The organism is Loktanella sp. Alg231-35 (assembly GCF_900143545.1).
Classification (GTDB): Bacteria; Pseudomonadota; Alphaproteobacteria; order Rhodobacterales; family Rhodobacteraceae; genus Yoonia.
The window spans coordinates 57,084-111,946 of sequence record NZ_FREV01000003.1 but is presented as its reverse complement, the minus strand read 5'-3'; the positions used below and the strand labels follow the sequence as shown (position 1 = coordinate 111,946).

General features: G+C 58.0%; 55 protein-coding genes, 1 tRNA gene and 1 pseudogene (2 of these 57 cut by a window edge). 30 read left to right on the top strand and 27 right to left on the bottom strand.

The genetic code is table 11. From position 1 onward, the window contains the following. The 4 genes and pseudogenes from DHN10_RS07515 to DHN10_RS07500 all read right to left on the bottom strand — a co-directional run. Positions 1 to 97, bottom strand: the 5' end (the start) of a protein-coding gene (locus DHN10_RS07515; RefSeq protein WP_108814653.1) for an ABC transporter substrate-binding protein. Its footprint begins 839 nt before the window's first position; 97 of the gene's 936 nt are visible here — the first part of the coding sequence; the start codon lies at positions 95 to 97; the stop codon falls past the left edge of the window. Between the two features lie 262 nt (positions 98 to 359). Beyond that, positions 360 to 962: pseudogene (locus DHN10_RS07510) on the bottom strand (ABC transporter ATP-binding protein); the annotation flags it as partial. A gap of 52 nt (positions 963 to 1,014) precedes the next feature. Continuing rightward, a complete protein-coding gene (locus tag DHN10_RS07505) occupies positions 1,015 to 1,437 on the bottom strand; it encodes a DUF1636 domain-containing protein (RefSeq protein WP_108814651.1) in 423 nt (140 codons plus the stop codon). A gap of 164 nt (positions 1,438 to 1,601) precedes the next feature. Then, positions 1,602 to 1,988, bottom strand: a complete 387-nt coding sequence (locus DHN10_RS07500; RefSeq protein ID WP_108814650.1) for a DUF2147 domain-containing protein — start codon at positions 1,986 to 1,988, stop codon at positions 1,602 to 1,604. Between the two features lie 137 nt (positions 1,989 to 2,125). On the opposite strand from DHN10_RS07500, the gene hisA reads away from it, so the two are divergent. Both hisA and DHN10_RS07490 read left to right on the top strand, forming a co-directional pair. After that, positions 2,126 to 2,845, top strand: coding sequence for a 1-(5-phosphoribosyl)-5-[(5-phosphoribosylamino)methylideneamino]imidazole-4-carboxamide isomerase (gene hisA, locus DHN10_RS07495; RefSeq protein ID WP_108814649.1), 720 nt, complete (start codon positions 2,126 to 2,128; stop codon positions 2,843 to 2,845). Between the two features lie 3 nt (positions 2,846 to 2,848). Next, positions 2,849 to 3,304: a DUF2867 domain-containing protein gene (locus tag DHN10_RS07490; RefSeq protein ID WP_108814648.1), complete on the top strand. Its 456-nt coding sequence runs from the start codon at positions 2,849 to 2,851 to the stop codon at positions 3,302 to 3,304. Here DHN10_RS07490 and DHN10_RS07485 read toward each other — a convergent pair. Continuing rightward, positions 3,301 to 3,747 (bottom strand): DUF302 domain-containing protein, encoded by a 447-nt coding sequence (locus DHN10_RS07485; protein WP_108814647.1) that lies wholly within the window; start codon positions 3,745 to 3,747, stop codon positions 3,301 to 3,303. The genes DHN10_RS07490 and DHN10_RS07485 overlap by 4 nt on opposite strands. Before the next feature lie 102 nt (positions 3,748 to 3,849). Between DHN10_RS07485 and hisF the strand changes: the two genes are divergently transcribed. Further along, complete coding sequence (gene hisF / locus DHN10_RS07480) at positions 3,850 to 4,611, top strand: imidazole glycerol phosphate synthase subunit HisF (protein WP_108814646.1); 762 nt, start codon at positions 3,850 to 3,852, stop codon at positions 4,609 to 4,611. Further along, positions 4,608 to 4,925 carry a phosphoribosyl-ATP diphosphatase gene (locus DHN10_RS07475; RefSeq protein ID WP_108814645.1) on the top strand — a complete coding sequence of 106 codons (318 nt, stop codon included), beginning with the start codon at positions 4,608 to 4,610 and terminating at the stop codon, positions 4,923 to 4,925. Before hisF ends, DHN10_RS07475 begins: the two co-directional genes overlap by 4 nt. Here DHN10_RS07475 and DHN10_RS07470 read toward each other — a convergent pair. The 3 genes from DHN10_RS07470 to rlmB form a co-directional block, all read right to left on the bottom strand. After that, a complete protein-coding gene (locus DHN10_RS07470) occupies positions 4,922 to 6,265 on the bottom strand; it encodes a serine/threonine-protein kinase (protein WP_108814644.1) in 1,344 nt (447 codons plus the stop codon). The genes DHN10_RS07475 and DHN10_RS07470 overlap by 4 nt on opposite strands. A 191-nt stretch (positions 6,266 to 6,456) precedes the next feature. After that, the gene (locus DHN10_RS07465) at positions 6,457 to 6,930 is read right to left on the bottom strand and encodes a CoA-binding protein (protein ID WP_108814643.1); all 474 of its coding nucleotides are present in this window, start codon (positions 6,928 to 6,930) and stop codon (positions 6,457 to 6,459) included. A gap of 263 nt (positions 6,931 to 7,193) precedes the next feature. Beyond that, a complete protein-coding gene (gene rlmB / locus DHN10_RS07460; RefSeq protein ID WP_108815127.1) occupies positions 7,194 to 7,970 on the bottom strand; it encodes a 23S rRNA (guanosine(2251)-2'-O)-methyltransferase RlmB in 777 nt (258 codons plus the stop codon). A 125-nt stretch (positions 7,971 to 8,095) separates the two neighbouring features. Between rlmB and DHN10_RS19685 the strand changes: the two genes are divergently transcribed. Further along, positions 8,096 to 8,179 (top strand) — tRNA-Tyr (locus DHN10_RS19685). Between the two features lie 52 nt (positions 8,180 to 8,231). Here the strand turns inward: DHN10_RS19685 and DHN10_RS07455 are convergent. From DHN10_RS07455 to DHN10_RS07445, 3 genes are read right to left on the bottom strand one after another with little or no spacing between them, the layout of a single operon-like run. Further along, positions 8,232 to 9,260, bottom strand: a complete 1,029-nt coding sequence (locus DHN10_RS07455; RefSeq protein ID WP_108814642.1) for an extracellular solute-binding protein — start codon at positions 9,258 to 9,260, stop codon at positions 8,232 to 8,234. Further along, positions 9,230 to 10,627 (bottom strand): sensor histidine kinase, encoded by a 1,398-nt coding sequence (locus DHN10_RS07450; protein WP_108814641.1) that lies wholly within the window; start codon positions 10,625 to 10,627, stop codon positions 9,230 to 9,232. Before DHN10_RS07450 ends, DHN10_RS07455 begins: the two co-directional genes overlap by 31 nt. Further along, positions 10,624 to 11,286, bottom strand: a complete 663-nt coding sequence (locus tag DHN10_RS07445) for a response regulator transcription factor (protein ID WP_108814640.1) — start codon at positions 11,284 to 11,286, stop codon at positions 10,624 to 10,626. The genes DHN10_RS07450 and DHN10_RS07445 overlap by 4 nt, the downstream gene beginning before the upstream one ends. Positions 11,287 to 11,426: 140 nt before the next feature. Here DHN10_RS07445 and DHN10_RS07440 point away from each other — a divergent pair, with 140 nt between their 5' ends. From DHN10_RS07440 to DHN10_RS07425, 4 genes are all read left to right on the top strand, one after another. After that, a complete protein-coding gene (locus tag DHN10_RS07440; RefSeq protein WP_199910647.1) occupies positions 11,427 to 12,410 on the top strand; it encodes a tripartite tricarboxylate transporter substrate binding protein in 984 nt (327 codons plus the stop codon). 72 nt (positions 12,411 to 12,482) lie between these two features. Further along, positions 12,483 to 12,980 carry a tripartite tricarboxylate transporter TctB family protein gene (locus DHN10_RS07435; protein ID WP_108814638.1) on the top strand — a complete coding sequence of 166 codons (498 nt, stop codon included), beginning with the start codon at positions 12,483 to 12,485 and terminating at the stop codon, positions 12,978 to 12,980. 3 nt (positions 12,981 to 12,983) lie between these two features. Next, the gene (locus tag DHN10_RS07430; RefSeq protein ID WP_108814637.1) at positions 12,984 to 14,501 is read left to right on the top strand and encodes a tripartite tricarboxylate transporter permease; all 1,518 of its coding nucleotides are present in this window, start codon (positions 12,984 to 12,986) and stop codon (positions 14,499 to 14,501) included. A 2-nt stretch (positions 14,502 to 14,503) separates the two neighbouring features. Beyond that, a complete protein-coding gene (locus tag DHN10_RS07425) occupies positions 14,504 to 15,694 on the top strand; it encodes a CaiB/BaiF CoA transferase family protein (protein ID WP_108814636.1) in 1,191 nt (396 codons plus the stop codon). Between the two features lie 20 nt (positions 15,695 to 15,714). Here the strand turns inward: DHN10_RS07425 and DHN10_RS07420 are convergent, their stop codons facing one another. The 3 genes from DHN10_RS07420 to DHN10_RS07410 are packed head-to-tail and all read right to left on the bottom strand — an operon-like array spanning position 15,715 to position 19,048. Then, positions 15,715 to 16,329 carry a hypothetical protein gene (locus DHN10_RS07420; protein ID WP_108815126.1) on the bottom strand — a complete coding sequence of 205 codons (615 nt, stop codon included), beginning with the start codon at positions 16,327 to 16,329 and terminating at the stop codon, positions 15,715 to 15,717. A 14-nt stretch (positions 16,330 to 16,343) separates the two neighbouring features. Then, the gene (locus DHN10_RS07415; RefSeq protein ID WP_108814635.1) at positions 16,344 to 18,584 is read right to left on the bottom strand and encodes a xanthine dehydrogenase family protein molybdopterin-binding subunit; all 2,241 of its coding nucleotides are present in this window, start codon (positions 18,582 to 18,584) and stop codon (positions 16,344 to 16,346) included. A 2-nt stretch (positions 18,585 to 18,586) separates the two neighbouring features. Then, a complete protein-coding gene (locus tag DHN10_RS07410) occupies positions 18,587 to 19,048 on the bottom strand; it encodes a (2Fe-2S)-binding protein (RefSeq protein WP_108815125.1) in 462 nt (153 codons plus the stop codon). A 93-nt stretch (positions 19,049 to 19,141) separates the two neighbouring features. Here DHN10_RS07410 and DHN10_RS07405 point away from each other — a divergent pair, with 93 nt between their 5' ends. The 4 genes from DHN10_RS07405 to DHN10_RS19875 all read left to right on the top strand — a co-directional run bounded on the left by DHN10_RS07405 (position 19,142) and on the right by DHN10_RS19875 (position 25,072). Continuing rightward, entirely contained in the window at positions 19,142 to 19,702 is a 561-nt protein-coding gene (locus DHN10_RS07405; RefSeq protein WP_108814634.1) for a TetR/AcrR family transcriptional regulator, read from the top strand. A gap of 44 nt (positions 19,703 to 19,746) precedes the next feature. Next, on the top strand, positions 19,747 to 20,739 hold the full coding sequence (locus DHN10_RS07400) for a hypothetical protein (RefSeq protein WP_108814633.1): 993 nt from the start codon (positions 19,747 to 19,749) through the stop codon (positions 20,737 to 20,739). Between the two features lie 161 nt (positions 20,740 to 20,900). After that, complete coding sequence (locus tag DHN10_RS07395) at positions 20,901 to 22,193, top strand: O-acetylhomoserine aminocarboxypropyltransferase/cysteine synthase family protein (RefSeq protein WP_108814632.1); 1,293 nt, start codon at positions 20,901 to 20,903, stop codon at positions 22,191 to 22,193. A 122-nt stretch (positions 22,194 to 22,315) separates the two neighbouring features. Then, positions 22,316 to 25,072, top strand: a complete 2,757-nt coding sequence (locus DHN10_RS19875; RefSeq protein WP_199910646.1) for a hypothetical protein — start codon at positions 22,316 to 22,318, stop codon at positions 25,070 to 25,072. Between the two features lie 43 nt (positions 25,073 to 25,115). Here DHN10_RS19875 and hppD read toward each other — a convergent pair whose 3' ends face one another. Further along, on the bottom strand, positions 25,116 to 26,210 hold the full coding sequence (gene hppD, locus DHN10_RS07375) for a 4-hydroxyphenylpyruvate dioxygenase (protein ID WP_108814629.1): 1,095 nt from the start codon (positions 26,208 to 26,210) through the stop codon (positions 25,116 to 25,118). A gap of 130 nt (positions 26,211 to 26,340) precedes the next feature. Between hppD and DHN10_RS07370 the strand changes: the two genes are divergently transcribed. After that, complete coding sequence (locus DHN10_RS07370; RefSeq protein WP_108815124.1) at positions 26,341 to 26,799, top strand: Lrp/AsnC family transcriptional regulator; 459 nt, start codon at positions 26,341 to 26,343, stop codon at positions 26,797 to 26,799. Positions 26,800 to 26,920: 121 nt separating this feature from the next. After that, positions 26,921 to 28,804: a cation:proton antiporter domain-containing protein gene (locus DHN10_RS07365; RefSeq protein ID WP_108814628.1), complete on the top strand. Its 1,884-nt coding sequence runs from the start codon at positions 26,921 to 26,923 to the stop codon at positions 28,802 to 28,804. On the opposite strand, the gene cobT is transcribed toward DHN10_RS07365, so the two are convergent. After that, positions 28,801 to 29,811 carry a nicotinate-nucleotide--dimethylbenzimidazole phosphoribosyltransferase gene (cobT, locus tag DHN10_RS07360; protein WP_108815123.1) on the bottom strand — a complete coding sequence of 337 codons (1,011 nt, stop codon included), beginning with the start codon at positions 29,809 to 29,811 and terminating at the stop codon, positions 28,801 to 28,803. The two genes, DHN10_RS07365 and cobT, sit on opposite strands and share 4 nt — an antisense overlap. Before the next feature lie 78 nt (positions 29,812 to 29,889). On the opposite strand from cobT, the gene DHN10_RS07355 reads away from it, so the two are divergent. Beyond that, positions 29,890 to 30,651: an adenosylcobinamide-GDP ribazoletransferase gene (locus tag DHN10_RS07355; protein WP_108814627.1), complete on the top strand. Its 762-nt coding sequence runs from the start codon at positions 29,890 to 29,892 to the stop codon at positions 30,649 to 30,651. Here the strand turns inward: DHN10_RS07355 and DHN10_RS07350 are convergent. Both DHN10_RS07350 and DHN10_RS07345 read right to left on the bottom strand, forming a co-directional pair. Next, positions 30,648 to 31,316, bottom strand: coding sequence for an FG-GAP repeat domain-containing protein (locus DHN10_RS07350; protein WP_108815122.1), 669 nt, complete (start codon positions 31,314 to 31,316; stop codon positions 30,648 to 30,650). The two genes, DHN10_RS07355 and DHN10_RS07350, sit on opposite strands and share 4 nt — an antisense overlap. A 26-nt stretch (positions 31,317 to 31,342) precedes the next feature. Then, complete coding sequence (locus DHN10_RS07345) at positions 31,343 to 31,666, bottom strand: 2Fe-2S iron-sulfur cluster-binding protein (RefSeq protein ID WP_108814626.1); 324 nt, start codon at positions 31,664 to 31,666, stop codon at positions 31,343 to 31,345. A 183-nt stretch (positions 31,667 to 31,849) separates the two neighbouring features. Here DHN10_RS07345 and DHN10_RS07340 point away from each other — a divergent pair, with 183 nt between their 5' ends. Genes DHN10_RS07340 through DHN10_RS07330 form a run of 3 tightly spaced genes read left to right on the top strand, consistent with a single transcriptional unit; the run spans position 31,850 to position 35,401 of the window. Beyond that, on the top strand, positions 31,850 to 32,863 hold the full coding sequence (locus tag DHN10_RS07340; RefSeq protein ID WP_108814625.1) for a TAXI family TRAP transporter solute-binding subunit: 1,014 nt from the start codon (positions 31,850 to 31,852) through the stop codon (positions 32,861 to 32,863). Between the two features lie 58 nt (positions 32,864 to 32,921). Further along, entirely contained in the window at positions 32,922 to 35,018 is a 2,097-nt protein-coding gene (locus DHN10_RS07335) for a TRAP transporter permease (RefSeq protein ID WP_108814624.1), read from the top strand. Next, a complete protein-coding gene (locus DHN10_RS07330) occupies positions 34,913 to 35,401 on the top strand; it encodes a GFA family protein (RefSeq protein WP_306419259.1) in 489 nt (162 codons plus the stop codon). Before DHN10_RS07335 ends, DHN10_RS07330 begins: the two co-directional genes overlap by 106 nt. Before the next feature lie 58 nt (positions 35,402 to 35,459). On the opposite strand, the gene DHN10_RS07325 is transcribed toward DHN10_RS07330, so the two are convergent. After that, positions 35,460 to 36,848 carry a Do family serine endopeptidase gene (locus tag DHN10_RS07325; protein WP_234417092.1) on the bottom strand — a complete coding sequence of 463 codons (1,389 nt, stop codon included), beginning with the start codon at positions 36,846 to 36,848 and terminating at the stop codon, positions 35,460 to 35,462. A 297-nt stretch (positions 36,849 to 37,145) separates the two neighbouring features. On the opposite strand from DHN10_RS07325, the gene DHN10_RS07320 reads away from it, so the two are divergent. Further along, positions 37,146 to 37,829 carry a Crp/Fnr family transcriptional regulator gene (locus tag DHN10_RS07320; protein WP_108814622.1) on the top strand — a complete coding sequence of 228 codons (684 nt, stop codon included), beginning with the start codon at positions 37,146 to 37,148 and terminating at the stop codon, positions 37,827 to 37,829. Positions 37,830 to 37,877: 48 nt separating this feature from the next. On the opposite strand, the gene hflC is transcribed toward DHN10_RS07320, so the two are convergent. The 4 genes from hflC to rpiA all read right to left on the bottom strand — a co-directional run bounded on the left by hflC (position 37,878) and on the right by rpiA (position 42,249). Further along, positions 37,878 to 38,756: a protease modulator HflC gene (hflC, locus tag DHN10_RS07315; RefSeq protein ID WP_108814621.1), complete on the bottom strand. Its 879-nt coding sequence runs from the start codon at positions 38,754 to 38,756 to the stop codon at positions 37,878 to 37,880. After that, positions 38,756 to 39,904 (bottom strand): FtsH protease activity modulator HflK, encoded by a 1,149-nt coding sequence (gene hflK, locus DHN10_RS07310; protein ID WP_108814620.1) that lies wholly within the window; start codon positions 39,902 to 39,904, stop codon positions 38,756 to 38,758. The genes hflC and hflK overlap by 1 nt, the downstream gene beginning before the upstream one ends. An 81-nt stretch (positions 39,905 to 39,985) precedes the next feature. Further along, positions 39,986 to 41,422 (bottom strand): FAD-dependent oxidoreductase, encoded by a 1,437-nt coding sequence (locus tag DHN10_RS07305; RefSeq protein WP_108814619.1) that lies wholly within the window; start codon positions 41,420 to 41,422, stop codon positions 39,986 to 39,988. A 38-nt stretch (positions 41,423 to 41,460) separates the two neighbouring features. Continuing rightward, positions 41,461 to 42,249: a ribose-5-phosphate isomerase RpiA gene (gene rpiA / locus DHN10_RS07300; RefSeq protein WP_108814618.1), complete on the bottom strand. Its 789-nt coding sequence runs from the start codon at positions 42,247 to 42,249 to the stop codon at positions 41,461 to 41,463. A 164-nt stretch (positions 42,250 to 42,413) separates the two neighbouring features. On the opposite strand from rpiA, the gene DHN10_RS07295 reads away from it, so the two are divergent. From DHN10_RS07295 to DHN10_RS07285, 3 genes are read left to right on the top strand one after another with little or no spacing between them, the layout of a single operon-like run. After that, complete coding sequence (locus DHN10_RS07295; RefSeq protein ID WP_108814617.1) at positions 42,414 to 43,100, top strand: glutathione S-transferase family protein; 687 nt, start codon at positions 42,414 to 42,416, stop codon at positions 43,098 to 43,100. 1 nt (position 43,101) lies between these two features. After that, on the top strand, positions 43,102 to 44,475 hold the full coding sequence (locus DHN10_RS07290; RefSeq protein ID WP_108814616.1) for an L-serine ammonia-lyase: 1,374 nt from the start codon (positions 43,102 to 43,104) through the stop codon (positions 44,473 to 44,475). A 28-nt stretch (positions 44,476 to 44,503) separates the two neighbouring features. Further along, positions 44,504 to 45,415 (top strand): DMT family transporter, encoded by a 912-nt coding sequence (locus DHN10_RS07285; protein WP_108814615.1) that lies wholly within the window; start codon positions 44,504 to 44,506, stop codon positions 45,413 to 45,415. Here the strand turns inward: DHN10_RS07285 and DHN10_RS07280 are convergent. Further along, on the bottom strand, positions 45,357 to 45,932 hold the full coding sequence (locus DHN10_RS07280) for a thiamine diphosphokinase (protein ID WP_234417076.1): 576 nt from the start codon (positions 45,930 to 45,932) through the stop codon (positions 45,357 to 45,359). The genes DHN10_RS07285 and DHN10_RS07280 overlap by 59 nt on opposite strands. 228 nt (positions 45,933 to 46,160) lie before the next feature. Between DHN10_RS07280 and DHN10_RS07275 the strand changes: the two genes are divergently transcribed. After that, on the top strand, positions 46,161 to 48,146 hold the full coding sequence (locus tag DHN10_RS07275; protein WP_108814613.1) for a hypothetical protein: 1,986 nt from the start codon (positions 46,161 to 46,163) through the stop codon (positions 48,144 to 48,146). A 45-nt stretch (positions 48,147 to 48,191) separates the two neighbouring features. On the opposite strand, the gene DHN10_RS07270 is transcribed toward DHN10_RS07275, so the two are convergent. Further along, positions 48,192 to 48,407: a DUF2842 domain-containing protein gene (locus DHN10_RS07270; protein ID WP_108814612.1), complete on the bottom strand. Its 216-nt coding sequence runs from the start codon at positions 48,405 to 48,407 to the stop codon at positions 48,192 to 48,194. A gap of 6 nt (positions 48,408 to 48,413) precedes the next feature. Then, positions 48,414 to 49,706: an adenylosuccinate synthase gene (locus DHN10_RS07265; RefSeq protein ID WP_108814611.1), complete on the bottom strand. Its 1,293-nt coding sequence runs from the start codon at positions 49,704 to 49,706 to the stop codon at positions 48,414 to 48,416. 146 nt (positions 49,707 to 49,852) lie between these two features. On the opposite strand from DHN10_RS07265, the gene DHN10_RS07260 reads away from it, so the two are divergent. The 3 genes from DHN10_RS07260 to DHN10_RS07250 all read left to right on the top strand — a co-directional run bounded on the left by DHN10_RS07260 (position 49,853) and on the right by DHN10_RS07250 (position 52,483). Then, positions 49,853 to 50,248, top strand: coding sequence for a DUF6524 family protein (locus DHN10_RS07260; protein ID WP_108814610.1), 396 nt, complete (start codon positions 49,853 to 49,855; stop codon positions 50,246 to 50,248). Between the two features lie 78 nt (positions 50,249 to 50,326). Next, on the top strand, positions 50,327 to 50,680 hold the full coding sequence (secG, locus tag DHN10_RS07255) for a preprotein translocase subunit SecG (RefSeq protein ID WP_108814609.1): 354 nt from the start codon (positions 50,327 to 50,329) through the stop codon (positions 50,678 to 50,680). 159 nt (positions 50,681 to 50,839) lie between these two features. After that, complete coding sequence (locus tag DHN10_RS07250; protein WP_108814608.1) at positions 50,840 to 52,483, top strand: CTP synthase; 1,644 nt, start codon at positions 50,840 to 50,842, stop codon at positions 52,481 to 52,483. Here DHN10_RS07250 and DHN10_RS07245 read toward each other — a convergent pair. Further along, positions 52,480 to 53,256, bottom strand: a complete 777-nt coding sequence (locus tag DHN10_RS07245) for a MipA/OmpV family protein (RefSeq protein ID WP_159086949.1) — start codon at positions 53,254 to 53,256, stop codon at positions 52,480 to 52,482. The genes DHN10_RS07250 and DHN10_RS07245 overlap by 4 nt on opposite strands. Before the next feature lie 97 nt (positions 53,257 to 53,353). Between DHN10_RS07245 and DHN10_RS07240 the strand changes: the two genes are divergently transcribed. The 3 genes in view from DHN10_RS07240 to DHN10_RS07230 are tightly spaced (at most 5 nt apart) and all read left to right on the top strand, a layout consistent with a single transcriptional unit that may run on beyond the window. Continuing rightward, complete coding sequence (locus DHN10_RS07240; RefSeq protein WP_108814606.1) at positions 53,354 to 54,145, top strand: 23S rRNA (adenine(2030)-N(6))-methyltransferase RlmJ; 792 nt, start codon at positions 53,354 to 53,356, stop codon at positions 54,143 to 54,145. 5 nt (positions 54,146 to 54,150) lie between these two features. Then, positions 54,151 to 54,588, top strand: coding sequence for a TerB family tellurite resistance protein (locus DHN10_RS07235; RefSeq protein ID WP_108814605.1), 438 nt, complete (start codon positions 54,151 to 54,153; stop codon positions 54,586 to 54,588). Beyond that, on the top strand, positions 54,585 to 54,863 hold the start of the coding sequence (locus tag DHN10_RS07230; RefSeq protein WP_108814604.1) for a phosphate/phosphite/phosphonate ABC transporter substrate-binding protein. The gene runs 474 nt beyond the window's last position; only the first 279 of its 753 coding nucleotides appear in the window; the start codon lies at positions 54,585 to 54,587; its stop codon lies off the right edge, out of view. Before DHN10_RS07235 ends, DHN10_RS07230 begins: the two co-directional genes overlap by 4 nt.

Genomic DNA, 54,863 nt, shown 5'->3' with positions numbered 1-54,863 from the left:
AAACCACTGTACGGTTACAGCTTTGAACACTGGTTTCGGCAGAGGCCAGCCCTGCGCTCAGGCCGAGCGAAAGGGCGCTGAGAACGATAAGTCTCATGGTGGTTTCCTTAGATCTAAAGTTGGTATGTCAGGTGATTAGTGTCGCTAGGTGCAAGACGTTCTTGCTTTGCTGTCACAAAGAATGCCTTTGAGACGGTTCCTTCGGTGAGAACGATGTCGGGGGGGCCAAATCCGAGTGGATGCCCATCTTGAAGCATCAACACGTCGTCACAGGCCGCTGCCGCCATGTTCAGATCATGCAATGTTGTGACAATCGTAAGCGGCAGGTCGCGGATCAGGGCCAGAACTTCGAGTTGATGTCGAATATCAAGGTGATTTGTCGGTTCATCCAAGATGAGAAGACGAGGCTCTTGCGCCAAGGCGCGGGCAACCATCACGCGCTGTCGTTCGCCGCCCGATAGAGTGCCAAGTCGGCGGTGTGCAAAACGGCCCAAATCAAGACGATCCAACGCATCCTGCACAGTGGCGGCGTCTTTTGCCCCCGACATGCCGCCAAAGCCTTTTCGATGCGGCGTGCGCCCGAGTGCGACGATCTCCCGCACATTCAGGGCAAAGTCAGTTGGTTGCTCTTGCAAGACTGCGGCGACGGATTGCGCAGCTTCACGGGCCGACAAGGTCCAGATGTCGGTTCCGTCGATTTCAACAGTTCCTTCGGATGGGGCGTGAAAACGGTATAGCAACCGCAGGAGCGTCGACTTTCCGGCCCCATTTGGTCCAACAACACCAAGAACTCGACCCGGCGTCAGTTCAAAACTAACCGGATGCAATACACGCTGTTTGCTCTTTGGCACAGACCAGCAAGCGTTCTCGACCTTTAGATGAGCAGCAGCAACCGGACCCGTAGGTGACTGACACGGTTGAGTGCCATCATGAAGGGCGTGGTAAGTCGGCAGGTCTTTCATGTCTCAATCCTCGTGTGCTGCCCCAGCAGATGGCAGGTTGCCCGAACGCAGGTCATTCTGCAACGATCGGATCGAGTCGCAACACCAATGGCGACACGCTGCGGATAGGCGGGAATCGTCCAAGAATATTGGCCCTCAGAAACTCAGGCCGATCCATCCGCTGGAGAAAGCCTTCAGGAGCCTTGTTGTACCGTTCCACAAGTTCAATCAGCGCTTGTGCGTGCGCGGGTTTGTGGGGATCAAGATCGCCAAAGACATAGGTGAACTTGTCGTTTTGGCTTACTGATACAATGCAAGGTCGTTTGCAATGGCTCATACATTTGACGCCGCGACACGCCACGCCAGCGGCTGCCAGCCCGCCAATTTCTGCGTGGATTACTTCTGCAAGGCGCGACCCGCCACGGGTACCAGTTTCAGTCTCACGACCGTCCCGACATGTAATGCAGATCGACAAAACTGCGCGTTCGTCACTCATATACCCGTGGCCTCAAGGTGTAATGTTATAACATTTCATTAAGTAACCCTATGTGTTACATGACGTCAAGCTCAATAGATGCGAAAGGCAAGGCAGTGCAAAGGCAGGCAAAAAAAAGACCCTCGCGCAGCGAGGGTCTTTTCTAAGTCATGCTGGTGTCGGGTTTACCCTACACGAACCCAGTTCTGGCTGGAACAGATCAGTCCGCCAGCCACACAGCCGCGCAGGCGCAGTGCATTGCCGTCCACATCCATCTTGCCGATGTAAATCTTGTTGTTAGACGGACGCCAGACAGAGCCTTCGTAGGCGCCGCCGCCCTGTGATACCATGTCGATGACCAGCGTTTTGCCGATGTTTTCGGACTGGTATTCGCCATCGGCGTTAAACGTCCGGCTGATCACACCGCAGACGGCATTGCCGCAAGGTGCGATGGTGATATGCGCATAAGCGCCGTCGTCAACTTCTGTCTGCCAAACGCCAACAGCGTCCTGTGCTGCCGCACCCGTTGCAAAGGCAATCAGGGCTGCTGCAAGTATCATAAGTCGTTTCATAGGTCATTCCTCCCGAATATGTGCGCAGCATGGGGTCGTGCAGCACTGCTAATCAAGTCTGACGTTGGGTCCATTGCGCCTGATTGCATTCCAACACCGCCCATGCATAAAGACCGCAACAACAAAAGGTGCCCACAATGATCCTCTATCCTGCCATTGATCTCAAAGACGGAAACGCTGTGCGGCTGGTGCATGGCGATATGGATCAGACGACTGTTTTCAACGATGATCCGGCGGCGCAGGCCAAGGCATTTGTCGTCGCTGGCTGTGAGTGGCTGCATCTGGTGGACCTCAACGGAGCTTTTGCAGGTGAACCTGTGAATGCTGCCCCGGTTGAGGCGATCCTGAAGGCCTGCCCAGTGCCCGCCCAACTGGGTGGCGGCATCCGCGACATGGCCACGATTGAGCGTTGGCTGGACAAAGGGCTGGCACGGGTCATCCTTGGCACCGTCGCTGTGGAAAACCCCGATCTGGTGCGCGAGGCCGCAAAAGCGTTCCCCGGTAAGGTTGCTGTTGGGCTTGATGCGCGCAATGGCCGTGTGGCAACACGTGGCTGGGCCGAAGAGACTGATGTGATGGTCACTGATCTGGCGAAATCGTTCGAAGACGCAGGTATCGCGGCGATCATCTATACCGACATTCTGCGCGACGGTGCGATGAAGGGTCCGAATATCGATGCAACTGCCGATCTGGCGCGGGCCGTGGATATCCCTGTAATTGCCTCTGGCGGAGTGTCGTCAATGGATGATCTGACAGCACTGAAAGCCACCGGGGTGATCTCGGGCGCAATTTCGGGGCGTGCGCTTTATGACGGGGCGATTGATCTTGAAGGTGCACTGACCCATCTGAAGGCGTGACCCATGTCCGCAACGTTACGAAAGATTGATCTGCCAGCACCCAGTGCATTGCATCAGCACAGGGTCACAGGCGATTTTCTGGATTGTTACAGCGTTGCCTCCAACTTGCCCCCAAGGGACGCCGCCGAAATCATCACCGATTTCCCGGGCTGGGCGAAAGGTCTGTTGATCCTACGCGGCGCTCTGACCGCTCCATTCGGTCTGAGCGCTGACGGACCAGAGGCCGCAGACAAGCTGGGCCCCTTTCCGCTGCAAAGTGAAACCGACACCGAAGTCATTGCCGGGTTCGATGACAAACACCTGAATTTTCTGGTGTCGGTCCTGTCACATGAGGGGCATGTCAGCTTGGCCACTTGGGTGGCACCGCACAATATCGGCGGCAGGATCTACCTCGCAGCGATCATGCCGTTTCATATCGCAATTGCGCGCAATGCCTTGGCCCGCGTGGCGCGGGCTTAGCTTGCCGAAATCGCCTTATCGGTCAGCATGTTAAGCGCGCCGTTGATCTTGCCGACGACCTCGGCATCGGGCGCGATATCCAAACCTTCAAGCAATTCTTCTGCCGGTGTCCACGTCACTTGCGTGTTCCCGTCGGCATCAGTGTAAGCCAACACACGCAAAGGCAGCATCAGACCGGCGCGTATGTCCTGCTCCATTGCCAATGTGCCCAGCGCGGGGTTGCCGAAGATCAACAGCGTTGCATCGGGGATAGATTTGCCGACGCTTTCAGCGCCTGCGGCATGATCGACGCGGGCAAAGACCGTGGCCCCTGCCCCGGTGACAGCGGCCTCTAGCCCGTCGATGGTTTCAGCGACAGAGAGTGGTGAGGGTTTCATCATATTTTCAGCCCATAGTGGTGCGGCGCAAAGCCCAATCAGGGCAGCGGCGATTGTGGTTTTCATTGCATAGCTCCCATTTCCAGCGCCTTTGATTAGGCCGCATTTCACACCAACAGACCACCCTGCCCCTTCCCATTTCGCGCTATTCCGCCTAGAGATCACGCCATGTTGAAGACCCGGATCATTCCCTGCCTTGATGTCGCCGACGGGCGCGTTGTCAAAGGCGTGAACTTTGTCGATCTGATCGACGCTGGCGACCCCGTCGATGCGGCCATCGCCTATAACGCCGCTGGTGCGGATGAGCTGTGTTTTCTCGACATCATGGCCACCGAAGAAAACCGGGGCACGATGTTTGATCTGGCCACTCGCACAGCCGAACAATGCTTTATGCCGTTGACCATCGGCGGCGGTGTGCGCACTCACCACGATGTGCGCAACCTGCTTTTGGCTGGTGCCGACAAGGTCAGTTTCAATTCGGCAGCTGTGGCCAACCCCGATGTGGTGGCCGAGGCCGCGATGCGCTTTGGTTCGCAGTGTATTGTTGTGGCCATTGACGCCAAAACGGTCAGCCCCGGAAGGTGGGAAATTTTCACCCACGGCGGCAGACGGGCGACGGGCATTGATGCCGTGGCATTCGCCAAAACGGTCGTCGAAAAAGGTGCCGGGGAGATATTGCTAACCTCGATGGACCGGGATGGCACGAAATCCGGGTTCAACCTGCCGTTAACGCGCGCCATCTCTGACGCGGTTGACGTGCCGGTAATCGCCTCTGGCGGCGTGGGCACGCTGGACCATCTTGTGGAAGGTGTGACCCAAGGCGGTGCGTCTGCCGTATTGGCCGCCTCCATCTTTCACTTTGGCACCTACACCATTGGCGAAGCCAAAGCCCATATGGCTGCCAATGGCATCCCTGTGAGGCTGACATGACACTTGATGATCTTGCCACTCTGATTGCGTCACGCAAAGACGGCGACCCCGACAGCAGCTGGACGGCCAAACTCTTGTCCCAAGGGCCAGAGAAATGCGCCGAGAAATTTGGCGAGGAAGCGATTGAGGCCATCATTGAGGCAGTGAAAGGCGACAAAGCGCGGCTGACCTCAGAGGCGGCAGATGTGCTTTATCATCTCTTGGTGATGCTCACGGCACGGGATGTCACGCTGGGTGATGTGGTTGCGGAACTGGCCAAACGTCACGGCACCTCGGGCATTGCAGAAAAGGCCGCGCGCGGCGACAAATCCTAGCCCGGCTTACTGCGCGAAACCCAATCCAACAGATTGCGCGGCAGAATGGCGTTTTCAGCCTCCAGCTTGCGCCGCGACCCCAGCTTTGCCTCTTGAGCGAGACGTGCCTCTTCGGCAACCCGTGATTCTCTGGCAATCCGTGCGGCTTCCGCCATGCTTGCGGCCGCAGCCTCCGCGCGTTCTTGCTCGCGCTGGCGATGGGCCACTTCAGAGGTTTCGCGATTGAACTCTTCCACCCATTCGGGACTGAATGTGCTGGTTTTGGTCGCCGCCGCCGGCTTTGGTGCCAGTTCTTCGACGGGTTCGCGTGGCGCGGTCATGACGTGTTTATTTGTCTCCGAGACCAGCTCGCTCAGCGTTTTGCTAAGGACCTTGGATTCGGGGATGTCCACAACTTTGACCTGTTTGCCTTCCTGCTCGATCAGGCTCAGCCAGTCTTTGGCGGATTGATGGCGGTCCTTTGGTGGCACGCTCATCGCGGTGTCGATAGCTTCCAGAAACGCCTTTTCATATTGTGGAAAACGGCCTGTCAGCGGTTCATACGGATCGGTGCCGGTGCCGGTGAGTTCCGATACGCGGGTCTGGCTATTGGGCGGGGCCTCGCCCGAAATCAGGTGATACATGGTCGCACCCAGCGCATAAAGATCGCTGCATGGCCCCTGCTTGCCGCCGGAGACGTAGAATTCATGCGGAGAGTAGCCGTCTTTGACGACCAGCATGGTGGATGCCTCATTGGTTTTGGTGCTGGCTTCCTCGCGAGCGGCCCCAAAATCGATCAGTGACGGGCTGCCCCATTTGTCGAGCAGGATATTGTCCGGCGAAATATCGCGGTGCAGCAGATCGTGGCGATGCACCAGTTCCACTGCATCCAGCAGTTTGACAAGCATCGCACTAATCTGATCGGGCTTAAGCAGATCGTTGTCATCGCTAATGATGTCCAAAAGGTCGCGGCCTTCGATTAGGTCAAGCACCATATAGGCGGTCTCGTTCTCTTCAAAAACCTGATGCACGCTGACGATATTGGGGTGACGCATCTTGGCGATGCTGCGCGCTTCGCGCATGAACATTTCAACAGTCTTGCGGTACTGCGCCTCATGTCGGGGCGAGTTCACCTTGACCATGTTGCCAAAGCGAAAGCTGAACGCCTCGGGAAAACACTCTTTGATGACGACGTTGCGCTCTAGATAAATATCCTGGGCAAGGTAGGTGATTCCAAAACCACCACTGCCGATCTGACGTTCGACCTTGAATTTGCCTCCCAGCAAATCCGCGCCCATAGGCAGCGCTTCGACCTGAACTTCATAGGCCTCGGCAAAATCGATTATCCTGGTTTCTTCCATGGGTCATCCGTTGTCTTGGGTGTCGACTGGAAACCATTCACTCATCATGGAACACGCCATTATAGGTAGAGTGCATAGGGTTTTGTCAATGAAGAAGAGTTTTCAATTGATAGCGAAAGCCATTTAACTGGCAAAGCATTCGCGACATGCCGCTTTGCTGTGCAAGGCGACCAGACATCCGGCAAGTATCGTCAGCGCGGCAATTTGGAAGAGATGATCCCGGTGGCGAATCCACCCATCCGCAATTCTCCGAACAGGCGCTGATACTCAATCTTGGGGCATCGATTCTGTATCACATCGACACCACGCGCCTGCGCCACTGCAGCCGCCCCGGCATGCATTACGCCAATCTGCATCCAAACGGTTTGCAGCGCGGGCCAGCGCGCCAAAGCCGCGTCAACGATTGGCGGAACGGCATCGGAGCGCCGAAAAATATCAACCATATCAACATCATCAGGAATATCGGTGACATCACCATAGACCGTTTCGCCCAAAAGGGTTTGCCCAGCCAATCCGGGGTTCACCGGGATCACCCGATACCCCTTGAGCCCTAGATAGCGGGCCACATAGAAACTAGGGCGCACCTGATTGGCGGACACGCCAACAACCGCCACCGCCTTGGTACGGTCAAGGATCATGCGCAGATGGTCGTCAGAATAGTCCATACCCAAGTCCTATCCCCTTTTGGAACAACAAAAAAGCGCCCGGAGAAACTCCGGGCGCAAGTTATGGAACGAGGGACAGTGAGTTGGAACGCGTTGGTTCCAAAACGCGCTCCCACTACTTAATTTAGGTAGGTTGCAGAGGTTAAGAAGCGGTGATCAGGCAATCGTGATGGGTCGTGCGTGTGGAATCAGTCAACGACCTCGTCCGCCATATCTTCCAGCAGGTTGCAATGTCCGTGACGCCCGTTGCGCGTTTCTTTCGTTCAGGCCTTCACAGCATAAAGGGCAACGGCGGCCGCATTGGAGACATTGAGCGACCCAAATCCTGCTGCTGCGTCAATGCGCACCAAATGATCACAGGTTTCGCGGGTCTTTTCGCGTAGACCGGGCCCCTCAGCGCCCATTACCAATGCGATAGGTCGATCACGCTTGCCGTCAACGGCCTGTTCGATGGTCTGCTCTGCCTCGCCATCCAAACCCAGCACCAGATAGCCCATATCCTGCAATGCGACTATGGCGTCAGCCAGATTGCGTACCCGCAGATATGGTTGCCGCTCCAAGGCCCCGCTGGCGGTTTTGGCCAGCGCTCCGGTTTCAGGGGCGGCATGGCGATTCATGGCAATAACGGCGCGCGCGCCGAACACCTCAGCCGAGCGCAGGATCGCACCCACATTGTGCGGGTCAGTCACACGGTCCAGTAGCACGATGCGCTGTGGCATCGGCCCTTCGCTTAAGGCCACGTCCTCTAAACTGCCCCAATCAAGTGCCTTGACCTCCAGCGCCGCGCCTTGATGCACCGATTGCGGATCAAGAGGGGCTGCAAATTTGCGCGGGTCCGAAATCTCAGGTTCCATCCCGCTTTGCGGCACCGCCTCGCCCAGCCGATCCAGCGCATTGCGCGTCACTACCAGACGCAGCTTTTCGCGCGCAGGGTTTTCCAGCGCATCGCGCACCGCATGCAGACCAAAAAGCCAGACAGTTTCCTGTGCGGCCTGCCGCTTGGCCTGTTCCTTGGCGATAACCCACTTGGGCTTTTTCATGGTGTTTCCGATCCTTGGTTCCTCGCAGGCGATACCCGACAAATCATGGGCTGTGAAGTGCAGCACAATATTCCCCATTTTTGCAGTTGACGCACCCTTGGGCCGCAGGTAGTCACCCCGTCAGTGGGCGACAGGCCGCAAGGTGTGGCAGGGGACTGTAACTCCCTCGAGGCGACTCACGCCTGGTTCGATTCCAGGGTCGCCCACCATTCTTTCTGACAAAAGCCGAATAGAATACTTTCGCCCCCGCGGGGTGCGTGGTCACTGCACCAGCGCGTCGCTCCATGCACGCAGGAACGCTTCTCGGTTCAATCGGTCCAGATAGACCAAAAGCGCCGGGCCAAGACGAATTGGCCCGTAGGCCCGCGCCTCGGGTTCATCAGCGGCACCCAAGGGCGGCAAGACCCAAGTTTCGGGGGTGTCCCGCATTCCTTCCTCCAGCAGCCGATCAAGGAACAGGGCCGCCCCTTCGATTTCCGTGGCTGTTGCAGGGATCAAGGCGGTGCGCAGCATGACGGTGGCGTAGTCCTCAAGCTCAAGCACCTCAAGCCGATCATCACGGGCGATCCGTTCGGCGGCATACGACCCCAGCACGTTGTAGGCCAGCGCCAGCCTGCCTGACCCCACATCATCAATCATCTGCGCCGAGCAACAATAAAGCGCCGCCCTCTGCCGGCCCATCAGTTCCGACAAGCGCCAGAAGGTGTCGGAATTTCGCGCCTCTTGCGTGGCAAAAAGATAACCCAGCCCGCTTTGGCGAACATCATAAGTGCCAATTGAGGCCTCAAACACATCCGGGTTCTGGCGCAGCAACGCGATAAGCTCTTGCCGCGTTTTGGGGCGCGGCAACCCTGCAAAGCGCTCGCGCGAAATCACGGCGACCGCCGGTTCGGCTGTGAAGGCAAAGACCTGATCGCGCCAGCGCGCCCAAGCCGGCAACGCATCCGTCACCGGCGAAGCATAGGGTTGTGCGGCCCCGTCATTGGCCAGTTGGAACTGCAAATCCATGGCCGAGGAAATCGCCACATCAAACACTTCGCCGCCTTGGATAGCGGCGTGCAGATCAGTACTGGAGGCCACGTAGTAGTCGATCCCGACGGCAGGTTGTTCCCGCTGGAACTGCAAAATGAACGGCTCGAACACGTCAAGGTCCGCGGTGGAGGCAACTTTGATGGTTGTCGTCCCGGTACCCGGATAAAGTTTCTGATCTTCGATCTCCAACGCCTGCGCACCGGTGGTCGCAAGGCAGATCACAGCCGCTAGGCTGCGGGTAAAATGAGTGACACACATGCCCCTACTCCATCTTCTGGGGTTGTCAGTTCCAAGCTGCCGCCATGGGCAATCAACACATCCTCGGCGATGGTTAGCCCAAGACCGGAGCCCACGATTTTTTCCACATTAGCCCCCCGCGTGAAACGGCCCGTCAGGGCGGGCAGTGAGACTGCAGAGAACCCGCGCCCATGATCCCGCACGGTAAGCCGCCATTGCGAAGGGTCATCTTGCGCCAGCGTGATGCTTACTTCGGTTTCGCCGGGCGAATATTTGATCGAATTGTCCAGCACATTGCGCAGCGCGCTTTCCAGCAGGATCAAATCACCGCGCACCGGGGCGGGCGATTTGGCATCCAGTCGAAAGTTGATATCTTTCATATCCGCCGTTGGTGACAGCCCTTCTGCGACCTTGACGACCAGTTCTGCCAAATCGACGTCATCACGGGCCAATGCCTCGGCGCGGAAGCTGACGGTGGCGTGATCAAGTAATTGGCTGGCAGAACGCGAGCTTTCATCAACGGCACGAATAACGCGCCGCAACATCTTCTTTTCGTTTTCTTTTTCGACGGTATGTAAGGCAAGTTCCGCCTGCGCGCGCACGGTTGCCAAAGGCGTGCGCACCCGGTGGGCGGCTTCGGCGATGAATTCTTCGGATCGGCGGATCGACTGGCCCAAACGCTCCATCAATCGGTTGAGCGCAATCAACAAAGGCGACAACTCATCAGGCACCTTGCGTCGCAAGGGGCGCAGATCGGACGGCCCGCGCCGGGTGACCGCTTGGGCAAAGGCATTCAGGGGCCGTAAAGAGCTGATCGCCGCAAAGGCACCCAACCCCACAGCAAGCAAGAAGAACGCCACTGAAAGGACCGCCGCCGTGCGCGACAATCCGGTGCCAATCGCTTCAACCCCGGTGCGGGTTTGCCCCACGCTGACCAGCACAGGCACGGGTTGTTGGCCTGCCAGCACCGTCCTTTGCACCGACACAACACGCACCTGATCACCACGATAGCTGATCGTTCTGACGGCCACATCGCCGGGGCGTTCAGGTAAAGTTGGCGGGATCAGATCATCATAGCCGGTAATCGTCTCGCCCCCTGCTGCTACCCGGTAAAACACGCGATCCTCGCCAATGGCATTGAGCATGGCAAAGGCAGAATACGGCAGTTCCAGCAGGATTGTGCCCTGCTCGCTGCGCAGCGCCTCTGCGATGGTTGTGGCAGAGGCGACAAGCACGTTGTCTTGCGTCCGTTCCGCCGCTTCGCGGGCAAAACTGGTGACCATCCACCACGACAGGATCGCCAGAACCGCAGCAATAACAGCCAACAAAACCGTCAGCCGTTGCCCGATTGAGCGCCACCAGAACGGACCTCGTGCTGCGTCGCTCATGGTGCGCTCATCCGGTAGCCCATCCCGCGCACCGTTTCGATCTGCACACCGGCGTCAGCCAGACGGCGGCGCAGGCGGCCGACATAAACCTCAATGGCGTTCTCGCTTACTTCGGCGTCTTGGGGGAAGAGCCGGTCAAGCAGCTGCGACTTGGACAGGATCTGACCCTGATTGCGCGCAAATACCTCAAGCAGGCGCAACTCGCGGTTACGCAGGCTGTGACTGGCGCCGTCTTGGGTCAGGATGCCTGACGATGGATCGAAAAATGCAGCACCCAGCGGAATGACCGCTGGCATTGGCGTCCCGCGACGGCGCAGGACGGCACGGCAACGCGCCTCCAACTCACCAAAATCAAAGGGCTTTGTCAGATAGTCATCTGCCCCAAGATCAAGCGTATCCACCCGATCAGAAACCTGACTGCGTGCAGTCAGCACGATCACCGGCAAACGCTCTGCGGTGCGGGTTTTGCGCAGGAATTCGCGCCCGTCCCCATCAGGCAACATCACATCCAAAAGCATCAGGTCATAGTCGGCGACGGCCAGCCATTCTTCAGCCTCGGCCAGTGTTTTAGCGTGATCGACGGCATGCCCATCCAATGACAGCCGCCCGACGATGGCCTCGCCCAGATCGACGTTATCCTCAACCAGCAAAAATCGCATTGGTCTTTCATTCCCACCTGCGAAGACCCTTGGTCAGGGCCTAAGCAAAAATCAATTGGCGTGTCAGGCTTGTGTCAGCTTGGCATGCGGTAGTGCAGCATGGGCGGCGAAACACCGCCTGTCAAATGGGAGGAAATCTAATGACACATACCATGACCCGCCGGGTCGTGATGGCGGCTGCTGCCGTCACACTTGCATTCGCAAACCCTGTTGCGGCCGATGGCCATCAGGTGATGGACGAAATCAACTTTCTGATCCCCGGCGGCGCCGGTGGTGGTTGGGACGGCACAGCACGTGGCACAGGCGAAGCCCTGACAGGTGCGGGCCTTGTTGGCACAGCATCCTACGAGAACATGTCCGGCGGCGGCGGCGGTGTGGCCATCGCCCACCTGATCGAAAACGCGGATTCGCTGCAAAACACCATGATGGTGAACTCCACTCCTATTGTGATCCGTTCACTGACGGGCGTGTTCCCGCAGAGCTTCCGTGACCTGACACTGGTTGCAGGCACCATCGGTGATTATGCCGCCATCGTGGTGAATACTGACAGCGACATCCAGTCCATGAATGACCTGCTGGCCGCCTACCGCGCAGACGGGATGAGCTTTGCCGTTGGCGGTGGTTCTGTTCCCGGTGGCCTTGATCACCTTGTTGCAGCATCCGTGATGCAGGCAGCGGGCGAAGACCCAACGGCCTTCAACTACATCCCCTATGATGCAGGTGGTGCGGCGATGGCGGGGCTCTTGTCCGGTGAGATTCAGGCGCTTTCCACAGGTTTCTCTGAAGCGGTCACATTGGCCCAGCAGGGCGAAGTCCGCATTCTGGGTGTGACATCTGACGCGCGCGTGCCCGCGTTCGAGGATGCGCCCACCATGAAAGAACAGGGCCTTGATACGACATTCGTCAACTGGCGTGGTTTCTTTGCAGCTCCCGGTCTGTCTGATGACAAGCTGGCCATGATGCAGGATGCCGTTGCCAAGATGTACGACACGCCAGAGTGGGAAGAAGTCCGTGCCCGCAACGGTTGGGTCAACATCTACAACAATGGCGATGATTTCCGCAGCTTCCTGGAAGAGCAGGAACAGGTGATCGGTGATCTGATGAAAACGCTGGGCTTCCTCTAAGAGGTGCCCACCGACCGCCCCGCAGCATCGCGGGGCGGTCAAACATACAAGAATTTTCGGGGAGGGAAGTTCATGGCGCTGGATCGCTGGATCGCGCTGATCTTTGTCACATTTTGCTGCATCTATGGCTATGCCGCATTCTTTACGATGGATCAGCTTCTGCCCCCCTTCATGCAACGCAACCCGGTGTGGCCGTCGACCTTTCCCAAGGTGCTGGCTGTTCTGGGTGTTATCGTGGGTATGATCGTCTTGCTTGGCGTCGAGAAGGCCGAAGACCAAGACGACGCGCCAAGTGCGACCGAAATCAATTACCGCCGTTTGGGTGACTATAAGATCGGCCAAGCGCTGATGCTGCTGGGCCTGATGGTGCTTTATGCGCTGATGCTGCGTCCGGCGGGGTTTCTGATCTCGACCACGACGTTTCTGGTCGCAGGCAGCGCGATCTTGGGCGAACGCAAGTTCCACGTCATGATCCCTGTTGCTGCTGTCGCCACCGGTTTCGTGTGGTATCTGGTGCAAGAGGTGCTTGGCATCTTTCTGCGTCCTTTTCCGTTTTTCATGGGGATGTAGGCCATGCTTGAAGGTATTTTTATCGGTCTAGAGGCCGCATTCTCTGTTCAGAACATCCTGATGGTTGTGGCCGGGTGCCTGATCGGCACGTTTATCGGCATGCTGCCCGGTTTAGGGCCAATGTCGATCATCGCCATCATGATCCCTGTGGCGATCACACTTGGTGATCCAGCCGCGGCGCTGATCCTGCTGGCTGGTGTCTATTACGGTGCGATCTTCGGCGGCTCGACCTCGTCGATCCTGCTGAACGCGCCCGGCGTCGCCGGGACCGTTGCAACCAGCTTTGACGGCTATCCGATGGCGCGCAAGGGCCAAGCAGGCAAGGCGCTGACCATCGCTGCCGTCGCCAGTTTCGCGGGCGGCACAATTGGTGCGATCCTGTTGATGATCTTTGCCCCTGCCCTGTCCTCTGTCGCCCTTCTGTTCCATTCGGCTGAATACTTTGCCCTGATGGTCGTCGGCCTGTCGGCCATTGCCGCATTTGCGGGTACGGGTCAGGTCGCCAAAGCGCTGATGATGACAATCCTTGGTCTGATCCTTGCCACCGTGGGCGAAGGGGCTTTGTTCAACATGCCCCGTTTCACGATGGGCATGCTGGACCTGCAATCAGGTATCAGCTTTATCACGCTGGCTATGGCGATGTTCGCCTTGCCCGAGGCGATGTTTCTTGTGCTGAACCCAGCACGCGGTGCCAGCGGTGAAGGTAGCGGCAAGATCACGAACCTGCGGTTCTCGCGCGAAGAGGGCAAAGCGATGATCCCGGTAATCGGGCGTCAATCCGTGCAGGGCTTTTTTATCGGAGTGCTTCCCGGTGCGGGGGCGACGATTGCGTCATTCCTTGGCTATGCTGTGGAACGCAACATCGCCAAGGGTGAAGAACAAGAAGAGTTCGGCAAAGGCTCTGTCAAAGGTCTGGCCGCACCAGAGACAGCCAATAACGCCGCCTGTACCGGATCATTTGTGCCGTTGCTAACGCTGGGTATTCCCGGTTCCGGCACAACGGCCATTCTATTGGGCGCGCTGATCGCGCTTAACGTCACCCCCGGTCCGCGCCTGATGATCGACACGCCAGAGATTTTCTGGGCCGTCATCATCTCGATGTTCATCGGCAATCTGGTGCTTTTGGTCCTGAACCTGCCGCTGATCCCTTACATCGCAAAAATTCTGTCGATTCCGCGCAACTATCTGATCCCCTTCATCCTGTTTTTCACGCTGATGGGGGCTTACATCGGGCAAAACAACGCGACCGAGCTGTTGTTGCTGGTTGGCTTGGGCGTGATGGCGACGATTTTCCGCTTTGCCGATTACCCGCTTGCGCCACTGCTGATTGGGTTCATTCTTGGCACCATGCTGGAAGATAACTTTGCCCGTTCGATGCAGCTTTATCGTGGGCTTGACTTTATCCTCGAACGTCCGATGACGCTGGGCTTGCTTGTGCTGGCGGCGTTGCTGGTGCTGTTGCCCAGCTACCGCGCACGACGCGCCCGCAAACGCGCTGAAGGTGTGGCTGACGGGGACTGATCATGCCCCTCGCCGGTGTCCGCGTCCTTGATCTGACCAATGTACTGGCGGGGCCCTTTGCCTGTCACCAATTGGTCCATCTTGGGGCAGAGGTGATCAAGATCGAGGCCGTGGGCCGGGGTGATCTGGCACGCAATCTTGGTGCAGACCCGGCCCTTTCAGCACAAGGCATGGGCGTGAGTTTTCTGGCACAAAATGCTGGTAAACGCTCTATCGCATTGAACCTCAAACACCCAGACGGGGTGGCTGCTTTCCTCAAGCTGGTGGCCACGGCTGATGTACTGGTTGAGAACTTCCGCCCCGGTGTGATGGCCCGTCTGGGCCTGGATTATGAGATCCTGCGCAAAATCCGCCCACAGCTGATCTACTGCGCGATTTCCGGCTACGGTCAGACCGGACCATGGGTGGACCGCCCGGCCTATGATCAGATCATCCAAGGTGCGTCAGGTGTCATGTCCATCACAGGCAATGACGATAGCGGGCCGCTGCGCGCCGGCTATCCACTGGCGGACACGGTCGGTGGGCTGACGGCAGCAATGGCCATTTGTGCAGCGCTCAATGCACCTAAGCGGGGGCAATTCATTGATGTTTCGATGCTGGAATCAGTATTGGCCACGATGGGTTGGGTTGTGTCCAATCATCTGATTGCAGGGGCCGCACCTGCCGCGCACGGCAATGAAAATCCGACCTCTGCGCCGTCGGGCGCGTTTCAATGTGCCGATGGATTGCTGAACATTGCCGCAAACAAGGACGAACAGTGGATCGTGCTGGCCAAGCATCTGGGTCGGGCCGATCTGCTGAATGATCCCGCCTATACCACGCGAGAGGACCGCAAGCGCAACCGTCTAAGGCTCAAGGCCGAACTAGAGACGGTGCTAACAACCGGTAACGCGCGAGACTGGGCGCAGGCGTTGAACGCGGTTGGGGTGCCATCAGGTGCCGTGATGCAGGTGTCAGAGATCCTTGCCCATCCGCAAGTCGCGGGCCGTGATCTGCTTGCCCGTTATGACGACGTGCCGGGTGTCGACAGGGCCATCGACGTGCTGCGCACTGGTTTTATGGTTGATGGGACGCGGCCGCAGGTTGACGCCCCGCCCCCGCCTCTTGGGGCTGCAACGGACGCCGTGCTGTCTGAATTGGGATACGGACCTGACGACATCGCGGCGATGAAACGGGACGGAGCCGCGCAATAAAGGCCACGCCGCCGCGATCTTTAATCGCTGGCGCAGGGAAATCCGGAAACGCCCCAAATGAGCAGGTCATCGATGTGTTCTTGCAAGCTATAAGGCGCAGCCTCGCGCCCGCCACCGGGGTTCCAGGCCCAATGCAAGATCAGGTCGTGGTTGAGGTGCTCTGCCAATTCTAGCATCGTGCGTCCGCCGTTGCGGTCAGGATCACGCAATTGATTGCAAATCTCATCCGATGTTTTGCCAAACCATTCAGCTTCAACCGGGGCCAACTGCCAGTTCATCGCCACCTGCGGCGCGGCATGTGGCATATCGTTAAGCCCTTCACGGTAGGCGTGGCAGGTGCTGCATTGGATGGTCTCGGCCCCGATCCGGCTATCACCTGCGTTGATGTTCATCCCATGGGCGCGGGTGCGTCCGTAGGATGGCCCTGACCACATCGGGCGGTTGTCCGCGCCGACATGGCAGTTCGAACACCGCGGATGCGAGGCGACCTCATAGACCCGCGAAAACGCATCAAGCCCGTCTTCGATGGACACCGAGCCTTCCGCAGGTGGAATGATCGACACTTCAGTTTCGGCAGCCGAAGCGGCAGAGGCGATTGTGAAGGCCGCAAGCAGCCCGATTGCAAATTGGCGCATAAACATCATTGGCCTCATACAAAATCGATGAACTTGTTGAATGGCATCTCGCGCAGGCGCTGACCTGTTGCCGCAAAAATCGCATTGGCCAAGGCCGGAGCCGCCGGTGGCACTGGCGGTTCACCGATCCCGCGCACATGGCTGTTGTTTTCCAACCCTTTCACGATGATCTCTGGGCATTGATACATGCGCATGGCTTCGTGGGCGTGGTAATCTGTCTGCTCTGCCATGCCGTCGGCATAGGTGATCTCAGAGTTGATCGCATGGCCAAGACCAAAGATGACGCCACCTTGCACGAGGTTTTCAAAGTTCACAGGATCAATGACCGTGCCGACATCGCAGGCCACCCAAACCTTATCAAGCTTGATGCCTGCATCGGTTGCGGTCACCTGAACGACCTCTGCCGTTGGCACACCGAAACTTTCCACGAAAGCCACTCCGCGCCCCTGGTTTGGGGCCAACGTGCCGCCCCAAGATGACATTTCGGCCACGGCCTCAAGCACTTTGCGTGATACGTCATGATCAATCAGGCGCAGGCGCTCTGCCATCGGATCGGCGCCTGCGGCGTGGATCAATTCATCTAGAAAGCTGTCAAAGATGAAACCAGCGGCTGGCGCGCCAACCGCGCGCCATGATGATGTGGGGGCCAGTTCCGGTGCGCGATAGGCCGTCATGCGGTAGTTGGGGATGGCATAGGGGTTGTTCCACGCGCCCGCTGCGATTTGCGTGTCTGGCCCCGGCACCGGGATGCCCGCGCGGCCCATCTGTGACGAAATCACCGACGGTGCCGCGATGGCTACATCAATCGTTTCGACCTGACCGTTTGACACTGTGCCCTTGGTCCGCCCCATCGCGATGTGTCGCGGGAAGTCCTGCGCAAAATCCTCTTCGCGTGAATAGGTCAACTTGACCGGGGTGGCGCGCATTTGGTTCGCGATTTCAGCGGCCTGCTTGACGTATTCGAACTCCAGCCGGTGACCAAAGCTGCCGCCGATAAACTGGTTATGAAAGGTGATTTGCGCCTCATCATGGCCGGTAACACCGGAAATGACGGTCAAAAGCTGGCGCGGCATCTGATGGCCGGTCCAAATCTCAACCCTATCATCCGTAACCAGCACAATGGCGTTCAGCGGCTCAAGCGGGGCGTGGGCCACGTAAGGCGAGCGATACTCGGCCTCGACCACTGTGCCACTTGCCAAGGCATTGTCGACATCACCGTCGTCGCGCCATTGTCGGTCCAGTTGATCAGAGTTGAAGGATGCCGCAAGCGCCTCCCAGTGCCCATCCATGCCGGGCGGATAAGGCGGTGTGCCCCATGTCACGTCTATCGCGTTAGCCGCCTGAATGGCCCGCCAAGTGTTGTTGGCAATGACCGCAAGACCGCTGGTGATCTCAAACACGTCTGAGACGCCGCGCATCTCGCGCGCGGCTGCGTCATCGTAGCTGACAATCTCACCGCTGCGGCAAGGGTCCATGCGGACAGCGGCGTGAACCATGCCATCAACAGACAAGTCGATACCATAATCCAAAGTGCCGGTTGATTTGCCGACAATGTCCAACCGCGCCATTGGTTTACCAATGAGCCGCCATGCGCTTGGGTCGCGCAGGGTGACATCTTCGACCGGATCGAGGGCCGCTGCGGCGGTGGCCAAGGTCGTATAGGGAATTTCGGTGCCATCGGGTAAGATTACTGCCCCCGATTTGGTCTTGAGCTCCGCCACGGGCACGCCAGATTGCTGCGATGCCGCCAGTTTCAACGTCTCACGCGCAACGGCCCCGGCATAGCGCAGCTTGTCAAAGCTGTCGGCCATTGAGGTTGACCCGCCGGTTCCTTGCAAACCGATCACTTTCAACAACCCGCCCATCATCGAGCGGGTGGTTTCGGCCACAAAGCTCTGGTCGGTGGATTTGAAGGGGGCACCTTCGGCTGCCATGGCGGTGTTCCAGTAGGCCGGGCTTGGCGCGCCAAAGCTGACCGCGAACTGGCCGAAATCAAGATCCAGCTCCTCAGCGATGAGGGCCGCTTGTGCGGACACAACGCCCTGCCCTTTGTCACTATGCGGGGTGATCAGTGTGATCGTCTCGCTGTCGATCTTGACCCATGGGTTAAAGGTAGCCTCGCCCGCCGCCAAATCGTCTTTGAGCGGGTTGGGAATATCACGCTTTACCAGATAAGTGCCAAAGGCGACCCCGCCCGCGATAGCGACGGAACCAAACAGAAATGTGCGACGGGCGATGGTGCGAACGCGTCCCATGATCACGCCTCCTGCATTTTGGCGGCGGCGGTTTTGATCGCGGCGCGGATACGGGGATAGGTGCCGCAGCGGCATAGGTTCCCGCTCATCACAGCATCAATATCGTCGTCCGTCGGGTCCGGGTTGGTATCGAGCAGCGTGACCGCCTGCATGATCTGGCCGGACTGGCAGTAACCGCATTGGGCCACTTGATGTTCCACCCAAGCCTCTTGCATTACATGCATGGCGTCGGGTGTGCCTAGACCTTCGATCGTTGTGATGTCGGCACCGTCCGCAGAGGCCGCTGTCACCTGACAGCTGCGCACGGCCAGCCCGTCCATCTGCACCGTGCAGGCCCCGCATTGCGCGATGCCGCAGCCATATTTGACGCCAGTAATCCCCAGCTCATCCCGCAACACCCACAAAAGCGGCATGTCATCTTCGACATCGACGTCACGTCTTTGGCCGTTCACCGTGATCTGCATGGGGGACTCCTGTTGATCAATATTGACGGTTGGACATTTTTCATACATTTGTCCAATTTGACATGTAAAGTCAATAGGACCAAAACGAACGCAATGAATGACCGCGATAAAAAGTTGATTGTTGCCGCCCATGCTGTCTTTTCCCGTTACGGGATCAGCAAGACGACGATGAATGATATCGCCCGTGAGGCGGGCGTGGCGCGGCAGACGCTATACAACGCCTATCCCAACAAAGAAGCCATCCTGCGTACGGCTGTGCGTGTGTCTGCCGAAGAAACCTATGTCAATGTCGATGCGGCATGGCGCGATCTGACGGAACTATCCGAAAAGATTGAGGTTTTCTTTCAATTTGGCCCCCTTTGCTGGTACGATATGGTGGTCGCCTCGCCCGAGATGGGCGACCTGATTGATGGTATTCATTGCATCGCCAAAGATGAGATGGAAGAATTCGCAGTGCTTTGGAAAGGTCGCTTTGAAGACCTGATCAAGGAGCATGCCAAGCCGGGCTCTGCCGCTTATGATGATGCCGCAGCGACCGCTGATTTTCTTTACTCCTGCGGCATCAATGCAAAGCTCGATGCAGCAGACCGCAGCGTCGTACAATCCCGCCTTGCCATCCTGAAACGATCCATTCTGGCGCTCGTTGCTGAATAGCATTGCCGCTGGACAGGACGACGCGCAGGCCTCACAAATTGGCTATGACCACACCCGCTTCATCCTTTAACATCATGATCGTGGGGCAAGGCGGACGTCTGGAGTATGAGGCGCTGCTGTTTGCTGCCTCTCTGCGCAAACACAGCCCCGATTTCGACGGCACGCTTTTTGTGGCAGAGCCACAGCCCGGTCCGCTGTGGAAAGGTGATCCGCGCATGTCAGCGCCAATGAAAGAGGCACTGGCCAACCTCGGCGCGCAGGTGCGCCCTTTTGACAGTCAGCATTTTGGCCAAGACTACCCGCAAGGCAATAAGATTGAGGGGCTTTCCGTGTTGCCCGCAGACGCGCCTTTCATCTTCTTTGACACCGATACGCTGATCACGGGCGACATCACCGCCCTGCCCTTTGATTTTGATCGCCCTGCCGCCTCTATGCGTCGTGGGGCCACGTGGCCCGTGGAAGAGCTGTATTGGCCGGGCTACACCGCCATCTGGAAATCACTTTACGACCGATTTGATCTGGATTTTGAAAGCTCGCTGGACCTGTCGCAACCCGATGAATACTGGGAGCGTTATCTGTATTTCAACGCCGGCTGGTTCTTTGGCAATGATTCTGCCGCTTTTGGCAAACGCTTTGCAGACTACGCCGTATCAATCCGCGACGATCCCCCGCCAGAGCTGGTGATCCAGCCACTTGACCCTTGGTTGGATCAGGTGGCACTGCCGCTAGTCATTCATGGGCTGGGCGGCGGACGGCCTGATCCCGGCCTCGATGGTCTGGACGGCGACGTGACCTGCCATTGGCGTGTCCTGCCCTTGCTCTACGCACAAGGGACCGACGATCAAATCGCGATTCTGGAGGATGTCACCGCACCCAACAAAATCAAAAAGCTGCTCAAGCAGCACGAGCCATTCAAACGGATGGTCTATCAGGGGCGCGGTCACAAGGTGCGGGCGATGTTTGATCGTGCCAACCTGCCCCGGCACGAACGCGCCTTGCGCAACAAGATCAAATCGGCTGGTTTCTGGATGCGCTAGGATCGGGTCCGAATGGGCTTGCTGCCCCGCGCCACGATCCGAAACAGGGACCGCCCGATCCCTTCATCAAACAACGCAATCGTCCTTAGATCACGCGGGGCGTTGAGTGCCCGCCCGTTTGCGCCTACACCATGCGGCAACATTCTTAAGGGAGACGACAGATGACTGATGGCCCAACCTACGGCTTTGATACATTGCAGATCCACGCAGGCGCCCGCCCCGATCCGGCAACCGGCGCGCGACAGGTGCCGATCTATCAGACTACCGCCTATGTGTTCCGCGACGCCGAACATGCAGCCGCTTTGTTCAACCTGCAAGAAGTGGGCTATATCTATTCGCGTCTGACCAACCCCACCGTGGCCGCCTTGCAGGAACGCATCGCGACACTTGAGGGCGGTGTTGGCGGTGTCTGCTGCTCTTCCGGTCATGCGGCCCAGATTATGGCGCTCTTTCCGTTGATGCAGCCGGGGCGCAATATCATCGCGTCCAGCCGCCTTTATGGTGGTACGGTCACGCAATTCAGCCAGACGATCAAACGCTTCGGCTGGTCTGCAAAATTCGTGGATTTTGACGACCACGCTGCTGTTGCGGCAGCCATTGACGACGACACCCGCGCCGTCTTTTGCGAAGCCATCGCCAACCCCGGCGGACATATCACCGACCTTGATGCGATTTCTGCCATCTCGGACAAGGCGGGTATTCCACTGATCGTGGACAACACATCTGCCACCCCATACCTGTGTCGCCCAATTGAGCATGGGGCAACTTTGGTGGTGCATTCGACAACGAAATATCTGACCGGCAATGGCACGGTGACAGGCGGTTGCGTCGTCGACAGCGGCAAGTTCGACTGGACGGCCAACGACAAGTTCCCATCCCTGGGCGAGCCAGAGCAGGCCTATCACGGCCTCAAGTTCGCCGAGACCTTCGGCCCGTTGGCATTCACCTTCCACGGCATCGCCATCGGCCTGCGTGATCTTGGCATGACAATGAACCCACAAGCGGCGCATTACACGTTGATGGGGATCGAAACCCTGTCACTGCGCATGGACCGCCATGTGGAAAACGCAGTAAAAGTTGCCAAATGGCTCGAAGATGATCCACGCACGGACTACGTGACTTATGCAGGCCTGGAAAGCTCGCCCTATTCTCACCTTGTGCCAAAGATCTGCCCCAAGGGTGCGGGCGCTTTGTTCACGGTGGCGGTAAAGGGCGGCTATGACGCCTGCGTCAAGCTGGTCGATAGCCTAGAGATATTTAGCCATGTGGCTAACCTTGGGGATACGCGCAGCTTGATCATCCACTCTGCGTCGACCACGCACCGCCAGTTGACAGCCGAACAGCAAGAAGCCGCAGGTGCGGGCCCCGGCATCGTGCGCCTGTCTATCGGAACCGAGGATGCAGACGACATCATCGCCGATCTGGATCAAGCCTTGGCCAAAGCCACGGCCTGATGTCAAACCCGTGACATTGCAAAGCCGCCGGCGCCCTTGGCGTCGGCGGCTTTGTGCTGTAGGGTTCGCGCGTGGGGGCAAAACGCGTTTTGCCTGTGGAACCAACATGCTAGAGCGTGCGGATGATCAGCAATTTTGCGCTATCGCTTTCCTTTGAGGGAATAGAGCTGCTGCACCGCGTGTCGCGCGGTTGGCGGCGCATTGGGCGTGTAGATGTTGCCAGTGAAACCCTGGATGCCGATCTTACCGTTCTGCGCGAGAAAGCCGAGGCGCTGGCCCCCGACGGGCTGCGCACCAAACTGATCATCCCGCTGGATCAGATCAAATACGTGGCCATCGACAGCACCCAGACGACGGACGCTGATATCGCGACCGAATTGGATGGCAGTACCCCCTATCACCTTGATGAATTGGTCATCGATGTAGAGCGCTTTGGTGGCCGCACCCATATTGCCGCTGTCGCCAAGGAAACCTTGCAAGAGGCCGAGGCCTTTGCTGCCGCCCATGGGTTTAAACCTGTAGCTTTCGTCGCTGTGCCTGAACCCTTCACCTTTCAGAAAGAAGTGTTCTTTGGTCCGACCTCTATGATGGCCGAAGTTCTGGGGCCGGACGTTGAGGCAAAACGCGAAGACCTGCCCGTCATGATCGTGGGCACACGGATCAAGTCGCGCCTGCTGGTTTTTGACCTGCCCGAAGAGGTACAGCAAGAAGCCTACCGCGACGATCTTGCGACCTTGCTTTCGCCGCAGGAAGCGCCCGCGTCTAACGAAGAACCGGAGACGGTTGCTGAGGTTGCTGAGGTTGCTGAGGTTGCTGAGGTTGCTGAGGTTGCTGAGGTTGCTGAGGTTGCTGAGGTTGCTGAGGTTGCTGAGGTTGCTGAGGTTGCTGAGGTTGCTGAGGTTGCTGAGGTTGCTGAGGTTGCTGAGGTTGCTGAGGTTGCTGAGGTTGCTGAGGTGCCAACGCCGGAACCGGATGATGTGCAAGAGGAAAGTCCTCCCAAGCAGCAGATTTGGGTCGATGCTGTTCCAGCCGAACACTACCTGCCCGTCGTGCAAGCCCCCGCATCTGCCGAACCTGCAAAGCCACTTGTGCCGATCAATCCCGTGCTAGCCGAGATCGCTTTGCTCGACAGTGTCATTCCTGAAGTACATCAATCGCCGACCAAAAAGGCCAAGGCGCCTTTGGTTGCACCAACGGGCAAAGCCACAGTTGCAAAACCGCAGCTTGCCGCCGCCGCCCCTGCCGCCAACAGAACAAGCAACCCCGGTACCACAGGCGACAACCGCACACCGTTGATTGCCGCGGGCATTGGGGCTGCGGCGCTCTTGCTTGGCGGGCTGATCTGGTCGCAGATGGGCGCTACGGACACCGCCCCGGCACCCCAAACTGCGGCCGCTCCGGCAGAGATTGTCGCGCCAACCCCCGTTGAGATCGCACCCGCACCGGTTGAGCCCGAAACAATTGTCGCCGCAACGCCCGAATTGCCTGACGTGCCCCCAACTGTGCCCGATGTCACGATCGGCGAATTTGGTCTAAACGCCTTCGAAGATGCCCCGTTGCCAGCATTCACAACGATTGATGGGTTTTCTGCCACTAAGACGCCTGCGCCGCTTTTGACCGCCGCAGCCGACCCCCTGCCGTTGCCGGTACAGCCCCAGCCTGAACCGCCCACCGAACAAACAGCCGAAGTCACCCCCGCACCACTGCCAACAGGTCAGGTTCTGAGCCCGGATGAGGCCGCAGATATCTATGCAGCGACTGGTGTTTGGCAGCGCGCGCCGCGGTTTTTCGACGTGCCGTCCGGGGTGATCCCGTTTGACTTTACCACACCTGCGGGCACGCTTGCGCCGAACCGGGTCGCACAGCCTGCACTGCCTGCGACCGACAACCTCGACACTGACCTCAGCTTTCTTGCCCCAGCAGATCCACCACCAGCAGAAGCCGTTTTTGCACGTGATGAGAACGGCTTTATCCTAGCCACACCCGAGGGCACCGTGACCCCAGAAGGGGCAGTCGTGATCGCAGGCCTGCCGGACCTTACCATCACGCTGCGCCCGGAACTGACCCAAGCGGACCTGGACCGCATGGCGCTATTGGCCCCTGCCCCCGAAGGCGTTGTCATCATCGCCGGGTCGCCGTCCAATATCCCGCCTTTGCGCCCTGCGGATGCGGCGTTGCCCGCGCCCGAAGACGTGCCCGCCGATGACACTGACATCGCAACAACAGAAGATCCCGCGCTGCAGCCCGCTGCACGCGAAGAAACGCGCACACCAGGTAGCGTCGGCCTTGCTGGTCTGGAACTGCAAAACAGCGGTGCTGTTGAGCTAAGCGAAACGGTCGTAGCTCAGGATGATCCGCGCCCTCAGTTGCGCCCCAACGGGCTGGCTCCGCCCAACGACCCCGCCACGCCTGATATCACTGCCATCATTGCCGGGATCGAGGCCGAGGCAGCAACGCTGCGCTTTGACAACAGCACATCGCTGGCCATTGCCCAATCCGTCCGCCCCAATCGTCGGCCCGGTGGTTTTGACACGGTTGTCGCCTCGGCACGTGCCCGGTCGGTCACCCCCTCAGCCGCCGCCACACCCGCCCCGGCGGTCGCTGCAACTGTAGCCCCACAGAACTATGCGCCTGTCCCCGGTGGCGTTGCCCGCGCGGCCACGCAAGAGGACGTCATCCGCCTGCGCGAGATTAATCTGATTGGTGTGTACGGGCGGCCAAACGCACGACGCGCCTTGGTGCGGCTTAGCAATGGGCGCTATGTCCGGGTTGAAGTTGGCAGTGCGCTGGATGGTGGTCAGGTGACAGCCATTGGCGACACCGCGTTGAACTATGTCAAACGCGGGCGCACTTACGCGATCGAACTGCCTAGCGGATAAGATTGGCGGCGTTCGCAACGAACGCCGCATCGATGCGTGGCTGTTAGCTGGCCTTCAAAACACCGCGATCGATCTGATCCGCCTCGATGCTCTCGAACAGCGCCTTGAAATTCCCCTCGCCAAAGCCGTCGTCGCCTTTGCGCTGAATAAACTCAAAGAAGATCGGGCCGATCACTGTCTTGGAGAAGATTTGCAGCAGAATGCGGGTTTCTCCGCCGTCCACAACGCCTTCGCCATCGATCAGGATGCCGTGCTTCATCATCCGGTCTTTGGGTTCATCATGGCCGACCACGCGGTCATAGCTGAGGTCGTAATAGGAACTCGGCGGTTTTGGCATGAATTTGATGCCACGTTCGGCGATCTCATCGGTCGCCTCATACAGATCTTGAGCGCCCACCGCGATATGCTGGATGCCTTCGCCATTGTAACGCTTAAGGTATTCCACGATCTGCCCGGTTTCGCCCCGGTCCTCGTTGATCGGGATACGGATACGCCCGCAGGGTGAGGTCAGCGCGCGGGATAGCAGGCCGGTAAACTTGCCTTCAATATCGAAAAAGCGGATTTCCTTGAAGCCAAACAGGTCGCCATAGAACTTGAACCACACGTCCATGTTGCCCTTGTGGACGTTATGGGTGAGATGATCGAGGTAGTGGAAGCCGACACCTGCAGGATGTGCATCAGATACCCAGTTGAATTCATCGTTGTAGGGGTTGGCCTCGTAATACTGATCGATGAAATAGATCAGGCTGCCGCCAATGCCCACGATAGCAGGCACATCCATGGTTTTGCCGTCACCCTCGTAAGGTGTCGCACCTTTGCTGACTGCATGATCAAAGGCGTGCTGGGCATCAACGACGCGCCAACCCATCGAGGGAGCACAGGGGCCGTGTTCTTCGACGAAATCGCGCGCATGGCTGCCGGGTTCATTGTTGATCACGTAAGTGATGTCACCTTGCTGCCAAAGCTCAATGTCTTTGGATTTATGTGTGGCGGTATGGGCATAACCCATTTTGCCAAAGAGCTCGCGCAGGGTTTCAGGCTCGGGATGGGTGAATTCCACAAACTCAAACCCGTCGGTGCCAGCGGGGTTGGCGTCTGTGATTGTGGCTTTGGGGGCGTCGTGAGGGAAAGGTCCCATGGGTCATCTCCTATTTGATTTGCACGATTGTAGCTGCACGAAGTTGACATTTTCAGGCAATATGGATGATGTTTACCTAAATCTGCGCGTGAAATTCGCGCATGAATCACAATACGTGCAGGAAACCCGCATGCAACTCGACCCCGGAGATCTTCAACTTCTCGCAGCGCTTCAACGCGATTCCACTCTGACGGCACAGGACCTTGGCGATGCGCTTAACATGTCTGCCTCGCAGGCAGGACGGCGCAAGCAGCGGTTGGAAAGCGATGGGATCATCGCGGGATATCGGGCCTATCTGGACCCTGAAAAGGTCGGGTTGACCGTACAGGCCTTTATCCAGATCGTGATGGCGACCCATACCGAACAAAACGCCCGCGATTTTGTGCGACTTACCAAGACGCGGGCCGAGATTGTCGGCGCGTGGACCTTGACCGGTGATGCCGATTACTTGCTACGCATCTATTGTGCGGACCTGACAGCCCTCAACTTGCTGGTGCAGCAGGTGCTGTTGCCGCACCCTGCTGTCAGCCGTGTGCAAAGCCAGATCGTGATGGAACGGGTGAAATCAGACGCCCCTTTGCCCGTGTAACGACGGACCAAGCGACAGATCGCCCGAGATTGCATCGCCTCTTTCAAGTCGACCGAGACCCGGTACACTGAGGCCGAGGTATTTGAGAAAAATTAAAGCATAGACAGGCATACAGGCACCTATGGAGACCTTCCTTTTTCAAGCCACGATCTATCTTGGGGCGGCAGTGATTGCCGTGCCACTGGCGGCACGTCTGGGGCTTGGGTCGGTGCTCGGTTATTTGCTGGCCGGAATTGTGATCGGGCCACTGACGGGGTTGGTGGGGTCGGAAACCAAGGACCTACAGCATTTTGCCGAATTCGGCGTTGTCATGATGCTGTTCCTCATCGGGTTAGAGCTTGAGCCGCGTGCCCTATGGAACATGCGTCAACGTTTGATCGGCATGGGCGGCTTGCAGATCGGTTTGACAATGCTTGCCATTTCAGGTGGCGCCTTTGCGATGGGTTATCCGCTTAATACATCCATTGCGATCGGGATGATCTTTGCGCTGTCCTCAACCGCGATCGTGCTGCAGACCCTGACCGAAAAGGGGTTGATGCAAACCGGCGGTGGGCGCGCCACGTTTTCAGTACTTCTCACACAGGATATTGCCGTCATCCCAATGCTGGCCTTTCTACCGCTGCTGGCGGTGCCCGTCCTGATGCAGGCCGAGCCTGATGGATCGCTTTCGCTTCCGGCGGTCGAACATGAACAAGCGAATCATGCCGCCCTTAGCCTTGTTGAAGGCCTGCCCGGTTGGGGCGTCACGCTGGTCACATTGGGCGCCGTTGCCGTTGTCATTCTGGCAGGGGTTTTCCTAACTCGTCCGGTGTTCCGTTACATCCACCATGCACGGCTGCGCGAGATGTATACCGCTCTTGCCCTGTTGATGGTTGTGGCCACTGCCGTGCTGATGGGGCTTGTGGGACTTTCCCCAGCGCTGGGAACGTTTCTGGCGGGTGTGGTGCTTGCCAACTCAGAATTCCGGCATGAACTGGAAAGCGATCTGGAGCCGTTCAAAGGGCTGCTGTTGGGTCTGTTTTTCATCACCGTTGGCGCGGGTATCGATTTTGATCTGCTGTTTGCCAGTCCCATTTTCATTGTCAGCATCGCCGTCGGTATGATCGTGATCAAAGGGCTGATCCTATACGGGCTTGCCCTGCTGTTTCGACTGCGCGGCAAGGATCGCTGGCTTTTTACCCTTGGCCTTGCCCAAGCTGGTGAATTTGGCTTTGTGCTTGTGTCCTTCTCACTGCAACAAGGGGTGTTGAGCGATGGGTTGGGTGGTCGCCTGCTACTGATCATCGCCCTTTCGATGTTGATCACGCCACTTTTGTTCATCATCTACGATATCCTCAGCCGCCGGATGCATGTCACCGAAGACGAAGAACATGACGAAGTGGACGAACAAGGGACGGTGATCATTGCGGGCATTGGCCGTTTTGGACAGATCGTCAACCGTTTGGTCCAGAGCGCGGGCTTTGACACGGTTGTTGTTGATAACAACCTTGCCACCGTACAGATGATGCGCAAGTTCGGCTTTCGCGGCTTCTTTGGTGATCCCACCCGGCCTGATCTGCTGAATGCTGCGGGGCTGGAGGATGCGCAGGTTCTGGTCGTAGCGATTGATGACAAACCCGCAGCGGTTAAGGTTGTACGCTATGCCCGCAAGGCCCGCCCTAGCCTGCATATCATCGCCCGCGCCCGCGACCGGGTGCATGTGCACGAACTTTATGACGCCGGGGCCAATGATATCGTCCGCGAGATGTTTGACAGCTCGCTGCGTGCGGGCCGCTACGCGTTGGAAAACCTTGGCCTGAGTGAATATGAGGCCGCCGAGATTGAAACAGCATTCTACCATCATGACCGGATGGCGCTGCGCGAATTGGCCGAGCTGTGGAAACCCGGCGTCCCGATGAGCGCGGTGCCCGAATACGTCGAGCGCGCGCGCGCTCTTAATAGCGCCTTGGAGATGGAGCTATCCGCCCGCCAGCAGGCCAATGAAACGAAGTCGCAGAAAGACTAGCCGTCGCTGACGCCTGCTTCTGCGAAGGTCGCCATGCCGGAATGGCAGGCAATTGCACCTTTAAGCACACCTATGGCCAGTGCCGCACCCGAACCTTCGCCAAGGCGCAAACCAAGGCTTAACAACGGATCTTTGCCAATCGCTGTCAGCAGGCGTTGGTGCGCGCCCTCGGCACTAAGGTGCCCGGCCACAGTATGGTCCAGCGCACCGTCTACGGTTCTTGCCAGCACCGCAGCAGCGGCGGAACAGATAAAGCCATCCAAAATCACCGGAATGCGGTGGTGCCGTGCGGCGGCAATCGCACCGGCCATCGCGGCCAACTCTCGCCCGCCAAGACAGCGCAGCGCCTCGAGCGGATCATCGGTGGCATGCAGCGCGAGGCCTTTGGCCACTACATCAGTTTTCCGCTCTAGCCCGTCATCATCCACACCGGTCCCACGTCCGGTCCAGGTGGCAGCATCGCCGCCCAGAACAGCAGCAGCCACGGCTGCGGCGGCTGTGGTATTGCCGATCCCCATCTCACCCGTCACCAGAAGGTCGGCGTTGGGGTCGACGGCGTTCCAGCCGGTTTGCAGGGCGTCCACAACCTCGGCCTCGGTCATTGCGGGCGCCGTCGTGAAATCAGCGGTCGGCGTTTCCAGTGACAGCGGGTAGACATCCATCTTGGCACCGAATGCTTTGGACAGCTGATTGATCGCCGCTCCGCCGTGTTCAAAGTTGGCGACCATCTGCACGGTGACCTCTGGCGGGAAGGCCGACACACCCTGCGCACAGACCCCATGGTTGCCTGCAAAGATGATCACCTGTGGGGCGTTGATCTGGGGCTGCGCTGTCCCGCGCCAACCTGCGTACCAGATCGCCAGATCCTCTAGACGGCCCAGCGCGCCGGGGGGTTTGGTCAGTTGTCCGTTGCGGTCCTGCGCGCCCGCAAGGGCGGTCTTGTCGGGTCCGGGGGCCTTGGCAAGTGTGTCACGAAAGGTGGCTAGGGTCGAAAATGGCGCTTGCATCAGGTCCTCGTTCTCGGCAAATCTTGCGCCCTGTTTAGCGCAGTTCGCACCGTAGAAAACCCCTGATAGGACGCCCCCTTGTTCAAACACGACACGCGCCTGATTGCCCCGGTTGATTTGCCCGCTGCCTTGGGGCTTTTGACCCGGTTGCCCATCATCGTGAACGGCAAGGCCGCGACGGCGCGCGGGGCCGCAGCGGCCTGGGCATATCCACTCGCGGGCGTTGTGATCGGTGTGATCCTCGCTGCCGTGATCCCGCTTTTGTTGTGGGTAGGCGTGCCCGGTGGCATCACAGCGGGGCTGGTGCTGGCCATGTCCGTGATCCTGACCGGGGCGATGCACGAAGACGGGTTGGCCGATAGCGCTGACGGGCTCTGGGGTGGCTGGACCAAGTCACGCCGGTTGGAAATCATGAAGGACAGCCATATCGGCGTTTATGGCGTTTGTGCGATTGCCTTGTCACTGCTGATCCGCTGGCTGGCGCTTGTGGTGATCATCTCTGTCGGGGCCTATTGGGTGGCCTTCATCGCCGTGGGTGCCCTAAGCCGGGCAAGCATGGTTGTAATGATGGCAGTGCTGCCAAACGCGCGCGGCAGCGGGTTGAGCAGTAGCGTCGGGCGCCCGCCCGAGGGGGCCGTTTGGCTTGCGATTGCGATTGCGTCGGTGTTTGCCGCCCTTAGCGGGATGATCGCGCTGGTTTTGGTCGCCGCAGTTACAACCGCCATATGTGGGGCGATTGCCAAGGCCAAGATCGGCGGGCAAACAGGTGATATTCTGGGCGCAACGCAACAGGTCACCGAAATGGCGATGCTGATCGCCGTTGTTGTGATGGTGACCTAAGGTAGCGTTTCGCACGCCAAGGCAACCGCAAAAGACCTGCGGTTCACATGCCGCCCGATATCGCGTGTCGTAAGCTGCCCATTATCAAGCGTGGTTGCCATCACCCGGCTCCAATCCGCATTGGCGGTGATCATCTCTGGCCCCTGCCCGCAATCACGGATGCCGCCAGCGATATCCGCCTCTCCGATCCGGTGGTTGGTTAGTCCGGGCAGATCGGCAACCGGGCGCAACGCACCGTCCCGAAAACGCCAGACCCGCAGAGTCTTTGCCAGATGCGGGCGGTCGATATAGGCGATCTCGACAAAGCCATCGCCATCCAGATCAGCGGCTCCGATTGGGGCCAGCCAACGGTTCGTGCGTCCGATGTGGGGGGTCGCTGCGATCTTGCCGGTCTCATCATAGACGGCAAGCTGCGCGCCAGCAGTTTTCAGTGTTTCGACGACAACAACCTCAGGTGTGCCATCGCCGTCAAGATCAGCCAGACGCGGTGCGACGTCTTCAAACACGCGGTCCTGAGGAAGTGTGAACCGGCGGTCGCCGGCATCAGTTGTGACGACAAGTGCGCCCCATTCAATTGCATCGCCAAGAATGCCATGGGCATAGCGGTCCGTCGGGGCTGCATAATCTGCCGAAAGGATCGTTTCTGCACAGGCAGAGGTGGCCATGACGGCCACCAATGTCAGGGTGCGGATCAAATCTGTTTTTCTGGCATCTGCACGCGCAGACCGTCCAGCGCGTCTGTTACCTTGAGCTGGCAAGTTAGGCGCGATTTGGCGGCGTCAGGCTCATAAGCAAAGTCGAGCATGTCTTCTTCCATGGCGTCCTTTGTAGGCAGCTTTTCCACCCATGCGTCATCCACATAGACATGGCAGGTCGAACAGGCACAAGCGCCGCCGCAGTCAGCCTCGATCCCCGGAATGCCGTTGTCGCGTGCGCCTTCCATCACAGTCAGCCCGTTGGCGACATCCACGACGTGTTCTTTGCCGCCGTGTTCAACATAGGTAATCTTGGCCATTTTTCTTGTTCCTTTGAAATCCACCGATCTGAAGACCTAAGTAGTGTACGATTCTTGCGCTCGCTACCCCCAAATGCACCATTCAATCGCCCGAACGCGGCGCTGTACTGTGGACTCTTGCCCCTTTCCACTTACCATTCACTTACGTTGGGTCGGGGAGGCCCAAAACATAGGGAGAGATCAATGAAGTATTTATCCAAAGCCGTCTTGGCGGCCAGCATTGCATTTGCTGCACCTGTGGCACAGGCACAAGAGGCCGAAGAGGCCAGCTATATCCTTGCGACTGCTTCGACCGGCGGCACCTACTACCCCGTCGGCGTGGCCCTTTCCACGCTTGTGAAGGTCAAGCTCGAACCACGTCAAAAGATCGGCATGTCCGCGATCAGCTCTGCCGGGTCTGGCGAAAACGTCCGTCTGATCCGCGAAGGCGAAGCACAGTTTGGCATTCTGCAGGGCCTCTTTGGCTACTATGCAGCCTCTGGCACCGGTCCGGTTGCTGATGCGGGTCCACAAGACCACCTGCGCTCTGTCTCTATGCTGTGGCAGAATGTAGAGCAGTTTGTCGTCGCTTCTGACGTGGCCACCACAGGCACGATTGAGGATATGGTCGCCCTAAAGGGCGAGGCGATGGCGCTTGGCCGTCAGAACTCTGGCACGATCGGTTCAAACGCCACCATCATGTCCGGTTTCGGCATTGATATCGAAAGCGATTATGAGCTGGTCTTTGCAGGTTACGGCCCGTCGGCCGAAGCGCTGCAAAACGGTCAGGTCAAGGGCATCGGCACACCGGCAGGCGTGCCCACAGGTGCGGTCAGCCAGTTGATGGCAGCGGCTGGTGACGGCGTCACCATGCTCGACTTCACTGATGAGCAGATGGCGATGGCGGATGGCGACCGCGGCCTTTGGACGCGTTATGTGATCCCGGCAGGGACCTATCCCGGTCAGGCCGCGGATATCAATACGATCGCCCAGCCGAATTTTCTGGCGACACATGCCGATCTGCCAGATGAGAATGTCTATCAGATCACCAAGACGATCTATGAAAACCTGCCGTTCCTGCAAGCGATCCACCCGGCCACCAAGGCCATGGCGCTTGAAGCCGCAATTGCAGGCTTGCCCGTGCCACTGCACCCCGGTGCGGCACGGTTCTATCAGGAACAGGGGATCGAAATCCCCGAGCGCCTGATCGCCAACTAAGCAAACTCTGGCCCGCGCCATCCATGGCGCGGGCCGGTCTTTATTCAAGGGGACGCCCATGTCAGAGGAAACCCCAACCGATGCACCGGGCCTGCGTGCCTTTATCGGGCAGCCAAACGCTGCCCTGACCGCGCTGTGTTTCGGGATCGCTGTCGGGCATATTGTCGTCGCACTTTATCCCCAACTGATGACAGAATTTCACCGCAACGCCTTTCACTTCGCCGGGTTCGCCTTTCTGGCGGCCGCGCTGCACCCGATGATCAAGGGCAAAACCCGCAGCGGGCCCCTTCTGGCATTTGATCTGACCTTTGGCATCCTTATCGCCGTTTCGGCCATCTACCTGCCCTATGCCGAGCAGGGCATTTATGACCGCAGCGTCAAATTCAACACGCTGGATTGGATCGCAGCAGTGATTTGTATTCTTGGCGCGATTGAGCTGACCCGGCGGCTGACAGGTTGGGTGATCCCGGCCCTGATCGTCATTGCCATTTCCTATGTGGGCTGGTGGGGCCAGTTGATTGGCGGGGTGTTTTCATTCCCTGGCTTGTCGTGGGAATCAATCGCTTTCCGTTCCATCTTTGGCGATGACGCGATGTTCGGAACGATTGCCCGGATTTCATCGACCTTTGTGTTTTTGTTCATCATCTTTGGCGCGTTCCTTCTACGCTCTGGTGCCGGGGATTTTGTGATCAATATCGCGCGCGCCATCGCGGGCCGGTTGGTTGGAGGCCCCGGCATTGTTGCCGTCATCGCCTCTGGCCTCACCGGGACGATTTCCGGTTCTGCTGTGGCCAACACCGCATCAACCGGGGTGATCACAATCCCTTTGATGAAAAAGGCAGGCTTTTCGTCCAAATTCGCGGGCGGGGTCGAAGCGGCCTCTTCCACGGGTGGCCAGTTGATGCCCCCCATCATGGGCGCGGGCGCCTTCGTCATGGCGAGCTTTACCCAGATACCTTATGAAACCATCGTCGCTGTCGCGGCCCTGCCTGCCCTGCTCTACTTCTTGTCCGTCGTCTTCTTCGTGCGGATTGAGGCACGCCGTCTGGGCCTGCAACCCATGGCCAATGATGGCGAAACGGTTGGCTCTGCCTTTAGGAAAGGCGGCGCCAGTTTTGTCATTCCCATTGGACTGCTGATCACACTGTTGATGTCAGGTTTTACGCCTGCCTACGCAGCCGTTTACGGCATTTTGGCTGTCATCGGGTCAAGTTGGTTGACGGAAAACCGCATGGGCCCGCGCGCCGTGTTTGAGGCGCTCGTTATGGGCACCAAAGGTATGATCATGACGGCGGTGTTGTTGTGCGCAGTGGGCCTTGTTGTGAACGTTATTGCGACGGCGGGTATTGGGAATACCTTCAGCCTGATGATCGCCGATTGGGCGGGTGGCAACCTGCTGATTGCCATTGTGATGGTGGCGATTGCCAGCCTTGTGTTGGGCATGGGGTTGCCAGTGACAGCAGCCTATATCGTGCTGGCGACATTATCCGCCCCTGCCCTTGCAGGTATGATCGCGGATAGGTTTGTAATTGACGCGCTGGCCAGCGGCAATCTGCCCGAGACGGCAAGCGCCATCCTGATGATCGGCGTACCGGACCCCACAGTGCTAGTTGGCCCGCTGAACTTTGAAGAGGCCCGCGACCTGATCCGGGCCTTACCGCTTGAGATCGCAGCCCCCCTGCGCGATCTGGTCGTCCCGCAAGACATCGCGATTGCGGCACTGTTGTCGGCCCATATGATTATCTTCTGGCTTAGTCAGGACAGCAACGTAACACCCCCCGTGGCCCTCGCGGCCTTTACCGCAGCGGCGATTGCCAAGGCCCCAGCGATGGCGACGGGCATTGCCAGTTGGAAACTGGCCAAGGGCCTGTACATCGTGCCGCTGATGATGGCCTACACACCACTGTTGTCGGGCGACTGGGGGGTGATGCTGGTCCTGTTTGGCTTTGGCGTCGTCGGTATCTATGGGCTCGCTGGGGCATTGCAGGGTTGTATGGAAACAGTGCTGAACCCAGCCCTGCGTGTGGTGTCTGGATTGGCCGGATTAGCATGTATTTGGCCCGGCCTGCTTTGGATGAACGTTGCCGGTGCTGCCGTGGTCATCGGGCTGCTGATCGTCAACGCCCGGCAATTGCCTGCAAAGGTTCAAACATGACGATACATCAGGGCAGTTGTCTTTGCGGGAACGTCACCTTTGCAATCAAGGGCGATTTGCCGCCTCCTAGCGCATGTCACTGCACAGCATGCCGCAAACATTCGGGCCATTTTGAAGCGTCGGTCGATATTCCCCGCTCAGCCTTGACGGTTACAGGCGAGGCGTTTGTAGGGTGGTATCAATCATCCGAAAAAGTGCGGCGTGGTTTTTGCAAGACCTGCGGTTCAACTCTGTTTTGGGATCCCATTTTTCACGATTGGACAGCGGTGGCGATGGGGGCTTTTGATACGCCGACCCATACCAAAATCGCGCAGCATATCTTTGTATCCGAGAAAGGCGACTACTACGACATCGCTGATGGTTTGCCGCAAAACCAGAGCTGAGCAAACAAAAAGGCGGCCCCAGACGGGACCGCCTTATCTGTTGAACGCTTAAGGCGGCTTATTCTTCGAGCACCAGCGCCACAAACCGCGGATCACCGCCGCGACGGACCAGTAGCAGGATCGACTTGCGCCCAGCTTCGGCCGCTGCTTCGACTTGTGCGGTCAGATCGTCCACGGTCGCAACCGCTTCTTGCCCTGCCTCGGTGATCACATCACCTTCTAGCAAGCCTTTTGACGCGGCCTCGGATTCTGGGTTGATCGCGGTGATCACCAGACCGGTATCATCGGTCAGCGAAAACTGATCGGTCAGCTCTGGCGTGATCTCGGACAGGGACAGACCAAGGATCTCGGACTGCTCTGGCTCTTCGCTTTCCTCGGTTGAGGCAGGGAATGCCACAGCTTCAGAGGTTTCACGACGGCCCAAAACAACGGTCAGATCTGCCATGTCACCATCGCGCAGAACGGCGACAGGCACTTCTTTGCCAACAGGGCTGTTGCCAACGATGCGAACCAATTCGCGGGTGTCCTCAATCTCGATCCCGTCGAAATTCAGGATCACGTCACCGGCCAGCATGCCTGCATTCTCTGCCGGACCAGCGGGCACATCGGTGACCAAAGCACCGCGTGCAAGGTCCAGCCCTTCGATGGCATCAACCATGTCCGGTGTCACATCCTGAATACGCACACCCAACCAACCGCGGCGGGTTTCGCCAAATTCAATCAGCTGATCCACGACATTGGTGACAACGGCAGAGGACATCGCAAAGCCGATCCCGATGGAGCCGCCATTGGGTGACAGAATTGCAGTGTTCACGCCAACCACTTCAGCATCCATGTTGAAAAGTGGACCACCAGAGTTGCCCCTGTTAATCGCAGCATCCGTCTGGATATAATCGTCATAGGTGCCAGAGAGCGCGCGGTTGCGCGCAGAGACGATACCCGCAGAGACCGAAAAGCCCTGCCCCAGCGGGTTGCCCATGGCCATGACCCAGTCACCGACGCGTGCGCCTTCGGCATTGCTGTCGCCAAATTCCACAAATGACAGACCTTCCAGATCAACCTTCAACACAGCGATATCGGTGTTGGGGTCGGTGCCGACCAATTCGGCAGGTACACCGGGTTCACCACCGGGGTAGAACTCGATCAGGATCTCATCGGCCCCTTCGATAACGTGGTTGTTGGTCACGATATAGCCGTCATCAGAGATCACAAAACCAGAGCCAAGTGCCGAAGACCGCCGCGAACCTTCATCAGGGCCACGGTCGAGATCATCAAAGAAATCCTCAAACGGGGACCCATCGGGCACAAGACCCTGCGGCCCGGTGCGGCCAGCGATTGTTGTGCTGGTTGTGATGTTGACGACCGATGGGCTGACCTGTTCAGCCAGATCCGCGAATGTTGCAGGACGCGATTGCGCGGCAGCGGCGGTGACCTGTGCCAAAACCATCGCAAAGGCGATGGCCAGAGCGGTCACAAGCGCCGCAATCAGCCGACGGCTGCGCGTCTGTTGGTGTTGAATTGCGATTGCCTGGGATTTCACGGGCAAATCTCCTTTTCATGTCTTTGGGGCGGGTCAACGCCGACCCTATCACCTGATGATGTTCTATGTAGGGCACAAAATGTGCAACGCAAACTTCGCGCACCAAGACTCAATTCAGTGTGAAGAATTCGTGTGTAATGGCTTGCATTGTTGCACAATTCTGCCTTTGCTTTGCCAACAACGCGTAAAGTTCAGAGTATCCTCATGTTTGAATTTGATCTGTCCCCGTCTTTTCTTGTTGCCTGTGCGGGCGGAGTTCAGATCATCGGTTACCTGCTGATCAACCAGACCTACCTGCGTCTGACCATGCTGTGCAGCACCTCGCTTTACATTGTGTATTACTTCTATGCAGCAGAAACGCCGCTTTGGGGTGCGATTGCAATTTCAACCCTGACACTGGTTGCGATCCTGATCGGATTGGCCGCCCTTTATGCCCGCAACGCCAGTTGGTCGCTGCCCGAGGAACACAAGGACATTTATCCGCTTTTCAATGAGCTCCAGCCGGGTGATTTTTCAAAGGTCATGCGGATGGCCAAGCGCATGAAGATCGATCAAGAACGTGTTGTGACCCGCGAAGGCGAAGAGATTGACGCGCTGTATTATGTCACATCGGGGCACTTCACTGTCCGCAAAGGCGCCGCGCAGTTTGAGGTGCCGGGCCCCACCTTCATCGGCGAAGTCGCCTATCTTATGGGACAACCCAGTGCCGCTACAACAACATTGCCAGCCGGAACTGAAGTGCTTGAATGGCCGCGCGATGCGTTGGCGCGGCAATCGCGCAAGAACCCCCGGCTGAAACTGGCATTGGAGGCGCTGATCTCTCGTGATTTGGCTGTGAAGGTGTCGCTGGCCGTTTCACCCGACGCCAAACCCGTCGCCGGTGAATGAAAAAGGGGCTGGCGAAACCGCCAGCCCCTTTTTTGTTGTTGTCAGAGCCTATTGGCTTGCAGCACCTTGGTCAGACTTCAGATAGTTGAAGAACTCGCTGTCAGGCGACAGAACCATCGTTGAGTTGCCAGGCCGCAAGGACCGCTGGTAGGCGGTCATAGAGCGGTAGAATTCAAAGAACTCTGGATCAGCGCCAAAGGCTTCTGCGAAGACTTCGTTCCGGCGGGCATCTGCCTCACCCTGAATGATCTGGCCTTCGCGTTCCGCCTCTGAGACCAGTTCGATCACAGTACGATCCGCTTGCGCACGAATACGCTGGGCCGCCTCGTTACCACGGGCACGTTCGTCAGCGGCTTCGCGGTCACGCTCTGCCTTCATACGCTCGTATGTGGCGTTGAGGTTTTCCGGTGGCAGATCAGTCCGTTTCAAACGCACGTCGATCACCTGCAAACCAAGCGCCTGCGCTTCGGCAATTGCCGAATTACGAATGCGCAACATCAATGCGGCACGATCCACAGACAGGATATCGTTAGAGGACACCGAACCCAGAACCTCACGTGTTTCTGCGCGCAGGATACTGTCAAGACGACGCGCCGCGGCCTCTTCACCGCCCGAACCGACAGCACGGCGGAACCGTTCAACATCTGCAATCCGGTAACGGGCAAATGCATCAACGACCAAACGACGGTCATCCGATGGCGTCACTTCAAGTGGCTCCAGATCACGGCTCAGGATACGGTCGTCATAGCGCACGACTTCCTGAATGAGCGGGATTTTGAAACCCAGACCGGGTTCTTCCTGCACTTTCACGATCTGACCAAACTGGAGAACCAGCGCCTTTTCGCGTTCGTCCACGATAAATACCGAAGACAAAGCACCGATCACAATAACCGCAATTGCGGGCAGTAGGAATGCTGACTTACGCATTAGTTTGACCCTCCGGTTGTATTGCGACGCAGATCATTGAGCGGCAGATACGGCACAACGCCTTGTCCTCCACCTTCGCCTTCATCCAGCAGGATGATGTCGACACCACCCAGCACGCTTTCCATGGTTTCAAGATACAGACGTTTGCGTGTCACCTCTGGTGCCTTTTCGTACTCGGCCAGAACGGCAGAGAAACGGCTGGCTTCACCTTCGGCTTCGTTCACGACCTGTGCCCGGTAACCTTCGGCCTGTTCGAGGATCTGAGCCGCCTGACCACGTGCTTCGGCCACAACCTGGTTGGCATAGGCGTCTGCCACGTTCTGGACCCGGTCACGTTCCTGTTCCGCATCCTGAACGGCGCGGAAAGAGGCAATCACCGGCTCTGGCGGGTCAGCTTTGTCAAAGTTCACACGGATGATTGTCACACCTGAATCGTAGCTATCCAGCGTGGATTGGATCAAATCGGCCAGACGATCCGCAATGGCACCACGGTCACGGTTGAGGATCGGGGCAAGATCGGATTGCGAGATAATCTCGCGCATCGCGGATTCGGCCACGGCCTCAATCGTTTGTGGTGGGTTGGCCAGGTTAAAGAGATACTTCTCTGGGTCGTCGATATTCCAGACGACCTGAAAATCGATATCAACGATGTTCTCGTCACCCGTCAGCATCAAACCGGCGTCCATCCCTGACCGGCTGGTGCCGATGTCGATGTTACGCTCGGTCGTGACTGCAATCACTTCGCGCGTGACAAAGGGCCATGGCGCAAAGTTCAGACCAGATTCGCCAATTTCAAGGAAATCACCCAAGAGCAGTTCAACAGACCGTTCTTCCGGGCGCACAGTATAGAACGACGCAAAAAGCCACAGCGCCACCGCACCAAAGATGCCCAGCGCGACAGTGCCGCGTGTCAGCTGTGGCCCGTTTGGCCCACCGCTGCCGCCGCCCGAACGTCGGCTGCCATCGCCGCCACCGCCCATGAGCACACGCAGCTGTTCTTTGCCTTTGTTGACCAGATCATCGATCTCGGGAATGTTGGGTCCTTCATTGTCGGGCCTGCGCCCGCCGCTGGGGCGATTGTCATCGTCACCCCCGCCTGAACCGTTATTTCCACCGCCGCCCCAAGGGCCACCGTTATTTCCTGCCATCGTTTCCCTATGCTTCCTTTTCATCGGTGCGCAGTTCTCGTTCGCGCCTTGCAATGCCATGTGTGGCTTATTGGTGCAAATTCAAGCGGTCCGCACCGGTTCCTTCATTGTCACAAGCTCTTCCGCCATAGTGGGGTGAACGGCCACTGTGCGGTCGAAATCTTCTTTTGTTGCACCCATTTTGACGGCAATACCTGCCAGTTGGATCATTTCCCCTGCGTGGTCCGCGACAATGTGACAGCCCAGCACTTTGCGGGTTTCGACGCTAACCACCAGTTTCATCAACACACGGTCGTCCCGATCCGCAAACGCATGGTTCATTGGCTTAAACGAGGTGCAGTAGATCTCAACGGGTTCCTGTTCGCGCGCGGCTTCTTCGGACAGGCCAACCGTGCCCATTTCGGGCTGCGTAAAGATGGCTGATGGGATCAATTCGTGATCCACTGGTGTTGGGTTGCCTTTGAAGACGGTTTCCACAAAGGCCATGCCTTCGCGAATGGCTACAGGCGTCAGTTGTACACGGTTAGTCACATCTCCGATGGCATAGATCGAGGGCACCGCCGTCTGGCTATAGTCATCGACCACAGCCTCGCCCCGGCGACCCACCTCTACGCCTGCGGCTTGCAGCCCCATGTCATCGGTGTTGGGCGCACGCCCAGTAGCGAACATCACCTGATCATAGACTGCTTCCTGACCATTGGTGGCCTTTACCCAGATACCTTTGCCTGTGCCCGTCTGGGGCAGCTGCGCAGGCCTGCCTTCTTCCATGGGCACGCCGTGGTCGTGCCCTTTCAAGTCATCTTCGGTCGCCGCGCGCATTTCTACGATGTTCGTGCCAAGATGCAGATCAACACCTTTGGCACGCATGCCTTCGGCCACCAGCCCGCGCGCTTCGTCGTCAAAGCCGCGCAGGATTTGTGCGCCGCGGTAGAATTGCGTCACCTTCACACCAAGGCCGTTAAGGATACAGGCGAACTCTGACGCGATATAGCCGCCGCCAACGATCAGAATGTTCTTGGGCATTTCATCAAGCAGGAAAATGTCGTTGGATGTGATCCCCAGTTCCGCCCCTGAAATCTCTGGCAGAACAGGCCGCCCACCCGTGGCCACCAGAATATGCTTTGCCGTCACATCTTTGCCTGTCGACAAGGTGACGGTATGGGGATCTTTCAGCGTTGCGCGTGCGTCGAAAATCTCAACCCCGGAGCCATCCAGCAATTTGCGATAGATGCCTTCAAGGCGGCTCAGCTCTGCATGGAGCTTGTCGCGAAAGCGCGGCCAGTTGAAATCACCCTCGTCCAGGTCCCAGCCATAGGCGCGCGCATCATCGAACATTTCCGAATAACCAGACGCAAAAACCATCAGTTTCTTAGGTACGCAGCCCCGGATCACGCAAGTGCCGCCCATGCGGAACTCTTCTGCCAATGCGACCTTGGCACCGGTTGCTGCCGCCACACGCGCGGCGCGCACACCACCTGATCCGCCACCGATCACAAAAAGGTCGTAGTCAAAAGTCATCAGGCAGGCTCCGTCTTTGGGTCTAATAGGGGAAGAGATCAGTCAGCAATATCAGCGAAGATGTTATCATCGTCACGCAAATCGAAACGTACAACCTCTGACGTGTCATTGGTGATGTCACGGACGGTCACCTTGCCGTCACCATGGCCAACAATGACAACATCGCAGATATCAATGAACAACCCGTTTTCAACTACGCCAGGTATCTGGTTCACGATCAGGCTTAACTGACGTGGATCGCCAATCCGCTTGAGATGCAGATCAAGGATGAAATTGCCCTCATCCGTGATGTAGGGCGTGTCACCGGCCATGCGCTGCACGATATCACGGCCCAGCACGTCCATCCCGATCAGGGTTTCTTCGATCAGCCCGTGGGTGACGGGCAAACCAAAGGGCAGGACCTCAATCGGCAAAGGGAATGCGCCCAGCGTATCAACCTTCTTGCTGGCGTCCGCGATGACGATCATGCGGTCACTGGCGGTTGCCACGATCTTTTCGCGCAGATGCGCGCCGCCGCCGCCTTTGATCAAGGTCAGTTCGTCGTCATATTCATCCGTGCCATCAATGGTGACGTCCAGCCATTTGGCCTCGTCCAATGTCACCACATCAATGCCCACTTCACGCGCCAGTTTCGCGGTGCGGTCCGACGTTGGCACACCTTTGATCTTCAGGCCCTCATCGCGGACCATCTCGCCCAGGCATTGCACCAACCAAGCCGCCGTCGATCCCGTCCCCAGACCGACTTTCATGCCACTTTCGACATATTCCGTCGCCTGTTTGGCCGCGATGAATTTAGCGGTGTCGATGGGGGATAATTCGCTACTCATGGGGCCCACTCCAACAAAGATTTCAGTGGGGTTATAAGCAAGATTGCAGCGGGGTGCGAGAGCGGAATTAGGGCAAGGTCACAAGAGCCTGATCTGAGCGCCTTTTTGGGGTGAAAGGTCGGATTTGAAGCGACGGCGCGTTATCGATCCGTTAGCGTCCGCGCATGACTGCTCCGCTGCGCCTTCACTATGCTCCTGACAACGCCTCGCTTTGCGTGCGATTGGCCTTGGCTGAGCTTGATTTGCCTTATGACACCGTTCTGGTGGATCGCGCCATGCGGGCCCAAAAATCAGCGAATTTCCTACTGTTGAACCCCAACGGGCTGATCCCTGTGCTGGAAACACAGCATGGCCCGATGTTTGAGACAGCTGCGATCATTCTTTGGCTGGCCGAACAGCAGGGCGATCTCATGCCCGCCCCCGGCACGCCAGAGCGGCAATACGCGTTGCAATGGATGATGTGGCTGGCCAATACACTGCACCCCAACTTGCGGATGATATTTTACCCCGACCAATACATTGATGGCGACACCGCAGCGCTGCGACAGAAAGCCGGAGCGCGCCTGATTGCCCACCTTGACGTGCTGAGCGCCAGCGAGACAACCCCTTGGCTTGATGATGAGGCTGCCAGCGCACAGGCCTGCTATCTTGGGCCGATGCTGCGATGGGCCGCTCTTTATGGTGGCGGCACCACTTGGTTTGACTTGCAACAATGGCCGCGCCTACATGCCTTTGCCCGGCGCGCTGAACAGCGCCCGGCCACTCTAAACGTCGCGGCGGCTGAAGGGCTGGGCCCGACACCGTTTTCCGCCCCATCGCCTTGCGATCCACCTGAAGGGAGTGCTCTTTAGCATGTTTCTATCCGTTTTCGATATGTTCAAGGTCGGCGTTGGCCCGTCGTCGTCCCATACCATCGGCCCCATGGTCGCGGCGGCGCGTTTCCTTGATCACCTGCGCGCGCAGCCCTTCGCGGTTGCGGGTGTGCAGGCCTCCCTGCACGGCAGTCTGGCCTTTACCGGCGTGGGCCATGCCACCGACCGCGCTGTGATCCTTGGATTGGCAGGGTTCAGGGCCGATGATTACGACGCGGCCAAGGCAGAGGCAGAGCTGGAGCGCATTCGCGAAGAACAGACTGTCATGCCAGATGGGCTTGGCACGTTGACGTTCAATGCAAAGGACGATGTGATCTTTGACTACGGCCCGCCCCTGCCCGGCCATGCCAATGGAATGATCTTGCGTGGCACCGACGGGCAAGGCGATGTCATCACGCAGGTGACTTATTATTCCATCGGCGGCGGCTTTGTTCTGACCGATGCGGAATTGGCCGCCGGCAAGGACAGCGACACAGGCGCGCCTGTGCCCTACCCTTTCCATACCGGTCAAGAGATGATGGATATGGCTGAACGCGCGGGCAAATCCGTCGCCGAGATGAAACGCGCCAATGAACTGTCACGGATGGCCGGAGCCGATCTGGATGCAGGCCTTGCCCGGATCTGGGAGGTCATGAACAATTGCATCACGCGGGGGTTAGAGACCGACGGTATTCTGCCCGGCGGCTTGCAAGTGCGCCGCCGCGCTAAGGGCATTTATGACGCGCTTTTGGCGGAGCGGGGCATGAACCTGACGGCTCCGCATACCATCAACGATTATATGTCGACCTATGCGATGGCCGTGAATGAAGAAAATGCCGCCGGTGGGCAGGTTGTCACAGCCCCCACAAACGGCGCTGCAGGCGTTGTGCCGGCAACGATTCGCTATTGGCTGGACCATGTGCCGGGTGCCACCGTGGCACGGATGCCTGAATTCTTGCTGACGGCGGCGGCGATTGGCGGGTTGATCAAGTTCAACGCCTCGATCTCGGGGGCTGAATGCGGGTGTCAGGCCGAAGTGGGCAGCGCATCCGCCATGGCCGCGGCCGGCCTTGCGGCCGTTCTTGGCGGCACCACAGAGCAGATCGAAAACGCCGCTGAGATTGCATTGGAGCATCATCTGGGCATGACCTGCGATCCTGTCAAAGGGCTGGTGCAGGTTCCGTGCATCGAGCGTAACGGGCTGGGGGCGATCAAGGCTGTTTCAGCCGCGTCACTGTCCTTGCGCGGTGATGGCAAGCATCTGGTTGCACTGGATGTGGCCATTGAAACAATGCGCCAGACCGGTGCCGATATGAGCGAAAAATACAAAGAAACAGCACTGGGTGGTTTGGCTGTAAACGTCCCGAATTGCTAGGGGTTCAAAACGGGCATAGGCTGCCTGGATGAACACAGACCGTCCTTTTCTAGGGGTCATGCTGATGCTGGCCTTTTGTGTGCTTGCACCTTTGGGTGACAGCATCGCAAAGCTGCTTGGGGGCAGCGTTGCACTGGGGCTCTTGCTGCTCGTTCGTTTTGGCATCCAAGCGGTGATCCTTGTGCCGCTGGTTGCGCTGAGTGGCGCGGGTTTTCGCCTGCCGTTGGGCCTTCTGGGGTGGACTGTTTTGCGCACCCTTTTGCATATCGCAGGCATCGGTCTGATGTTCAGCGCCCTACGCTATCTGCCGCTGGCAGACGCATTGGCCATCGCATTTGTGATGCCCTTTATCATGCTGGTTTTGGGGCATTTTGTGATGGGAGAGGACGTCGGCCTGCACCGTATGTTAGCCTGCGCGGTCGGTTTTGTTGGCACGCTTTTGGTGATCCAGCCAAACTTTGCCGAGGTGGGCGCACCTGCTTTGCTGCCCTTGGGTGTTGCGGTGATCTTTGCGCTTTTCATGATGGTGACCCGCAAAATTGCGCGGGCGCTGGATCCGATCAAACTGCAGGCGATCAGCGGGATGCAAGCCACCGTGCTACTTGTCGCGGCTCTACTGATAAGGCCGGATTTAGCGGGGCCGTCCCCCATCACGCTTTCCGTCACTTCGCTTTGGCTTCTTGCGGCATTGGGTGTGCTTGGCACGCTGGCCCATCTTTTCATGACATGGAGCCTGCGCTTTGCGCCTGCTTCAACGCTGGCACCGATGCAGTATCTGGAAGTTCCTTTTGGCACCGCTATTGGGTGGCTTGTCTTCGCAGACCTTCCCAATGGGCTGGCCGCAATCGGTATCTGCATCACTGTGGCCGCTGGTCTTTACATCATCCTGCGCGAACGGCGGCTATCAAAGCAGTCTGAAGACAATCCTGCGGCAGCGTGATGAGCACCGGTCCATCGGTGGTGATCGTGACCTCCTCTTCGCTGGCCGCGTTGGACGGGCTGGTAAATCCGTCCGGTGTCATCAGTTGATCAGCGAAGGACCATTGCAATCCCTGTACCGAAACGGTGGCCGCCCCCAATGGCATGATCGACACACGGGTGCCAACGGGCAGAGCAAGGCGCGTCTGGCCCGGATTGGCCAGAAAGCTCGCATCATCCTCATCGACCAGCACGACTGCGCGGTCGGCAAAGCGGACCATGACGTTGAGCACCGAAAGCGTGTGATCCATGCGCCCGCCAGTAAAGCCGAGGCAAATCATCATTGGGGCCTCGACCCGTTGCAATACCTTCTCAAAATCTGTGGTAGACTGGTCGTCCACGGGGTGAAGCAGATCAGCAAATGTGGCACGCGCGCGGCACGATAGGCTGTCAAGGTCACCAATCACCGCAGCAGGCGTCACCCCCGCATCCAGCAAGTGATCCGCGCCACCATCCACACCGATATACCTGTCTATCAAGGGTGAAACCGCCGAAATCGATTTTTTTGTGACGGAGGCTCCCCCTACGAGGCAGACTGGTTTAGAAGTAGAAACAATGGGTTCACAAGACACGGATTGCACCTCAATTCACAAACATTCCCCAAAAGGGTCACAAAATGAGCCTGAATGTAACGTGATGCTGTTTTTGACTAAGAACCACTGTCTGTCCAGCGGGCAACTGCTGATTAACTGGGAAAGCGAATACGCATGGATGATGCCAACAAGATTCTTGATGTGACCTATGGGACCTTTTCCTGCCGGCTTGAGGGATTTGAAGATTCCGTTGAGACGATGAAGACGGTTGTGTCGTATTTCCATGATCTGGCAGGCCATGACCGGTTCATGGATCTAGAGCCGCAAGCGCCTGACATGGATACGCTGGCCCGTCTGACCGAAGAGCAATCAGGCGTCCCAGTCGAGATCGAAGGCGAAGGCCAGAACGTCAGTCTGCGTGCCGCCGGCGCGGCCGCTGCTGCGGGTGTTGCTGCAGGCGCACTACTGGATGATGACGATACGGCAGAGGCTGCCGAGGACGCGGCGGAGCAAAACATCTGGTCTGATGATGCACACGCCGACGACATTGAAGTTGACGAGATTGAATTCGCCGATCAAAGCGACGTGTCGGAAGATGACGCGGTGGAAGACAGCGTTGCCGACAAGCTCAAGCGTATTCGCGAGGTTGTTGAGCAGGGTCCGGTAGAGGACACCGAAGAAGTCTATGCCGAGGATGAAGTTGATCCCGAGGACAGCTTTGCGGATGCCGACCCGCTTTCACAGCGATTGAGCGAACTGGCGGCGCAAGCCGCTGAACCGGAGTCTTCGGAAGAGGTGGTGTCTGAGGACGATCTTGCGGCGCTGGACGCCGAGGATTTTGCTGAAAATGGCGAAGTTGTTGCTCCAGAGATGGAACATCAGGCAGCGGTGGACGAGGATGCACCGCTTTCGGACGCCGTGACAGAAGCCGATCTGGGTGGTGCTGAGGCGACGATGGACGATACCGATGACCCGGATGTCGCCGAAGACGCAATGGAGGAAGATGCGTCGGCTGATAAGGCTGACGCCGACGACTACGATGATATCGAAGTTGATGCCGTGGCAGAGACCAGCGAAGCCGAAGATGATGTCATTGCAGTAGATGAGAGCCTCGCGGACGCAGACGAGGCGCTTGAAGCGGTAGAAGCCGTCGCCGAAGACGATTTTGATGAGGAAGAGGCAGAAGACACTGCCGAAGATGTCGAAGCCGCAGAGCCTGCTGTTGAACCAGAGCCCACCCCGGAAACGGCGTCTGACACTGGACTATTGGTTCTTACCGCGAAGGATGCAGCCCAGACGCCGCAGGCGTCAGACGATGATGATGATGACGACGACTTTGATCTGCAGGCCGAAGTGGCCAAGGTTGCAGCCGAATTGGCAGCACGCAAGGGCAATGAGCTGGCCCGTCACGGCCTGCCTCGCAGCGTCGATGATGCCATGAGCCGGATCCTGTCGCAGACCGACCAGCACCTCAACCAACCCGAAAGCCGACGCCACCGCGATGCGTTTGCCCAACTCAAGGCAGCTGTCGCCGCCACCGAGGCCGCGCGCCAATTGGGTGATGATGGGGCGGATGCAAAAGATGTAGGCGAGCAATTCAAGGATGACCTTGGCGCACATGACGCGGAAGAACGCAGCCAGACACCACCGCCCGCGGCACCGCCGCTGAAACTGGTCAAAACAGTTGTGCTGGAAGAAACGCCCGATGCGATTGCCGACTACGCCGCACAAATCGAAGCAGCTCCACAAGCGCCTGCTGCAGCTCCCGCTGCAGCCGAGGATACACCGGCGGCCAAACCGATGGACGCCGCATCACAACGCTTGCGCCAGATAGCGGCAACCAAGGAAACCTCTGAGGTCACCAACGCTGACGGGTTCCGCGAGCTCGCAGCCAAGCAGGGTGCTGTTGAGACCATTGATCTGATCGAAGCGGCAGCAGCCTATCTTTACTATGTGGAATCAGAGGATGACTTCTCTCGTCCGCAGGTGATGAAGAAAGTGCAAGCAGCGACCGGTCAGGAGATCAGCCGCGAAGACGGTTTGCGCGCCTTTGGCCGCCTGCTTCGCCTTGCCAAGATCGTGAAGTTGGACAATGGGCGGTTCCGGGTTTCTGATAGCTCTGACTATCGCCCGGATGGTGCGCAAGCGGCACAGGGCTAATCATCTAGAACAGAAAAGGCGGGGATGTCCCCGCCTTTTTTACGTCTAGTGGTGCTGATCCGGGTCAGGTTGCCCGATCCCCTTGAATACCCATTTCAACGGGAAGGCCCAACCAATGCCAAGCACCACATAGATCAAGAATTCAACGACTTTGGGAAAGCGTGACGCCTCGCCCATCAAGGTGACAGCCAGTACGATGTAGACGGGCAAGCCCACCACCAACACGAAAATTGCCAGCCGTTTGCGCGCTTTAAAAGTCATCGTTCCTCAATCCGCGAAAGGATCCGTCACCAGAATGGTGTCGTCTCTTTCAGGTGAGGTGGAAACTAGGGCAACCGGGCAGTCGATCAACTCTTCGATACGACGCACGTATTTAATGGCCTGCGCGGGCAGATCCGCCCAGGACCGTGCGCCTTCGGTGGATTCCGACCAACCGGCGATTTCCTCGTAGATGGGCGTACAACGGGCCTGTTCGTCCGCCGCAGTGGGCAGATAGTCGAGCGTCTTGCCGTCAAGTTCATAGCCCACACAGATTTTGAGCGTCTCAAACCCGTCCAGCACGTCCAGCTTGGTCAATGAAATGCCCGAAACCCCAGAGGTCGCGCATGTTTGGCGCACCAGACAGGCATCAAACCAACCGCAACGGCGCTTACGCCCGGTTGTGGTGCCAAATTCATGACCGCGCTCGCCCAAGCGTTGGCCGTCGTCATCGTCCAACTCAGTCGGGAATGGCCCCTCGCCGACGCGTGTGGTGTAGGCTTTGACGATGCCCAACACGAAATCGATGGCACCGGGGCCGACACCCACGCCAGTGGCGGCCTGCCCTGCGATGACATTTGATGACGTCACAAAGGGGTAAGTTCCAAAATCAATGTCCAGAAGTGCACCCTGCGCCCCTTCGAACAGAATGCGTTTGCCTGCTTTGCGCTTTTCCTTGAGCACTTTCCAAACCGGGGCCGCATATTCAAGGATAGCCGGCGCCACGTCGCGCAGCTTGGCCAGCACAGCATCGCGGTCGATAGGCTCGAGCCCCAAACCCCGGCGCAACGCATCGTGGTGGATCAACGCGCGATCAAGGCGCAGCTCAAGCGTGGCATCGTCGGCCAGATCGGCAACGCGGATCACCCGGCGCCCGACCTTATCTTCATAGCACGGACCAATGCCGCGCCCTGTCGTACCGATCTTTGCAACCGAGTTCTGACTTTCGCGGGCACGATCCAACTCGCCATGGAATGGCAGGATCAATGGGGTATTTTCGGCGATCATCAGTGTTTCTGGCGTGATGGTGACGCCCTGAGCGCGCAGCGTTTCGATCTCGCCCAGCAGGTGCCAGGGGTCCAGAACAACGCCGTTGCCAATGATCGACAGCTTGCCACCGCGCACCACGCCAGACGGCAGCGCGTGCAATTTATAAACTTCACCATCAATGACCAATGTGTGGCCTGCGTTGTGCCCCCCCTGAAAGCGGGCAATCACATCAGCCCGTTCCGAGAGCCAGTCGACAATCTTGCCTTTGCCCTCATCACCCCATTGGGCGCCAACAACCACTACATTCGCCATAAGAATCCGTTCCTCTGCTCGGGTGCGTGCCCCCTATATCGCCGCTCCCCGCGCGGGGGAACCGCAAATTTGCGCAAATACCGGGCTGGACAGCCTAGAACCGCCCCGGCATTGTCTGCCCCAACGTCAAGGGCAAGAGGCAAATCATGGGTTTCATTATTCGATGGATTTTCGCGTTTGTGTTGCTGGCAGCGACATATAATCCAACACAGTGGAACTATGTCAGCTGGAGCATGGCCAACTATGAAACAAGCCTATCGCTGACCGTTCTTTTCGGCCTGATCCTCTTGGTGGGTTACATCATTTATCTGCGCGCTACGCTGCGTTCAATCGGCATCTTCGGCATGGTGCTGGTGCTGGCAGTTGTGGGCACCCTGCTTTGGGTGTTGTTTGATCAGGGAATCATCAGTTTGGATAATCCGACCATCAACACATGGATCGCCATTGTGGCCCTTTCGGTCGTGCTGGCCATCGGTTTGTCATGGTCGATTGTGCGCAGACGCCTGTCTGGACAGGCTGACATGGATGACGTGGACGAATAAAGGCGCATCCAAGGGGTTGCGGGACGGCGACGCAGCTTTTAGATACCGCGTGTTCGCGAACGCCCTGAAAGGCCTCACATGGAAAACGTCGTCCTCATTGTCCACCTGATCCTTGCGCTTGCATTGATCGGTACCGTTCTATTGCAACGGTCTGAAGGCGGTGGTCTTGGCATGGGCGGCGGTGGCGGTGGCGCAACCGGGTCACGCCCGGCGCCCACAGCGATGAGCAAGTTTACATGGTTGCTGGCGATTGCGTTTATTTGCACGTCAATTGCGCTGACACTGATTTCAGCAAGCAATTCAGCAGGTTCTTCCGTGGCCGACCGTCTGGGGATTGAGCCGACGGAAGAAGGCGTCGAAGTTCCCGATCTGGGTGACAGCCTATTGCCTCCAACATCTGATGATGCACCTTTGGTCCCTTCAGGCGACTAACCACTAGACGTTGCAGCAAAAACATTTGCTGCAACATGATGTTGGGTCAACGGTTGCCAAAAGCGCCCGAATCCGCTAAGGCTTAAATCCCGTGATGATGCGAATTTTGCGGTTCGCTTTCCCACAGTTTTTGGAAGATTTCACGGGGGTCCCCTACCGATGGCACGTTATATTTTTATCACCGGTGGTGTGGTTTCCTCACTTGGCAAGGGTCTGGCCTCGGCCGCATTGGGTGCCTTGCTGCAAGCGCGCGGCTATTCCGTTCGCCTGCGCAAACTGGATCCTTACCTGAACGTCGACCCCGGCACGATGTCGCCGTTTGAACATGGCGAAGTCTTTGTGACCGACGATGGGGCGGAAACCGACCTCGACCTTGGGCACTATGAACGCTTTACCGGAGTGCCTGCCCGCAAAACAGATTCCGTGTCTTCCGGGCGCATCTATTCCAACGTGTTGGAAAAGGAACGGCGCGGTGATTATCTGGGCAAGACCATTCAAGTCGTCCCCCATGTCACAAATGAGATCAAAGAATTCCTCGCCATTGGTGAAGATGAGGTCGATTTCATGCTTTGCGAGATTGGCGGCACTGTAGGGGACATCGAAGGCCTGCCGTTTTTCGAAGCGATCCGTCAATTCGCCCATGATAAACCGCGCGGCCAGTGTATTTTCATGCATCTGACGCTGCTGCCTTATCTGGCAGCGTCTGGTGAGCTGAAAACCAAACCCACCCAGCACTCTGTCAAAGAACTGCAATCCATCGGCATCGCGCCTGATATTCTTGTCTGCCGCTCCGAACATCCGATCCCGGAAAAAGAACGCGAGAAAATCGCGCTGTTCTGCAACGTGCGCAAGCAATGTGTCGTAGCAGCCTATGATCTGAAATCGATCTATGAGGCCCCGCTGGCCTATCACGATCAGGGCCTTGATCAGGCGGTTTTGGACGCGTTTGGCATTTCGCCCGCTCCGGCCCCGAAACTGCACGTCTGGCACGATGTCTACGACCGCATCCATAACCCCGAAGGCAAAGTGAAGGTCGCCATTGTTGGCAAGTACACACAGCTTGAGGATGCCTATAAATCCATCGCCGAGGCCCTGACCCATGGCGGTATGGCCAACCGGGTGAAGGTCAAGATCGAATGGGTTGATGCAGAACTCTTTGACCGCGAAGATGCAGCCCCCTTCCTTGAAGGGTATCACGCCATTCTTGTCCCCGGCGGCTTTGGCGAACGCGGCACCGAAGGCAAGATCAAGGCGGCACAATTCGCCCGCGAAAAGAAAATCCCCTATCTGGGCATCTGTCTAGGCATGCAAATGGCCGTGATCGAGGCTGCACGGAACGTGGCGGGAATGAAGAAAGCCGGGTCTGAGGAATTTGACCACGAAGCCGGCAAGAAACGGTTTGAACCTGTTGTTTACCACCTCAAGGAATGGGTGCAGGGCAACCATATGGTGGCACGCAAGGCAGATGATGACAAAGGCGGCACCATGCGTCTGGGCGCCTATGACGCGACGCTGACCGAAGGGTCCAAAGTAGCCGAGGTTTACGGCGGCACTTCCATCGAAGAACGGCATCGTCATCGCTATGAGGTTGACGTTAAATACCGTGAGACGCTGGAAAAAGCAGGGCTGCGGTTTTCTGGCATGTCTCCCGACGGCAAGTTGCCCGAAATTGTGGAATGGGCAGATCACCCTTGGTTCATCGGTGTCCAGTTCCATCCGGAGTTGAAGTCAAAGCCTTTTGCGCCACATCCACTGTTTGCTGATTTTGTGCGCGCCGCGGTTGAGACGTCGCGTCTGGTCTAGAACCCCAGCGTGATCCGGCGGGTCAACACAATGCTACCGCTGAGCTGTTCATCTGACTGAGTGATGGGGCTGCCTGCTGCGTCATCGCGCAACTGGTCATAGCGCAGCGTCCCGACTACTTCCCAGTCATCATTGATGGCATAGGTCGCTTCGGCCTTTGCCCCGGCGCTGATGATACCGCCTCTGGCGTCATAAGACTCAAAGCTGCTGGCCAAACCCTCAGCCGGGCTCACCCCAAAATACGTCTGTGCGTAGTCATCATCACCAAGCAAGACACGCGGACCCGCCCTAAACGTCAGTTGATCCGTTGGGCGGTAAAACAGGTCACCGCCAACGACGGCCACAAATGATTCATGCCCGATCACGCCATAGCGGACCTTAGCAAAAACCTCGTAGTCGCGCGCCGTGAACTCCAGCCCGCCACCGATTTCAAGTGCGGGGTCGATATCGGCCAACCCCGACAATTCGTCGAAATCATCAGCGTCACGTCCGCCGATAAACCGGAACGATCCACCAAAACCCAGGCCGTAATTGTCCGCACCGCCGCCAGATGACAACCCGCCGAACCGTAACTCTTCAAGTTTGAATTTCACGCCAACGCCGGCATCGGTATCTTCGTCCCCGAAATACCCAGGTCCGAGCGATGGCCCAAGCCCGAAACGAAACGAGATGCCGCCATCACCATCTTGGGCCGAGGCCGCAAGTGGGCAGGCAACCAGTGCTGCAAGGGTCATAATACGGAACAATTGCGCGACCTTTCTAAGCTTGAGCATAAGTGTAGCGCCTGCCACCATGCAAGCAAGTCTAATAGACAGCCCCCTTGCCATAGGTTAGGCGCTTTGACGGAACATCGCCAAAGGCTTCTCTGTCATGCTGTCTTATCAACATATCTATCATGCTGGAAATCTGGCGGATGTGCATAAGCACAGCCTTTTGGCATGGGTTCTGTCCTACATGATCCGCAAGGACAAACCGCTGAGTTACCTTGAAACCCATGCAGGCCGTGGCCTTTATGATTTGACCGATGACGCCGCCCTGAAAACCGGCGAAGCCGCCAAAGGCATCGCAATGGCCCGCAATTGGTTTGCCCCCAATCACCCTTACGCCCAGACATTGGCGCGTATTGCCGATGCACATGGTCCAGATGCTTACCCCGGCTCTCCGCTGGTCGCCGCTGAAGGGTTGCGCCCTGTCGACAGTATCCATCTGTCCGAGTTGCACCCGCAAGAGTTTGCCGCCCTTCAGGCCAATATGGCCCCCTACGGCGGTGTCTTTCGCCAAAAGGATGGCTGGGAAATGGCCCTGTCGCTTTGCCCGCCAGAGCCACGGCGTGGGTTGTTGCTGATTGACCCATCGTTTGAGGTCAAAGCGGATTATCAGACCATCCCCAAAACCATCGCCCAAATCCATCGCAAGTGGGGGGTGGGTGTGATCATGCTCTGGTATCCGATCCTGACCGACGCTCCGCACAAACCCATGATCCGCGAATTGCAGGCCGCCCTCCCCGAGGCCGTCACCCATGAAGTCCGTTTTCCCCCTGCGCGTGAAGGGCACCGCATGGTGGGATCGGGGTTGTTCGTCGTGAATGCCCCTTATGGATTTGCCGAAGCGGCGACTGATGTCTCTTCCCTCTTCCAAGATAACCTCGGCCACCTTATGTAAATCTTATGTTTAATGATCTGCTCCGGCGTTTGACCGCCCCCGAACCACAATCCCTACCTGATCCTGACGCACGCCTGGCCCTTGGGGCCTTGCTGGTACGCATTGCCCGTTCCGATGGTGACTATGCCGCCGTTGAAATCGCACAGATCGATCAGTCCTTGATGAAGCGCTATGACTTGTCAGCGGCAGATGCCGCGAGCCTGCGCGCAGAATGCGAAGCGCTGGAGGCCGAGGCCCCCGATACCGTCCGCTTTACCCGCGCGATTAAGGATGCGGTCAGCTATGAACACCGACTGTCTGTAATCGAAACCCTGTGGGCCGTCGTCATGGCCGATGGTCAGCGCGATGATGAAGAAGACAGTATGATGCGCATGACCGCATCGCTGCTTGGGATATCCGATCAGGACAGCCACCGCGCAAGGCTCAAGGTCAGCGCTGGATGATTGCCAGCCTGCCGATGTATGCGACCCCGCACACCGCCGGGGCTGATGCACGGTTCTGGGGGTTGATCCGCGATGGGTTGCACAAGCAGGGCGTAGATGCGCCCGATGCGCTTACCGCGCCACCAACGGATCTGCTGGCGCATTGGCGCAACCCGAAACTGATCTTTTCGCAAACCTGCGGGTTTCCGTTTCGGGCGGTTCTCAAGGACGACGTTTCGCTGATTGGCACCCCGGACTATGGCGTCGCAGGATGTCCACCAGGGTATTATTGCAGC

What these genes read in the sequence shown, in the direction of transcription:
- DHN10_RS07430 (WP_108814637.1), top strand. Translation starts at nt 12,984, where the DNA reads ATGCTTGAAGGTATTTTTATCGGTCTAGAGGCCGCATTCTCTGTTCAG.
- DHN10_RS07455 (WP_108814642.1), bottom strand. Translation starts at nt 9,260, where the DNA reads ATGTGTGTCACTCATTTTACCCGCAGCCTAGCGGCTGTGATCTGCCTT.
- hisF (WP_108814646.1), top strand. Translation starts at nt 3,850, where the DNA reads ATGTTGAAGACCCGGATCATTCCCTGCCTTGATGTCGCCGACGGGCGC.
- DHN10_RS07350 (WP_108815122.1), bottom strand. Translation starts at nt 31,316, where the DNA reads ATGGCCACCTCTGCCTGTGCAGAAACGATCCTTTCGGCAGATTATGCA.
- DHN10_RS07365 (WP_108814628.1), top strand. Translation starts at nt 26,921, where the DNA reads ATGGAGACCTTCCTTTTTCAAGCCACGATCTATCTTGGGGCGGCAGTG.
- DHN10_RS07270 (WP_108814612.1), bottom strand. Translation starts at nt 48,407, where the DNA reads ATGACTTTTAAAGCGCGCAAACGGCTGGCAATTTTCGTGTTGGTGGTG.
- DHN10_RS07475 (WP_108814645.1), top strand. Translation starts at nt 4,608, where the DNA reads ATGACACTTGATGATCTTGCCACTCTGATTGCGTCACGCAAAGACGGC.
- DHN10_RS07325 (WP_234417092.1), bottom strand. Translation starts at nt 36,848, where the DNA reads ATGGTTTTGGCACAGGTCACCGCCGCTGCCGCGCAATCGCGTCCTGCA.
- DHN10_RS07295 (WP_108814617.1), top strand. Translation starts at nt 42,414, where the DNA reads ATGACTGCTCCGCTGCGCCTTCACTATGCTCCTGACAACGCCTCGCTT.
- DHN10_RS07415 (WP_108814635.1), bottom strand. Translation starts at nt 18,584, where the DNA reads ATGGGACGCGTTCGCACCATCGCCCGTCGCACATTTCTGTTTGGTTCC.
- DHN10_RS07240 (WP_108814606.1), top strand. Translation starts at nt 53,354, where the DNA reads ATGCTGTCTTATCAACATATCTATCATGCTGGAAATCTGGCGGATGTG.
- hppD (WP_108814629.1), bottom strand. Translation starts at nt 26,210, where the DNA reads ATGGGACCTTTCCCTCACGACGCCCCCAAAGCCACAATCACAGACGCC.
- DHN10_RS07435 (WP_108814638.1), top strand. Translation starts at nt 12,483, where the DNA reads ATGGCGCTGGATCGCTGGATCGCGCTGATCTTTGTCACATTTTGCTGC.
- DHN10_RS07425 (WP_108814636.1), top strand. Translation starts at nt 14,504, where the DNA reads ATGCCCCTCGCCGGTGTCCGCGTCCTTGATCTGACCAATGTACTGGCG.
- DHN10_RS07305 (WP_108814619.1), bottom strand. Translation starts at nt 41,422, where the DNA reads ATGACTTTTGACTACGACCTTTTTGTGATCGGTGGCGGATCAGGTGGT.
- DHN10_RS07420 (WP_108815126.1), bottom strand. Translation starts at nt 16,329, where the DNA reads ATGCGCCAATTTGCAATCGGGCTGCTTGCGGCCTTCACAATCGCCTCT.
- DHN10_RS07440 (WP_199910647.1), top strand. Translation starts at nt 11,427, where the DNA reads ATGACACATACCATGACCCGCCGGGTCGTGATGGCGGCTGCTGCCGTC.
- rlmB (WP_108815127.1), bottom strand. Translation starts at nt 7,970, where the DNA reads ATGAAAAAGCCCAAGTGGGTTATCGCCAAGGAACAGGCCAAGCGGCAG.
- DHN10_RS07260 (WP_108814610.1), top strand. Translation starts at nt 49,853, where the DNA reads ATGGGTTTCATTATTCGATGGATTTTCGCGTTTGTGTTGCTGGCAGCG.
- DHN10_RS07395 (WP_108814632.1), top strand. Translation starts at nt 20,901, where the DNA reads ATGACTGATGGCCCAACCTACGGCTTTGATACATTGCAGATCCACGCA.
- cobT (WP_108815123.1), bottom strand. Translation starts at nt 29,811, where the DNA reads ATGCAAGCGCCATTTTCGACCCTAGCCACCTTTCGTGACACACTTGCC.
- hflK (WP_108814620.1), bottom strand. Translation starts at nt 39,904, where the DNA reads ATGGCAGGAAATAACGGTGGCCCTTGGGGCGGCGGTGGAAATAACGGT.
- DHN10_RS07335 (WP_108814624.1), top strand. Translation starts at nt 32,922, where the DNA reads ATGTCAGAGGAAACCCCAACCGATGCACCGGGCCTGCGTGCCTTTATC.
- DHN10_RS07410 (WP_108815125.1), bottom strand. Translation starts at nt 19,048, where the DNA reads ATGCAGATCACGGTGAACGGCCAAAGACGTGACGTCGATGTCGAAGAT.
- DHN10_RS07465 (WP_108814643.1), bottom strand. Translation starts at nt 6,930, where the DNA reads ATGGACTATTCTGACGACCATCTGCGCATGATCCTTGACCGTACCAAG.
- DHN10_RS07370 (WP_108815124.1), top strand. Translation starts at nt 26,341, where the DNA reads ATGCAACTCGACCCCGGAGATCTTCAACTTCTCGCAGCGCTTCAACGC.
- DHN10_RS07250 (WP_108814608.1), top strand. Translation starts at nt 50,840, where the DNA reads ATGGCACGTTATATTTTTATCACCGGTGGTGTGGTTTCCTCACTTGGC.
- DHN10_RS19875 (WP_199910646.1), top strand. Translation starts at nt 22,316, where the DNA reads ATGATCAGCAATTTTGCGCTATCGCTTTCCTTTGAGGGAATAGAGCTG.
- hflC (WP_108814621.1), bottom strand. Translation starts at nt 38,756, where the DNA reads ATGCGTAAGTCAGCATTCCTACTGCCCGCAATTGCGGTTATTGTGATC.
- DHN10_RS07500 (WP_108814650.1), bottom strand. Translation starts at nt 1,988, where the DNA reads ATGAAACGACTTATGATACTTGCAGCAGCCCTGATTGCCTTTGCAACG.
- DHN10_RS07490 (WP_108814648.1), top strand. Translation starts at nt 2,849, where the DNA reads ATGTCCGCAACGTTACGAAAGATTGATCTGCCAGCACCCAGTGCATTG.
- DHN10_RS07340 (WP_108814625.1), top strand. Translation starts at nt 31,850, where the DNA reads ATGAAGTATTTATCCAAAGCCGTCTTGGCGGCCAGCATTGCATTTGCT.
- DHN10_RS07330 (WP_306419259.1), top strand. Translation starts at nt 34,913, where the DNA reads ATGTATTTGGCCCGGCCTGCTTTGGATGAACGTTGCCGGTGCTGCCGT.
- DHN10_RS07400 (WP_108814633.1), top strand. Translation starts at nt 19,747, where the DNA reads ATGACCACACCCGCTTCATCCTTTAACATCATGATCGTGGGGCAAGGC.
- DHN10_RS07290 (WP_108814616.1), top strand. Translation starts at nt 43,102, where the DNA reads ATGTTTCTATCCGTTTTCGATATGTTCAAGGTCGGCGTTGGCCCGTCG.
- DHN10_RS07470 (WP_108814644.1), bottom strand. Translation starts at nt 6,265, where the DNA reads ATGGAAGAAACCAGGATAATCGATTTTGCCGAGGCCTATGAAGTTCAG.
- DHN10_RS07450 (WP_108814641.1), bottom strand. Translation starts at nt 10,627, where the DNA reads ATGAGCGACGCAGCACGAGGTCCGTTCTGGTGGCGCTCAATCGGGCAA.
- DHN10_RS07285 (WP_108814615.1), top strand. Translation starts at nt 44,504, where the DNA reads ATGAACACAGACCGTCCTTTTCTAGGGGTCATGCTGATGCTGGCCTTT.
- DHN10_RS07345 (WP_108814626.1), bottom strand. Translation starts at nt 31,666, where the DNA reads ATGGCCAAGATTACCTATGTTGAACACGGCGGCAAAGAACACGTCGTG.
- DHN10_RS07505 (WP_108814651.1), bottom strand. Translation starts at nt 1,437, where the DNA reads ATGAGTGACGAACGCGCAGTTTTGTCGATCTGCATTACATGTCGGGAC.
- hisA (WP_108814649.1), top strand. Translation starts at nt 2,126, where the DNA reads ATGATCCTCTATCCTGCCATTGATCTCAAAGACGGAAACGCTGTGCGG.
- secG (WP_108814609.1), top strand. Translation starts at nt 50,327, where the DNA reads ATGGAAAACGTCGTCCTCATTGTCCACCTGATCCTTGCGCTTGCATTG.
- DHN10_RS07405 (WP_108814634.1), top strand. Translation starts at nt 19,142, where the DNA reads ATGAATGACCGCGATAAAAAGTTGATTGTTGCCGCCCATGCTGTCTTT.
- DHN10_RS07445 (WP_108814640.1), bottom strand. Translation starts at nt 11,286, where the DNA reads ATGCGATTTTTGCTGGTTGAGGATAACGTCGATCTGGGCGAGGCCATC.
- DHN10_RS07485 (WP_108814647.1), bottom strand. Translation starts at nt 3,747, where the DNA reads ATGAAAACCACAATCGCCGCTGCCCTGATTGGGCTTTGCGCCGCACCA.
- DHN10_RS07320 (WP_108814622.1), top strand. Translation starts at nt 37,146, where the DNA reads ATGTTTGAATTTGATCTGTCCCCGTCTTTTCTTGTTGCCTGTGCGGGC.
- DHN10_RS07275 (WP_108814613.1), top strand. Translation starts at nt 46,161, where the DNA reads ATGGATGATGCCAACAAGATTCTTGATGTGACCTATGGGACCTTTTCC.
- rpiA (WP_108814618.1), bottom strand. Translation starts at nt 42,249, where the DNA reads ATGAGTAGCGAATTATCCCCCATCGACACCGCTAAATTCATCGCGGCC.
- DHN10_RS07245 (WP_159086949.1), bottom strand. Translation starts at nt 53,256, where the DNA reads ATGCTCAAGCTTAGAAAGGTCGCGCAATTGTTCCGTATTATGACCCTT.
- DHN10_RS07265 (WP_108814611.1), bottom strand. Translation starts at nt 49,706, where the DNA reads ATGGCGAATGTAGTGGTTGTTGGCGCCCAATGGGGTGATGAGGGCAAA.
- DHN10_RS07235 (WP_108814605.1), top strand. Translation starts at nt 54,151, where the DNA reads ATGTTTAATGATCTGCTCCGGCGTTTGACCGCCCCCGAACCACAATCC.